This is a genomic window from Selenomonas sp. FC4001, assembly GCF_000701565.1.
GTDB classification, from domain to species: Bacteria; Bacillota; Negativicutes; order Selenomonadales; family Selenomonadaceae; genus Selenomonas_A; species Selenomonas_A ruminantium_B.
Window position 1 is genome coordinate 57,672 of sequence record NZ_JNJF01000011.1, and the last position, 56,716, is coordinate 114,387.

Sequence of the window (56,716 nt, forward strand, 5' to 3'; positions counted from 1 at the left end):
ACGTTGATGCTCAATGTCAGCGACAGCCGCCATTCCTATACGGAATTCTGCAAGTACCAAAAGCTGGGCGTCAATATGACTACCCTGTCAGCGGTGAGCAAACTGACCTGGCGGGCCCTGGCCCAAAATTACAGCCTCGAAGCATTTCGCCGTCAGCTGAACAATATCCGCAATCTTCCCCGTGCCTATCCCGTATGGCTGACTGCACTCGGGGCAGGCGCGGCCTGCGGCGGTTTCTGCAAACTATTTGGTGGCAGCTGGCTTGATTTCCTGCTGACAGCCATCTGCTCGTTGCTGGGCTTTTATACGCGGCGGCTCTGCAATGCCTACGCCTTTAATGCCTATGCCACCATCGCCATCACTTCTTTTGTCACCACGATTCTGGCCTGGAGTACCCAATTCCTTACGGGAGAATTGAACTGGTATCCTCTAATTGCCTGCACTCTATTTCTCGTACCGGGAATTCCGCTGATAAATGCCGTGGATGATTTGCTCAATAACTTTATCGTGGCCGGCATGACAAGAGCCATGCACACTTTGTTAGTTGTAGGCAGCATGACCTTCGGTATCGTTATTGCCATCCGCCTCTGCGGGGTTACAGACTTTACCAGTGTCCAGCTCACTCCCGACACTCAATACCTGTCCCAAGCTATCGCGGCAGCCATTGCGGCCACGGGCTTTTCCATCATCTTCAACGTGCCCAAACGAATTCTGCCGGTAGTGGCTGTAGGTGGCATTATCACGGTGCTGCTGCGCAATATTTCCGTAATCGAGCTGGGGATGTCCCAAACCGCTGGTTCCTTTATCGGCGCAGCAGTGGTTGGGCTCATCGCCCTCAAAGCCATTCACTGGTTCCATACGCCCAATATCGTCATGACCATTCCCTCGGCTATCCCCATGATTCCCGGGGTACTGCTCTACCGTCTGCTCTTTGCCCTGCTGAATATCCAGTTCATCACCAGCGAAGAATTCTTTACCAGCTTCCGCATGGGCGTAGATGCCGTGACCATCATCATTGGAATCGCCGTAGGTGTGGCCATTCCCAACATCTTTATCCATCGGCAGATTGAACGGCGCAAGCAAAATAACGTGCAGAGGTTGTTGGCCAAACGCTATGCCGAATCGGAAGATTAAGAAAAACCTCATCCGAGCGCTACGCGCCCACCTTCCCCATAGGGGAAGGCTATCTAATCTATGAAAGAAGTGAACGTATGACACTGGCAACAACATCCTCTCCTCGCCGGGAGGCATTTATGGACGGAATTCGCGATGGCACGCCCATTGCCTTGGGCTACTTCGTAGTCTCCTTTACCCTGGGCATTGCCGCCCGCAATGCAGGACTTACCCCTTTTGAAGGCTTCTTAGCCAGCTTCTTCAACAACGCTTCAGCAGGTGAATACGCGGCCTTTACCATTATCGCTGCTGACGCTCCCTATCTGGAACTGGCCATTATGACACTCGTAGCCAACGCCCGCTACCTCCTTATGAGCTGCGTCGTCAGCCAAAAATTCTCCCCAGATACCAATATTCTCCACCGAGTGCTGGTGGGCTTTGATATCACCGATGAAATCTTCGGCATCACCATTGCGAGAAAAGGCCCCTTGAATCCCTACTACAATTACGGTGCCATGAGCGTAGCCCTGCCGGGCTGGTCTGTCGGCACCGCCCTCGGTGTTATGGCGGGCAACCTCCTGCCTGTAGCCGCCGTCAGCGCCCTGAGCGTAGCACTCTTTGGCATGTTCATCTGGGTCATTATCCCGCCCGCCAGAGATAACCGCATTATTGGTGCGCTGGTCGCCATCAGCTTCATCGCCAGCTTCGCCTGCGCCCACCTGCCCGAAATCAGCGACCTGTCCGGCGGCACAAGAACCATCATCCTGACCGTCGCCATCGCCGCCATTGGTGCTATACTGTGTCCTGTTAAAAATGACCAGTAATCATACATAAGCAATCACAGATAAGACCAGCCACTTCCGAGATGAAGCAGCTGGTCTTATCTGCAGTATTGCGTTATAATGTTAACATCTCCTTGCGAGAGGAGGTGAAATCCGTTGCTTTCCAAATTACTCTGGAATGCCATAGTTCCACTGGCAGTAGGAATTCTGGTAGCGCTTTTTAGCTACTGGCTGAACCACTAAAGGTGTAACAGGCACAAAAGACCCCCGGCTTTGTCGACTTGCCGGGGGTCTTTCTAATCCATTGCTTTCCGTATGTCTGTAGTATAACACCCACCCAAAAGAAAAGCAAGGGAAACTTTACATCATATATCAAGGCGGAGCAATCATCTCGCATTAAGCCCATGGGGCTGGTAATGCTTTTCCGCAGCTTTTGACAAGCCTGTCTATGGCGGAGGAAAAGTGTTACCAGCCCCACGGGCGCCTTTACACTATGATGTTAACTAAGAACGGTAAACCGCCTCATCCACCTGCCTGTCCTTCCCTGCCACCAGAAACGCCGATGTAATATCCCCTACCACATTCTGCGCCGTTCCCGGCATATCGATAATCGGCTCAATGCCGATAAAATGCATAACCGCAGTTCCCGGAATCCCCATATTCTCCAATACCGGCGGCATAACGAGAAGTCCCACTCCCGTCATCGCCATCAAAAACTCCACGCAGAACAGGGAAAAGATAAAGTCTGCATTCATCTCCACCGAAAACGTACACGCGAGCATCATGGATATTACGGACACATAATAGGCTGTGCCATCCATGTTGAACTGCATACCTACCGGTACCGTAAATTTCGTAATCCGCTCATTCATGCCTAATTTTTCCACACAAAATTTCAGCGTGGCCGGCAGACAGGCACTGGAATTACTGCTGGAAAAGGGCAGTGCACTAAACGGCACTGTTTTTTGCAAAAATGGCAGGGGCGAGCAACGGGCAACCAGCAGAATCAGCAAAGCCGCCACCAAAAAGCTAAGAGGCAGCCCCAACGCAATGACCAGAAGCATCCGAGCATACGCCCAAAGGCCAATAATCCCCAGCTGCATAACCATTTTGATAGTGGATATACACACCAGAAAGGGAAGCAGCAGGCTCACGGTCTGAACAACATTCATCGTAAAATTGCTCATAAAGCGAACCCCTTCACGCGCCCAATCCAGCTGTCCGTCCATTTTATTCAGGATAAAACCACAGAAGCAGGCGAGAAACAAGGTCTGCATGATGTTATTGGTCGAAAAAGGCGAAACCACATTCCCCGGCACAATCCCTCCTAACAGCGACCCCACCGTAATGCCCGGAGCATTGCCAAGATTGCCCTCCAAGGTAAGTGTCAGCGTAGCCAAAATTTCCGGTGTACCGCCCATAAGATAGCCCGCCAACAGGCCGGCCGCTACGAAAAAAGCCAGTTTCAGCAGTGAACATAAAACCACATGCCAGCCGATACGTCCGATATTGCTGGAATAGGACATACTGATAATCCCCTCGATGACCGAGAAAAATATCATTGGCGCAATCGCCATCATCAGTGCGCTGATAAATACCGTCTGTATCGGTTCGATAACAACTGCCTCCAGCCAGTCCTTAGCTGCCTGACTAGCTTCAATGTACAGCAACGCCCCCACAGCCGTGCCCAAAATCAGTCCTGCCAGAATCCTACGCACTTCCTGATACTCCGGGTCACGGAACTGTATGGCCACAATATTTTCGCCCCGCCGTCTGCTGCGCGAATACTTCAGCCGTTTGCGATGAGCTTTCAGGATTGCATACCCGGTCAGGTCGCTTTCCATATCTTCCGGCAGCAGCAACAAAGGATTATAGGCATCCCCTTTGGCCGTCAGCAACAACTTTAAGCGATGAAAGGACTTTTTCCAGCTCAACGTCAGGCTAAAGTCTTCCGCCTTTTTATCCTGCTGGGCCAAACGCTGAAAAGTTTCCTCTACGAGCAGCTGCATCAGATAAATTTCATGCTGTTCAGCCTTTTCTTGGGACAATGAATCCGCAATCCAGTCCATGGCCTGCGAAAAATTTTTCCATGTAATGACAAAAGAACGGTCCGTTATTCGAGTGTAATCAGCCATAAAATCTTCGCTTTCTTCAGGTCATCCAAACGCTGAAGCTGCAATTTATTCAACCCCTTCTCGCTGTAGAGCTTAAATGATTCCTTAAACAAGGGAATCTGTTTTACCTTCAACCCTTGTGCTGCAATAAATTTTTTTGCTTCTTCGTCGGTTGCAAAGAATTTTGGGTCAAAATCGGCATCGGCAATTTCCTCGTAAACCTTGGCCGATTCCTTATAGACTTCACGGGCATTTTTCTCCCCATAAACGACCTTGGAAGCCCCCATGACGAAATCACGGGCAGAAAAGTCCGACGTAATATAGCAGCCGCCATGTTTCTGCAAAACAGCCTTGATATTCTGCAGGACGCTGGCCTGCTGTTCATGGGTCAGATACATCATCAGGCCATCCATGGTAATGCAGACCGGGCCTTCCATCTTGTCGGCCGCAGCCATCATCTGCGCCTTATCCGTAGCATCTGCGACCTCATAGGATGCCAGTTTCACTTCCTCCGGCTTCAGGCATTTGACCAGATACTGATTGCCATAGACTGCAACAGCGGGGAATTCTGCACCCACAAAATGGATTCCATGACGGGCCATGTACAGTCCCCGGGAGGAAAACCCGCAGGCAATGTCCATGACATTTTTGTAACCGTTCTGCTGAATATATTCATTGAGCGCCGCATAACGCATCTCATGGTAGAGCATATTCACCGGCTGCAGGGTATAAAAATTCTTGATTTTCCCCGTGAACAAAAGATGCTGTTTCCCCGTTGCCTTGGCATATTCAGCCGCCTCCGGCACACCAGCCTCCCGCAGCCAGAACAGCGACGTATAGGCAGTATAGGAAACCGGCTCAAATTCAGCGGCCCAGCTTTTGCCACTCAACAGCAAGCACAGCCCCAAAACAAGAACAGACAGCCATTTTACAGGCAGTATTTTTTTCATTTGCCACACCTTCCCAGATTCATATATTTTACTGAAACATCAGCCTATAACATTTCGCCCTTCGTTTGGTGAAATCCTGCTATTTTTCTTTACAATCCGGCATTATCCGCCTAAAATGTTAATAAATACCATTCATCGAGAAAGGAAAACGCCCATGAACCACGATATCTACATCTATCTGCTCGTAATGAGCGCTGTAACGCTCGCCATCCGCATCCTGCCCGTCACCCTTATCCGCCGCCCCATCAAGAACCAGTTTCTGCGCTCCTTCCTTTTCTACGTCCCCTATGTAACCCTAGCAGTCATGACCTTCCCCGCCATCATAGATGCCACCCGCAGCCCCTATGCAGGTCTTTTAGCCCTCATCATCGGCATCGTCCTGGCCTGGAAAGGCTTCAGCCTGTTCAAAGTAGCCGCCGCCTGCTGTATCGTTGTATTCGGCGTTGAACTGGTCTTATTATAAGCGAAACAAAAAACAGCCCATGAAGCTTATCCCTTGCTTCATGGGCTGTTCGTATATTTTATGCTATCTGATACACCCGTGCATCAAAATTTTTCCAATAGCCCACTGCATCATCATAGGACAAAAGATAGCGGTCCTCGGCTTCACTTCTGCCCAGTTCAATGCCGTAACAACATTTTGCAAAAACCGTAGCTTCCTTATTGGCCGCCTTGCGCAAAATCTCCTGCAACGTATCTTCCACAAAAGCCGTCCGGGACTTCCAAGCCGCCTGCTCCTTCAAATTATACTTACCTGTCTTGAACTTAAACAATTTGTTTGTCGCACTATTCACCGCAACAATCATCGTTCTTCTCCTCTCCAAAAAAATCTTTCCAGTAACAATATCCCATTATTATTTCCACAATATACATTTGTATCCAAAAATACTTTGTAATTTTACCCCAAAAGTCCCAATTAAGCAAGATATTTTTTGCAGTTTCAACTATTTTTTAGAAAAATTTTCCCTATATGATTATTAATTCTCCCTATGAGGGAAAAACTCTGCCAAAACCTTCTCGTCCTGCGGCTTGCCCAGATAAGTGCCAATCAGGAAGAACAAGAGCGACGCCGTAATGCCGATGGTAATCTGATGCAGGCCCATAACCTTGAAGCCCATGCCCTGCGTCAGGCAGTAAACCACCGTACCGCCGCTCATAGAAAGCAGTGCGCCGAGCTTATTAGCCCGCCGCCAGAACAGGCCCAGCAAAAGCATCCAGAAAAAGGCCGTTTCCAAACCGCCAAAGGCGAACATATTGATAATCCAGATAAGGCTCGGCGGCGTCAGCGCAATGACAAACACCACCACGCCGATAACGGCTGTCGCCAGCATGGAGAGCAGACGCAGCTGTTTCGTGCCCGGCTCTTTGCCCTGCTTATGCTGATGATGCAGATACACATCCTTGATAATGGCCGAAGAAGCCACAATCAAGAGGCCGGAAATGGTCGAAATAGAAGCTGCCAACGGGCCGATAATGGCCAGCCCCACTAAAGCCGGCGGCATAACCGTGACGATAGTCCTAGGGATGATATTATCCACACCGCCATAGGAGGCCAAATCTCCGGTGAGCACGCCATGGGCCAGAATGCCCGTAAAGTTGATGCCGATATTCATAAAGCCCACGACCACCGTACCAATCAGCATGGCCTTGTGCAGGCTAGCCGTATCCTTGTAACTGATGCCACGCACCACCGACTGTGGCAGGGCAATGGTGCAGATACCTACCAATATCCACTGGGTCAGATAAAGCCCGACAGGCATATGGCCATTGGATAAGGGTTCAAACATTTCCGGGTGGTTGCTATGGAGATTGGCCATAAGATTTTCATAGCCGCCCCCTGCTGCCAGCACATAGTAAAGCAACAATACAATGCCCACCATCATAATCAGGGCACAGCAGGTATCGGTCAGCGCCACAGCCCGGAAGCCGCCCACGGTGGTGTAGACCACCACGGCCAGCCCAAAGAGCAGCAGGCCCATCTCATAACTGTAACCCGTCACCGCCGCAAAGAGCTTGGCGCCGCCCACGAACTGCGCCGTCATGGTCGCACAGAAAAACAATACGATGATGAAAGCCGCCAAACTGGCCAATCCGTCCGACTGGAAGCGCTCACGGATAATATCAACTACCGTCACCGCATCGAACTTGCGGGACAGCAGGGCCACCCGTTTGCCGAAGATACCCAGCACGAGGAAGATAGCCGTAACCTGCACCACCGCCATGTAAATCCAGCCAAAGCCAATCTGCCAGGCCATGCCCGGCCCGCCCACGAAAGAACTTACAGAGCTATATGTGGCCACGGTAGTCATAGCCAGCACAAAGCCACCCAAATCATGGTTGCCGATAAAATACTGCTGAACAAAATTCCTGCCAAAGCCTCGGGCCTGTACCTGCCGTACATAGAAGCCAATGCCAATCATCACGGCCATAAAGATAAGCAGGGGCAGAAGCGCTGCCGGATTGCCGCCATTACTCATGGTCAGAGCCCTCCTTTCCGCCATCTTCCAAGGGCATATCCCTAAAGACGAATTTCAGCAAGATTTTCACCAGCACAATGGCAAAAAGCCATACGCCAATACTGGAGGTTACTGCCCAGAGAGGCAGACCGCCAATCTCCATATCTACGCCAGCCAGGCCAAAGCCTGCCCAGCACCAAAACAAAATAAGCACCAGCAACGCCAGCCCCGTAAACGCGGCTTCCCGGCGAATTTGCTGATACTTTTCCCAATCTGTCATAAACTATAGTCTCCTTTCGTACAGTTGCACCCTGAAATTTGCTTTATGCAGTGCATACCGTCGCTCTCTAGTGTACCGCAAAATGACTACACAGGCAAATCCAGCAGGATTTTTTCTGCCAATGGCGAAAACTAATGGCAAAAACAATTACTGGAAACTATGTCAGAAAGGATGATTTATATGAAACGCCTTGTCGCTCTGCTGGTATTTTGCCTGCTGATAAGCATCAGTGCCGTTGCCGCGGCCGGCGGCACCATCACCGGCACGGTTCACCTGCCCAATACCGAACGGGGAATGCACATCGGCAGGGGCGAAGGCGGCGCAGCCATGATGTGGGATATGAGCGCCCCCAAGAACCGCAAGCGTTCCGAGCGGGCAGAAATCTGGCTCATTGAACGGGGGATTAATTTTACGGCCCTTCCCTACGCCGCCGTGCAAAAATGGTATCAGCAAGGAACTATCCCCGCCAACCAGCCCATTTACCATGCCGTAGTGAATGAGCAGGGACAGTTCACCTTTCAGGATGTTCCCGCCGCCGAGTACTATGTCATGATTCTTGACCCGAATGGCAAGGAAGGGAACCAGAATCTTGCCGACAAGATGACAAGGGATGAATTGACCAAAAAACTGCCCCATGCGGATGAATTTGAACTCTTCATGGTGGGCATGCGCAGCTGCCTCGTGCAAAAAGTCAGCCTGCGCAACGGCCAGACGATAAATATCCGGCCAAGCGTATTTTGAGGGGAGGTAAGCACCATGACCATTCTCGATACCATGCTGGCGGCCAATGCAGAATTCTGCGCCCATCCGCCCGCTGACTACACCCTTGAAGATTTGAAAAAAAGCAAGCTGCCCCAAAAGCAGGTAGCTTTGATTACCTGCATGGATACCCGCCTGGTGAATTTTCTGGAACCTGCTCTGGGCATTGGCCGCGGGGAAGCCAAGGTAATAAAAACCGCCGGCAATGGCATTACCGGCGTATTTGATGGCACCATTCGGAGCCTGCTCGTATGTATTTATGAACTGGGCGTCAAGGAGATTATCGTCATCGGTCATCACGAATGCGGCATGGCCAACACCACTTCGGAAAGCCTCATAAAATCCATGGTGGAACGGGGCATTTCAAAAGAAGCCATCCATATGATAAAGAAGGAACTCACAGAATGGGCGGATGAATTCCACCATCCCGAGCAAAATGTCATCGATACGGTAGAACGCATCCGCCTTAATCCACTGATTCCCGCTGATGTACCCATTCACGGCCTGATTTTCCACCCCCGCACCGGGAAGGTAGATGTGGTCATGAACGGCTATACCTGATTATCTGTCCTTCCACGTCCATATCCGGTCATGGATTTTCGCACTTTGCAGAGCCTCTTCCATAGCCTCATAGGCCAGCTGCGACACATCGCCCTGCGTGGCGTATTCATCGTTGAAATGACGCGATGCGCCTTTGCTAAAGGATTCTGCCTTAGCCTTGTCAAAGCCGACAATTTCCACCGCCGCATAGCTATGGACGATATATCTGCCCCAGCGGTTCCAGCGCATGGTCTGATACTGCTCATAACCTGTAAGCACCGGCATAACTACCAGGTCGGCATTCAGCTTTTCTGCCACTGGCCGCATTAAATCCTTGAGCTTTACCTTGCCGACAGCTTCATTGCGCGCATCTTCCAAAGCCGCCCAGCATTCCTTTTCCGGAATGTATTGGACGGCTTTTAACGTGCCGTTCAAGGGAACATGCAGGCTCCTGTCCACCAGTTTTTCCAAGCGGTCATGCACATCCTGGGTTGGCGTCATATAACTCTGTATGAGCAAGGGAAACTGCGCCACCCGCAGCGGCGTGCGCTCTGCCGCCCAAACCTGCACCGATAGGATAAGCATCAACAGTGCCCATAGTAAGGCAATTTTCCGTTTCACAATAACACCTCCAGAACCTTAAACCACACGGGCTTTTAATGAATGGACTTTTTCTTGAACCGCCCGCCCACAATATCATGGACAGCATTGATGGTTACAAAGGCATTTTCATCCTTGTCGAGTACGATTTCCTTGAGCTTATCGACTTCCAGACGAGTCACCACACAGTAAAGCACTTCCTTGCTCTCCCCAGTGTAGCCACCGGCACCATGCAGCAGGGTCACGCCACGGCCTAAACGGTCATTCAGGGCCGAAGTGATTTCCTCATGCTCATTGGTCACAATCATCACGGCGTAGCTTTCATCCAACCCCTTGATGACCACATCAATCATCTTGGAGATGACAAAATATGCCACCAGCGAGTACATAGCCTTGTCCCATCCATAGAGCAGTCCTGCGCTGGACAGAATAAAGAGGTTGATAAACATAACTACTTCGCCCACGGAGAACACGGACTTCTTATCCATAATAATAGCCACAATCTCCGTACCGTCCAGACTGCCGCCAGCCCGGATAATCATCCCCACGCCGATACCATCAATAATGCCGCCAAAGATAGCCGCCAGGAAGGGGTCATCCGTCACCTTCTCCAACGGGTCAAATATCTCTGACCAGACGGCCAGAAAACAGATGGCAACCAAAGTGGCAATGGCAAAGTTCTTGCCAATCTGCTTGTACCCCATAAAGAGGAAGGGAATGTTTAAGAGTACCAGAAACACACCCATGCTCATGCCCGTGATGGTTTCCATCATAATGGAAACACCCACGATACCGCCGTCAATGACGTTGTTGGGAATCAAGAATTCTTCCAAGCCAAAAGCTGCAATAACCGCCCCGACAAAAATCATGGCATATTTTTTCACATAAAATGACGTCGTGCGATTCTGGCCAATTTTAGGTTTTACTTCATTATTCAAGGCTGCCTGTTCTTCCATACACCTCACACTCCCATTTTCGTTCTATATTCATTATATATTATTAGGTAAACGCAGACAATAATCCTCTTTTTCATGTTTATTTCTGTACCACACTAAAGTACATTCGTATTTTATCGACAGTTTTTGGCGGGATTTAGCAACTTCTTGCGTGTTTTTTCGTGAGTTTGATTGACTTTGAAGGAGTTTAGTTGTATTATATAAAAAAATCACATTTTTGGAGAGTGATAGCCATGCTGACGGAAGAGCGTTATGCTACAATTCTGCGCATCCTTGAGGAAAAAAAGGCTGTTACCGTCCTTGACCTCACCCGTGCCCTGAACGCATCTGAATCCACAGTGCGCAGGGATTTGACCGCCCTGCACAAGAATGGGCGTCTCTACAAGGTGTACGGCGGGGCCACTTCCATCGACAACAACTACAGCAGTGCCGAGGAAGACATGAAAACCAAGAACGATTTATTCCCTGAGGAAAAAATCGCCATCGCCCGCAAGGCTGCCGGACTCATCAAGCAGAAGGATTTTGTCTATATTGATGCGGGTTCCACCACCTTGCATTTAATTGATTTTTTGACGGAAACCAGTGCCGTATTCGTCACCAACGGTATGCAGCATGCTGCCAAGCTGGCTGCCAAAGGCTTTAAGGTCTTCATTATCGGCGGTGCTGTCAAAGCCGTTACAGAAGCGGTTATCGGCACAGAAGCCCTGGAAAGCCTCACGTGCTACAATTTTACCAAGGGTTTCTTCGGTACCAACGGCATCAGCCCCAAGTCCGGTTTTTCTACGCCGGATGCAGATGAAGGCACCATCAAGAGCGCTGCTCTGGCTCGCTGCAAGCATGCTTACGTTTTGGCTGACCAGTCAAAATTCAACAAGATTTCCCCTATCACCTTTGCCAATATCTCCAGTGCTACCATTATTACAGGCCGGCTGGAAGATAAAAAATACCGTGATTATACCACTGTTCTTGAAGGAGAGTAAGAAATGATTTACACCGTAACCTTCAATCCATCCCTGGATTACATCGTCCGTCTGGACAACTTCACCGCCGGTGCCATCAACCGCGTCAACTACGAGCAGGTTCTGGCTGGCGGCAAGGGCATCAACGTGTCCATCGTGCTGAAGAATATGGGCCATGACAACAGCGCCCTAGGTTTTGTCGCTGGCTTCACCGGCGAAGAAATCAAGCGCCAGCTCAAGGAATTCGGCGTCAAGAGCGATTTCGTACAGCTTGACGAAGGTTTCTCCCGTATCAACGTAAAGGCCAAAGCCAGCACGGAGACGGAAATCAACGGTCAGGGCCCGGACATCAGCGAAGCCAAGCAGGCTGAACTCTTTGCACAGCTCGACAAACTCGTAGAAGGTGACACGCTGGTACTGGCCGGTTCCATTCCCAAGACCCTGCCGGATGACATCTATCAGCGCATCATGGCCCGCCTTGACGGCAAGGGTATCCGCATCGTGGTTGACGCTGAGAAGAATCTGCTTCTCAACGTGCTCCAGTATCATCCGTTCCTCATTAAGCCCAACAATCACGAACTCGGCGATATGTTCGGCGTAAAACTCACCACGGATGAAGAAATCATCACCTACGCCAAGAAGCTACAGGAAAAAGGCGCACAGAACGTGCTGATTTCCATGGCTGGTGACGGTGCCATCCTCCTGACGGCGGAAGGCCAGTCTTATAAGTGCCCGGCACCGAAGGGCAAGCTCATCAACTCCGTCGGCGCTGGCGACTCCATGGTAGCCGGCTTCATCACGGGTTACATGGAATCCAATGGCGACTTTGAAAAAGCCTTCCACATGGGCGTAGCCACGGGTTCTGCTTCCGCGTTCAGCGAAAATCTCGCTACCCGTCCGGAAGTTGAAGCACTGCTGGCCACCATCGCTTAACATTTGGGATCTCGCCTTTTAGGCATTATATATAATTCTTTTATTTGCAAAGGAGAGAACATTATGCGTATCACTGACCTGCTCAAGAACGAGAGCATCGTTCTGGGCGCCTCCCCGGCTGACAAAGCTGCAGCCATTAATCAGCTGGCTGACCTCATGGAAGCCGGCGGCAACCTTTCCGACAAAGAACAGTACACCAAGGATGTATTCGCCCGCGAAGCATCCGGCACCACTGGCCTTGGCGACGGTATCGCCACTCCCCATGCCAAGAGTGCTGGTGTAAAGGCAGCAGGCCTTGCTGCTATGACGGTTCCTGCTGGTATGGATTTTGAATCCATGGACGGCCAGCCGAGCCGCCTGTTCTTCATGATTGCTGCTCCGGACTCTGCCAATGATGATCATCTGGCCATCCTGTCCAAGCTGGCTACCATGATTATGGACCCGGACTTCAAGGAAGCTCTGATTGCTGCCAAGAGCAAAGATGAATTCTTGAAGCTCATCGATGCCAAGGAAGACGGCAATTTCGTTGCTCCGGCGGCTGCAGATGCAGTAGAAGAAGCGCCGAAAGCCGACCACATTCAGGTGCTGGCTGTTACGGCCTGCCCGACGGGTATTGCCCACACCTTCATGGCTGCGGAAAGCCTCGAACAGCACGCTAAGAAGCGCGGCATCACCATCAAGGTTGAAACCAACGGCTCCGGCGGTGCTAAGAACGTATTGACCGCTGAAGAAATCGCCAAAGCTGACGCTATCATCGTCGCTGCTGATAAGAACGTCGCTATGGCCCGTTTCGATGGCAAACCGACCATCATCACCAAGGTTGCTGACGGCATCAACAAGGCTGACGAACTCCTTGACCGTGCCCTGTCCGGCAACGCTCCCATCTATCATGCTTCCGGTTCTGATGCAGAAGAATCTGCTGCGGATGTATCCGGTGAAAGCCTCGGCCGTCAGATTTACAAGCACCTCATGAACGGTGTCAGCCACATGCTGCCCTTCGTTGTTGGCGGTGGTATCCTGATTGCCATGGCCTTCCTGTTCGATGATTACTCCATCGACCCGAGCAAATTCGGTTCCAATACGCCGCTGGCTAAGTTCTTCATGGATATCGGCGGTGCATCCTTCGGCTTCATGCTGCCGATCCTCGCTGGCTTTATCGCTATGTCCATTGCTGACCGTCCGGGCCTTGCTGTAGGTTTCGTTGGCGGTGCGCTGGCTGGCACGACTGGTTCCGGCTTCCTCGGCGCTCTCGTAGCTGGTTTCGTAGCCGGTTACGCTGTAAACTTCCTGAAGAAGGCATTCTCCTGCCTGCCGGAATCTCTGGACGGCATCAAGCCCGTTCTGCTCTATCCGTTCTTCGGTATTCTGATTATCGGTTTCATCAGCATGTTCATCATTGCTCCGCCGGTTGGTGCAATCAACACCTGGCTCGTTGAAACCCTCAAGAACATGGACCCGAACGCCCGCATTATGCTGGGTATCGTAATGGGCGGCATGATGGCTATCGACATGGGCGGCCCCATCAACAAGGCAGCTTATGTAACGGGTACTGGCCTTCTCGCTTCCGGCGAATACCATGTAATGGCCGCTGTTATGGCTGGCGGTATGGTTCCGCCTCTGGCTATCGCGCTTTGCACGACGTTCTTCAAGAACCGCTTCACCGAAAGCGAACGCAAAGCTGGTATCACCAACTATGTAATGGGTATGTCATTCATCACCGAAGGTGCTATTCCGTTCGCTGCTGGTGACCCCCTGCGCGTGATTCCTTCCGTATTCATCGGTTCCGCTACGGCTGGTGCCCTGTCCATGGCCTTTGACTGCACCCTGCGTGCTCCCCATGGCGGTATCTTCGTCGTACCGACCATCGGTAATGCAGGCATGTACCTAGCAGCCATCATCATTGGTGCTGTAGTAGGCTGCATTGTACTGTCCGTACTGAAAAAGCCCATCAAGGACTAATCACTAACGAGTAAGACATATATAAAGCCTTCCCCTCTGAGGAAGATGGCAACCGCAAAATGCGTCCACCTTTCCCAGGGGGGAAGGCTTATATCTATAATTTTAGGAGGAGTTATGCTAGACCGCCTATTTAAGCTGAGCGACCGCAAAACGACGGTACGCACAGAATTCTTTGCCGGGCTGACTACATTCATTGCCATGGCATATATCGTTTTTGTCATTCCCCATATGCTCACGGATGCGGGTGTGCCCCAGGAAGCATCCATCGCCGCTACGATTTTGATTACCGCTGTTTCCACCCTCTTTATGGGTGTACTGGTCAATTACCCGGTGGCACTTGCCCCCGGACTTGGCCTTGCCGCGTTCTTTTCCTACTACGTCTGCGGCAGCCTGCACCTGCATTGGACTGTGGCCCTCGGTGCCGTATTCTTTTCGGGTATCGTCTTTCTGATTCTGACCTGCGGCGGCATTATGAAAGCCATCATTCATGCCGTACCGGATACACTCAAAGCGGCCATCACGGTCGGTATCGGCCTTTTTATCGCCTTTATCGGCCTCAAAAATGCCGGTGTCCTGCAAGCTGACCCGTCAACCTTTGTGGCGCTTGGTGACGTTACCCAGCCTGCCCCCGTCTTTGCCATGTTCACACTGGCACTCACGGTCATTCTCATGGTGCGTGGCGTGCAGGGTGCTATCCTCATCAGCATTGGCGTGACCACACTGCTCTCCATGGCGCTGGGATATTCTCCCATTCCCCACGGTATCAGCGATATTATCAGCTTCGACATCCCCTCGGTGAGCGGTTCCTTCGTCCAGCTCGATATCGCAGGTGCCTGGGATTATGGGATTATCTCCATCATCTTCACCTTTACCATGGTGGAACTCTTCGATAATATCGGCACCCTCATCAGCCTGACCCGCCGGGCCAATATGGTGCAGGATGATGGCGAAATCCCCGGCCTCAACAAGGCACTGACCATGAATGCCTTCGCTACGATTGGCAGTGCGTTTGTCGGCACCTCTACCGTAACCACCTATCTGGAAAGCGCCACCGGTATCGAAGCCGGCGGCCGCACAGGACTTACCGCCGTTATCACGGCGCTCGGCTTCCTCTCCCTGCTGCTGTTCGCCCCGCTGATTGCACTGGTGCCCAGTTATGCGACGGCCTCTGCTCTGATTCTCATCGGTGCTTTGATGATTTCTTCCGTCAAGGACATTGACTTTTCCGACCTCACCGACGGCGTACCAGCCTTCCTGACCATCATTATGATGCCGCTGACCTACAGCATCGCTAGCGGCTTTGCCTTTGGGTTTATCAGCTATGTGGTACTGAAAGTATGTACCGGCCGATATAAGGAAGTCAGCTGGGTTATGGGCGTAATCAGCCTGGCGTTCCTCGTAAATCTCATTATGCGTGCATAATAAAGCTATATCGGACATCTACACATACAGGGGATGTAAAGTCCCCTTAACAGCCAGAAAGTGCGTTGACATAAAAGTTGTCAACGCACTTTTGGCAAATTGCAGTTTGTCGGGAAGTTCGTGATAAAGGTATCCAGTTCATACATCGTCAGGGGCGAACGGGGAGTAATTTTTCTGTTTTCCGCTAAACGACCCCCTCGTAAAATAGAATTATCCAGTTACTCGCGCCGGGCAGGCCAACGGCGCTGCTTTTCAGCGTATTTACTTAGCTGTTTTCTACAGGGGCCGGCCTTCACTTCGTTCAGGCAGTCGCTCCTTACAGAAAAATCACTCCCCGTTCGCCCCAAGATACGGTCTATGCTATTGCCACGAACTCGTTGCTCCCGTAACAAGAACATCGATGTACTTGTTGCTTATCGCTGCGAAAATGCCATCTTATACGGACATCGCTTAGGGCGGAGGTGGTGATGCTTTTCGCCGTGGAACGACTGTCCGAACGAAGTGAGGACTGGCCCACAAACGCTATAAACTAAACACTGATATGAACATACGCGCCGCCGGTCTTGCCCGGCGCAGGTAACTAAAAAGCCCATACACTTACTTGTGGGTCATTTAGTGCAACGGCGAAAAGTATTACCACCTCCGCCCAAACTGAGCTGTAACAAATAAAAATAATCTCGCAATAACATCGATAAACTGCAATTTCACAGTCTCTTTTTGCTTATATCCCCAAAAACGAATTGACCTGAAAGTTCCTTATGCTTGCCAGCACCGTGGTCTGCAGGGCCGTTTTCAGTGCTTTGCCGGTGGCCTGCGCCGCTTCGGTGTCGATACTTCCATTTAATAGCCCGCTGTTGTTCAGCTGATTAAGCCAGGCGATATTCTGGGCAATTTCATTAATCGACTGCTGATTGATGGCCCGCTGCTGGCGTTTATAGTAGCTGTACATATAATCCTGTGTCTTTTTGCGGCTATCCGACCAGAAGCTGTCCATAAGCCCCAGCTTGTACTTCGTCAAATCGTATTCATTGAGAGTCCTATCCCATTCTTCCTGCTCTTTTTTGACCTTCGCCCAAATATCCTGATAGCTTTCGCCATCCCCCGTTTTCGTTTCCAATTTGCTTTCCTTGCTCTTATATGACTTGGCCGCCAGATTCTGCAGGGCCAGTAACGTTTCCATTGACATCTGCGACATAAAAATGCCCCCTTTCTCTCTATATATCGAAAGAAAGGGGGCATTACTTTAGCGTTTTAATCTTCTTCTACAGGGCGCAGAGCATTATCCAGCGGTGCTCTGGCATACGGCATCAAATCGGTGAGCTTCGCGGTCTTCACCACGCCGTCCATATTGGTCATGATGATTTCTTCCACGTTGAACTCTGCCAACAGCTGACATACAGCACCATTGGGAACAAAGGGCTCATCCGTATCAGCAATCACGGCAATGGCGTCAAATTCCCGCTTGCCATCTGCTACCGCCCGGTACATAGCCACTTCCTCCGCAAAGACGGAGAGCCGGGGTACGGCGTTTTCGATATTACATCCTGTATAAAAGGTGCCATCACTGGCCAACACGCAAGCGCCAATAGCTGCCTTTCCATAAGGTACATAAGCGTTATCCATGACCTGCATAGCCGCCCGCACCATGGTATCCACGATTTCCGGATTCATATTTGGTTCACTCCTTTTCTAGCCACTACTACCTACTTCTACTATTCCCCATGCAAGAGCAAAATCCTTGCGCGAAATAAAATTTTCTTAGACAACATCCACCCTGATAACACCATCTATCTGCCGCACAGCATCGACAATGATGATGCTCTTGATACTCTGCTTGTTGAAAATTTCCAAATCAATATACATCGAGCGCTCGCCGCCCTCTTCCATTTCATCATCAGCAGCATTGACCTTTACACCTCTGACCCGTAGCTGCAAATCCTCCAGACAGCGGCTGATGCGCATAAGCTGCCCAGGCCTGTCCACTGTGTGGATATTGAGCGAAAGATTCTTCTCATGGTCCACCCAGTCATCTAAGCGGGATAGCCTGCCCAAAGTCACAAATACCAAACCGGTACTGATAAGCGCTCCGGTATAAAAGCCAGCTCCTACCGCTAAGCCAACGCCAGCCACCACCCAAAGACAGGCAGCTGTAGTCAGGCCTGTAACGGACAGCCCCTCCTTCATGATGGCACCGGCGCCCAAGAAACCAATGCCGCTGACCACCTGCGCTGCTAGTCTCGCCGGGTCAGCATTGGTCTTGCCCTCAACATCCTGATACAGACCGATGGACATGACCATAATCAAACAGGAACCAAGACATACCAGCACATTGGTACGCAACCCCGCCGATTTTCTACGGGACTGGCGCTCATAACCGATGATACCGCCCAAAACACAGGAGAGAACCAGCCTCAGAAACAACTCCCATTCCGACAGCATGACTTCTCACCTCTTTCTTCCACTAATCATGCCTATTCTCTTATGAATTCGCCTTCAGCCAAAAAAATCCTGCCTGTCCATGTGAATCCCACCAAATAAGGGAACATTTTATCCACATAATAATCCACAGGTGTGGATAAGTATGAACTTCTCCCTGTTTTTTTGCATTTTCCTTCTATAATATATAAGCATCATGTGAATATTGTCTATGCCCATCTAGGCAAAATCTGTGGATAATGTGGATAAATCCGTGGATAACCCTATATTTTCATCTTGACAAACGCTTATCAACTACATTTTGTGCTTTTATCCCCAGATTTATGCCTAAATCTTGTGGATATCCCCAAGCCGACCCATAATGTTACAAAATCCTACTTTTTCCACAGGGAAAATGGGAATTTTATTAAGTTTGCATTGTAGTAACGGACATCACCGGATACTTCCTGTCCCAGCCAGGCCGGACGTGAAAACTCCGCATCCTCTGCCGGCAGTTCGATTTCTGCCACTACCAGCCCCTGATTTTCGCCCGCGAAAACATCCACTTCCCAAATGAATTCTCCCTGCTGTTCCAAATAGCGGGTCTTGACGAGAATGGGCTGCTCGGCCAGCTGCAGCATTTCCTCTGCATCCTGCCGGGGGATTTCATATTCATACTCTGCCCGACTGACCCCCACATTCTTTCCCTTGATGGTCAGATACCCTTTCTCTCCCTTTATCCGCACCCGCACCGTACGCTCCGGCACTGTGGACAAATAACCCTGAGCTATTTTTATGCCTGCGCTTTGCGGCTGCCAGCTGTCTTTCACCAAAAATTTCCGTTCAATTTCCTTTGCCATGAACCTAAGCCTCCTTTACTCTCTATATTGTAACATTTTTTCCACTGAACCCTCGCTTTTTTCAGATTTGTTTGTTATACTTAATTAGTTTATAATAAACATGTGTTACAATGAGTAAGAATCCATAACAATTTTGAAGAAAAGAAGGTATGATTTTTGCAAACTTCCAATATTCCTCCTCGCAAGGCAAAGAAGAAACGCCGTATCTGGCCTTGGGTGCTGATGGTACTGGTGTTTATCTCCGCAGCTTTGGCTGGTGCTTACTACGCCAGCAACAGTCTGCTGGAAAAACCTGTGGAAAAGAAACAGAGTGAAGAACTGATTACCGCCAAAGACAAGGCCACCATTATGATTATGGGTGTGGACGAACGTGACGATGATGTGGGCCGCAGCGACACGCTGATGATTGCTTCCATCGACCCCAAGACCAATCAGGCCTCCCTGCTCTCCGTTCCCCGCGACACCCGCGTGAAAATCAAGGGCCATGGCTTTGACAAAGTCAACGCTGCCTATGCCTATGGCAAGGAAAAACTCTCTCAGGACACAGTAGAAAACCTGCTGGGCGTAAATATTGACCATTACATCATCATCAATACCAAGTCATTTAAGAAAATTATTGATGCCATTGGTGGCATTGATATTGATGTGCCCAAACGCATGCACTACGAAGACCCTTGGGATGATGACGGCGGTCTTATCATCGACTTCCAGCCCGGTATGCAGCATATGGATGGCGCAAAAGCCGTAACCTATGTGCGCTACCGCGACGAAGAAGGGGATTTGGGCCGTATCCGCCGCCAGCAGGATTTTATGCGCGCCTGCATGGATAAGATTGTTTCCCCGGCCATTATTCCGAAACTGCCTTCCGTTATCAAGGAAGTCATGGATTCCATCCAGACGGATTTGACCTTCCGCCAGCTGCTGGAATTTGCCGGTACGCTGAAGCAGTCCAAGGAAAACGGCCTTAAAACCGATATGGTGCCGGGCAGACCGCTCTACATCGATGGCATCAGCTATTGGATTCCGAACCTCAACAAGCTCCGTATGACGGTTGCTGACACTCTTGGCGTCTCCCTCAGCGGCAAGTACAAGACCAAAATGGAAGCCGACATCCGCGAGTATGAGAACAGCATTCCGGCCAGCGCCAGCGAAGTTCCTGCAAGCGATACCTCCATTGGCAAAGCCAGACCTTCCGATAGCAGCAAGAACCGCCGCCGAGAGGAAAAAGCCGATAAAAATAAACGCAGTGAAGACAAAAATATAGACCGGGAGGAACGCACCCGCAACAGCGAAGAACGGGGCAACCGTGAAGAAACTTCCCGCTCCGACCGCCGTCAAAGTACTCCCAGCACCGATAACAGCGGCGATTCCTCAGTACCGACCCCCAGCACTGGGGTAAGTAAAACCCGTTAATTTCATACTAAGTTCGTAATACAAATAGGCTGCTGCACGTAATGCAACGTGCAGCAGCCTATTTTGATTTCATCCAAATACCAATATAAATAATTGCACACAACAAGAACAACGAACCACCCAATAATCCAATAATTAACTTCAATAACTTTTTATCATCTTCATTGCATTCCTTCATTTTACTAACCAATACAGACGTAATTGCAAAAAACTCCGACCAAAGTATTAAAGCACCTTTGTTTACGCCATCATATGTTGTATTAACCGGCCAAAAAAGCCCAATTAGACACGATATGCAAAATAATCCTAGCGACAACATAATTACTTTTTGATGGAGTTTATTCCAACAATATACAGCTAAGCCTACAAATAATACCAAAAGACATCCCCAAAGTAAGTTCGCGTTTATATATTCATCCATTACTTTGACCAATGTCATCAACGAAATCGAAAAACACACTATAGGCTTGCTTATTTTCAAATTGGTCATTTCCTAATGCTGCTTCCTTTCCCCATGAAATACACTTATCAAAACGCATATAAGGCTATCCCACAGAAACACAGTAAAACTACTGTATTTATACCAGCCGCTATTCTCATAAACTTCTTTTTCCCTGCATCTGACTCCCGCCTGCTTTTCCACACAACAAAAACATTTATCCCCATTATCATAAAAGCAACACTGCCTATAAGCGATAGATAACGTATATCCTCAGAATACTGTCCTAGGGTCACTGGAATAAAACAAGAAATCGCAAAGACCAGCATCAGCACAATACAGTCCTGATGTTCCTTTTTCCAATAATAACCCCCTAAAAGGAGACTAGCTGCTCCCATTACCACCAGTATCATATCGTTATTGCCAAAGGAACGATTCAGTATTTTCCCCAGCGCCAGGCCAATCAAGGCAATTATAAATGCTTTATAGTCCATTTTCCTCATTCTTAATATCTCCTCACAAAACAATCTAAGATTTAAGTGCTAATAAAGCATATCCACCAGCACAAAGCAAAAATATAACGCCTCCTAACGACATCATGATGAACTTCAATATTTTTCGCCCATTTTCATCACTCTCTTTCATCCCCTTTATCAGCAACAATGAAATTGAGATGAACAAAAGCAAAAACATCGTCACAAACTTAAAATAATTTTCAAATACGCTGGTACTACTCCAAACCAAGGGAACAGCAAACATAAGCGCCATAAAAGAAAAGGATAATACCACCAACTTGTTACGTGTTTTTTCCCAGCAATACATATTCAAAATGACAAAAAACAACGTGCAAAAAGCATAAATATAGTCATAGGGGATATAATCATGCAACAATCGTGTCAACATAATTAAGATTATTGATAAGCATACTAAATTTTTATTGATTACCATTACGATTCCACCCAAATCTCTAAATTATTACTACAATGCTCACTTCGATATCATAGCGCAGCTTTTTTAGAAGAATTTAAGAATCTCATTATAATTTGATTAAACATTGTTTATAGCGTATAACTATTGTATCAATTAATATTTTATATTTGTCTTTTCTTAGAATCTGGTTATAATGAAGTATATTACAGTTTTATGTGATTAACGGAATAATTTATCTAAAATCTGTAAACTGTAACATAACATACAGAACTAGCTTGAACCTGGAGCTAAAATATGGACCATATTCGGAAAGGAAGTTTGAACGATATATGAGCAATGTAAATGAGCAGGCTTTGCAGCTGCATAAAAAACATCTGGGCAAGCTGGCGGTGGCCAGCAAGGTGCCTTTGGAATCTGCCGAGGATTTGACTTTGGCCTATACCCCCGGCGTGGCCGCCCCCTGTCTGGCCATCAAAGAGGACAAGCGCAAGGCCTATGACTATACCAGCAAGGGCAATATGGTGGCGGTAGTCACCAACGGTACGGCTGTGCTGGGCTTAGGCAATATCGGCGCACAGGCGGGTATGCCCGTAATGGAGGGCAAGGCAATCCTCTTTAAGGGCTTTGCAGGCGTAGATGCCGTGCCTATCGGTTTGGACACGCAAGAGCCTATGGAGGTCATCAAGGCCGTTCAGCTGATGGCACCAAGTTTTGGCGGCATCAATCTGGAGGACATCAAAGCGCCCCAGTGCTTTGATATTGAACGGGAACTGAAAAAGACTTTGGACATCCCCGTATTCCACGACGACCAACACGGTACCGCTATTGTGGTGGTTTCCGCTTTGATTAATGCCTTCAAGATAGTGGGCAAGGATTTTGCCACGGCTAAATTCGTGGTCAATGGTGCCGGTGCTGCCGGACAGGCCATTACACGGCTGATTCACAGTGCGGGTGGCCGCAATATCATACTCTGTGACTCCCGTGGGGCCATTTACAAAGGGCGTCCCAACGGCATGAACCCTTACAAGGAAGATATTGCCAAGATTACCAATCCCAGCCATGAGGCAGGCCCTCTGAACGCCGTCATCCGCAAAGCTGATGTATTTATCGGCGTATCCGTTGCAGGCTGTGTCACGCAGGATATGGTGCGTACCATGGCGCCGAATGCTATCGTCATGGGCATGGCCAACCCCGAACCGGAAATACTGCCGCATCTGGCAAAAGAAGCCGGAGCAAGAATCGTCTGCACAGGCCGCTCCGACTTCCCCAATCAGGTCAATAACCTGCTGGCCTTCCCCGGCATCTTCCGCGGCGCTCTGGACGTACAGGCCAGCACCATCAACGAGGAAATGAAGATGGCCGCCGCAAAAGCCATCGCCTCCCTGATTAAGCCGGAAGAATTGGACGAAAACCATATCATCGCCAGCCCCTTTAATCCTGAAGTAGCACCTACCGTTGCCGCAGCCGTAGCAAAGGCCGCTCGCAAAACTGGCGTAGCCCGCAATTGGGAGATGACACCGGAAATGGTGGCAGAACATACAAGAGAATTGTTGAAAAAGTAAAGTACAAAAATGCCGATAAAAACAACAGCATTGTATTGTTGTTTTTATCGGCATTTTCTATATTTGCTTTCATAAAAATAGGAGCCGCTAGGCGACTCCTATCCGAATTCGAGAATAGGCGGGGTGACATTCCCGCATCTCCTAATCAGGGTTCCCCCTTCCGGCGACGGCTGCCCGTTCCGTCCTCTGCTTCTCTTCTTACTATCATTCTAGTTCATATTACTTACTTTGTCAAATCCTTTAATGTACCTTTGCGTATGAAATTCCGTACACGGTTGGCACTTAATACATACAACGAACGCGCATAATATCGACCTTTCAACGAAATTCGTACTGCTACTTTGACAAATTCATCATTAGTTCGCTTATATTCACGTACGTACTCTATTGAATCATCTTTGGGATTTTTACCAACATATTCTGGCTGATTTAATATATCAGCTATAACATCTCCATACTCATCATAATCAGCGAAGTGTCGCTGCTTCATGTGCTTAATATTACTTTCACCCAAATATATCGGTGTATTTTCGGTAATATCCAAACCTAATGCATCAATAACTTTCTTACTTATATGAGCAATAGGTTTCATTTTAGTCTTCCTTCTGCTCCAGAGTAGCCATGGAAGCTACCTTATCATTTTCTGCCGTGGTCATGAGCTTTACGCCCTGCGTATTACGGCTGATAACAGAGATATCGGATACGTTGGTGCGGATTACGATACCGTCGGTGGTAATCAGCATGAGTTCGTGTTCGGGACGAACCACCTTAATGCCTACCACGCAGCCGGTTTTTTCCGTGACCTTCATGTTGATGAGGCCCTTGCCGCCGCGGGTCTGCGCGCGGTATTCTTCGGTGCTGGTACGTTTGCCGTAGCCAGATTCCGTAACGGTCAGGACTTCGGCGTTGCGCACGAGGATATCCATGCCTACAACTTCGTCACCGTCCGCCAGGCTGATACCCTTTACGCCGCGGGCCATACGGCCCATAGCGCGCACATCATCCTCGGAGAAGGCAATGGCCTTACCGAGTTTAGTGCCCAGCATCAGATAGCTTTCGCCATCGGTGAATTTAACGCCCATGAGGTCATCATCATCATCGAGGTTGATGGCGTTGAGGCCGTTCTTGCGCAGGTTGCTGAACTCGGACAAGGACGTCTTCTTCACGATCCCCTTGCGGGTAGCCATGAAGAGGTATCTATCCGGGTCAAAGCCCTTGACTTGAATAACAGCCGTAATCTTTTCGCCCTGGTCAAGCTGCAGCAGGTTGATAATCGCCGTGCCCTTGGCCGTACGGCTGGATTCGGCAATCTCGTAAGCCTTGAGGCTGTAGACGCGGCCGCGGGTCGTAAAGAACAGGATGGTGTGGTGGGTTGTGGTAATGAGCAGGTTTTCCACAAAATCCGTTTCCTTCGTGCCCATGCCCTTGATGCCCTTGCCACCGCGATTCTGACGGCGGTAGGTGTCCAGTGGCATACGCTTGATGTAATTGTTATGGGTCAAAGTGATGACCACATCTTCTTCGGCGATGAGGTCTTCCACATCGATTTCAGAAGTATCAATCGTGAGCTTCGTGCGGCGTTCGTCACCGTACTTGGCCTTTACAGCCGTCAGCTCTTCCTTGATAATGGCCAGGATTTTCTGATTATCAGCGAGGATGGCCTTGAATTCTTCGATGGCCTTCAATGTTTCCTGATATTCTTCCTCAATCTTTTCCCGTTCCAGACCGGTCAGGCGCTGGAGACGGAGGTCGAGGATTGCCTGTGCCTGCTTGTCAGACAGCTTGAATCCCGACATCAAAGCCTCTTTGGCGATTTCAGCCGTGCGACTTTCACGGATGGTGGTAATTACCGCATCCAGATGGTCGAGAGCAATGGTCAAGCCTTCCAAAATATGAGCACGGGCTTCAGCCTTTTTCAAATCGTACTGCGTCCGGCGGGTAATGACTTCTTCCTGATGCTTGATGTAGTAATGAAGCACCTGCTTGAGGTTCAGAACCTGCGGCTTGCCATCTACCAGAGCCAGCATGATAACACCGAAGCTTTCCTGGAGCTGGGTGTGCTTAAAGAGCTGGTTCAGGATAACATTGGCATTGGCATCACGGCGCAGGTCGATAACGATGTGCATACCGTTGCGGTCCGATTCATCCCGCAGGTCGGTGATGCCTTCAATCTGCTTGTCACGCACCAGCTGGGCGATTTTTTCAATCAAACGAGCCTTGTTGACCTGATACGGAAGTTCCGTAACCACGATGCGTGGCTTGCCGTTGCTCATGGTTTCGATATGGGCATTGGCCCGCATCTTGATGATACCGCGGCCTGTGGTATATGCTTGACGGATGCCTTCCTTGCCCAGAATCAAACCAGCCGTCGGGAAGTCCGGCCCCTTGATGGCCGTCATGAGTTCCTCGATAGTGGTATCCGGGTTGTCAATGAGCATCAGTGTGCCGTCAATAACCTCACTCATGTTGTGTGGCGGGATATTGGTAGCCATACCTACGGCAATACCGGAAGTACCATTGACCAACAACTGGGGGAATTTAGCCGGCAATACGGAAGGTTCCTTCAAGGACTCATCATAGTTCGGCGTGAAATCCACCGTTTCCTTGTCGATATCCTGCAGCATCAGCTCGGAAATCTTGGACATACGGACTTCCGTATAACGCATTGCAGCGGCCGGGTCACCATCTACGGAACCAAAGTTGCCGTGACCGTCAGCCAGCATGTAGCGCATGGAGAAATCCTGCGCCATGCGGACGATTGCATCATAAACGGAGCTATCACCATGCGGGTGATATTTACCCAAAACTTCGCCGACGATACGCGCCGACTTCTTGTAGGGCTTGCCTGAGCCCATGCCTGCTTCCTGCATGGCGTAGAGGATACGGCGATGTACCGGCTTCAAACCGTCCCGCACATCCGGCAGAGCACGAGCCACGATAACGCTCATCGCATAGTCGATGTAGCAGTTCTTCATCTCATGTTCCAGATTGACGGGGACAATTTTTCCCTGTTCAAACTCCACAATCTCACCTCAAAATCTATTTCTTACATAACCAATTAGCTAAAAATCAACACTTTATTATATCATTTCTACGCCCAAAAAGCAAAAAGCCAAGCTCTTGCCTGGCTTTGTCTGTTGTAGTTTTTCTTTGTTATTTGTCAATAATCTGACTGTAAATATACCCCTCTCTAACCCCCGAATCACTATAGGTTATCCAGTGGCTCTGAAATCTTCTTGCCAGCACATTGGCGATAACCAGCCCCGGGATAATGGTCTGAATCCTCTCAGGCACGGAGCGCATCAGCGCCACCGCCATTTCCTGGGTCATTCCCAAATCGCCGATAAACGTGCCGATAATGGAACGGATGTTTTTCGTTTCCAAACGACGGTTGACGGCCGGAAGATTGAAGAGTTCATTATTCAGGGCACATGCCCCTTTGAATGTCCCTCCAATGCCTACGATTTCTGCCTCGCAGATATTGCAGAAATCAGCTGCGGCCCCAACGGTAGCTTCCGCCTCGCCATACATTTCCAGACATTCATTCATAGTCGGCAGGATAGAACTCACATACTTCTTGGCAAAGCCCAATGAGCCAATCGGCAGGCTGGTCTTGTACTGAATCTGCCGATTGCGGTAAGTCACGATTTCCGTACTGCCGCCGCCAATATCAATCAGAAGTCCGGAGGCATTATTGAGGCTGTGGGTGGCACCGATAAAATCAAGGGTAGCTTCCTCGTCACCACTGATGACCCGAATCTTTATCCCTGTGCGTTTCTCGATTTCGCCCACCGCCTGCCGGCTGTTTTTGGCATTGCGCAAAGCCGCTGTGGTAAAAGCATCCACCTGCGTAATGTTGAAACACTGCAAAATCTTCTTGTATTCCTGCAGTGTCTCAACTGCTTTGTCTATGCCTTCCGGCTGCATAATCCCGTCTTCCACATAGGAGGCCAGCCCCACTGTCGCCTTACGCTTCATCAGCTGTTCAAAATGGCCGCCCTCAATGAGATAGACCGCCATCCGAATGGTATTGGAGCCAATATCGATTATCCCGTGCAGCATAGGCACTCTCCTCAGACTCAACGCTTCAAACCACTGCCCGTCATAGGAATAACTACCTTGTAGTTATCCGGTTTCCCCTTGGCAAAGAATTTCTCGGCGCCAGCCAAAGCTGCTGCCGAAGTCATCTCCACATACACACCCTTGGAACCCAGATACTTCTTGGCCTTGAGGATTTCCGCATCCTCTACCGTCACCACATCTCCGCCAGTCTGCTTCAGAATTTCCAGCATGGTGGTGATGCGTTTTGGCCGTTCAATGCGAATAGCATGAGCAATGGTTGTTTTCTTCGGCTGTTCGTCCACGACCTTGAAGGCTTCGTAGAGCGGCGCACACTTGGAACTCTGCACTGCCACAAAATGCGGCAGGCGGCCTAATTCCATGAAGCCCTGATACAAGCCGATCATCATGGTGCCGTTGCCCACGGGCATAAAGATGTATTCCGGAATCCTATCGCCCAGCTGTTTGTAGATTTCCTTGGCCATGGGGCGCATTCCCTCAAAGAACAACGGATTATAAACATGGGAAGCATAGTAAGCATCCCCCAGATTCTTCTTCACGGCTGCGCAGGTGCTCATGCGGCCATTCGGTACTTTGACGATATTGGCACCATAGGCCTCAATCTGCTTGCTCATTTCCGGCGAAATATCGTCCGGTACATAAACCGTACATTCAATGCCGGCAGCGGCTGCATAAGCAGCAATCGAAGCCCCGGCGTTGCCTGCTGAATCCAAAGCAATTTTCTTGATGCCCAAGTGATTGATTTCATTAATCAGCGCATGAGCACCTCTGTCCTTAAAGGAACCAGTTGGCTGCAGATTTTCCAATTTCAGCAGCACTTCCAGTTTCCCCACCTTCAACGGCAGTAAGGGCGTCTCCACTTCCCCCAGTGTAATATCATTATGCACTTCGTCCATTTTATCCTTATGCAAACGGAACATTCCCCCGCACTCACAGATATAGGAGTGCGTGTTCAGCGGATATGGTTTCTTACATTTCTCACAATAAAAATACATGATGGCCCCTCCCCAGAAAATGCTTAAATATTTGCTGTATCGTATAGTTGTATACTAATATAATATATTCGTCAAAGATTCTCAAAACCCTCTTTGCTGCCGCTATTTCCATAAATTTACATAAATTGCATTTTTTCTATTGAAATCATATAGCAAGTGTTGTATTATAAAGGAGGGAGAACAACGATATCTAGTATATCGTTGTAGGCAGAAGGTATAGAGGCGGCAAAAGCGGGAACGTTCGGTAGTTCCCGCTTTTGTATTGCCCTTTGAAAATAAGGATGTGTGATATGGAAAACAAAATTTATGCACTGATGGGCGCGCAAGCATCCGGCAGAGCCACTATGGCCACCCAGCTGGAGGCTATGGGGATTCATTATATCCCTGCTTACACCACTCAGGAGTTCAGTAACCACAAACGCACCCGCTACAACTTATCCCGGGAGAATCTCTATAAAACCGTTACCCCGGAAGAATTTGCCCAGATGGATTTTGTGGTGGAATTCACCCACAAGGGCTATAGTTATGGCTACCGCAAGGACGATATCTTAAATTCCCTGCGGGATCATACCATCAGCGTGATTATCTTAGAAATCACGGGTCTCAAGCCCATGAGCAAACTCATCAAGAAACGACTGGAAACCATATTCCTGATGGTGGATTATGTAACCTTGGTAGACCGGCTTCTGCGTATGGGCTATACCAATGACGAAATCAAATACCACCTGCAATACGCAGAGAATAACAAGGAATTCGATTTGTGGAAAGTCTGCAGCCACATCATCCGCAATACCTGTGATAAATCCACGGCGCTGATTCAGCTGATGGCTATTATGGGGCTGACCAGACCACTAGCACAGGAAGAATTCGATAAACTGATAAAATAACATCATACATAAAAGGAGCGGTATAACCTATTCTTTCGCGCCAGCTTGTCAAGCGCTACAGAAAAGGTTATACCGCTCCTTTAAGTTACAAAGAAAATGTTATCTGCCGGCAGCCTGGGCACGCAGGCGGGCGATACGGTCGCTGGTATCCGGATGCGTACTGAAAAGTCTGCTCATGGTCGAGCCAATCCCGCTGAAGGGATTGATGATGAACATATGGGCCGTAGCCGGGGTGGCATCGCTCATCTGGCGGCCATTCAAGGCATAATACTCGATTTTTTCGAGGGCATCTGCCAGATAGTTGGCGTTGCCACAGATTTCGGCACCATCATGGTCGGCTTCATACTCGCGGGAACGGGAAATCGCCATCTGAATCAGGCTGGCAGCCAGTGGCGCAAGAAAGACCATCAAGAGGGCAGCAATCGGATTGCCGCCTTCATCATCATCACTGCGGCCGCCGAAGAAGGCAAAGAACTGTGCCGTATAGGTAATGACCGTAGCCATCATCGCTGCAATCGTGCCCGTCAGGATATCGCGGTTCTTTACATGGGCCAGTTCATGTCCCAATACGCCGGACAGCTCGTTATAATCCAAGGCCCGCATAATTCCCGTCGTTACCGCTACCGCAGCATGGGACGGATTGCGGCCGGTCGCAAAGGCATTCGGCGTATCCTCGTTAATGATGTAAACTCTGGGCATAGGCAACTCAGCATTAGCGGCCAGATTCTCCACCAGCCCATAGAGCTGCGGTGCTTCCTCCCGGCTGACTTCGCGGGCATTGTACATCTTGAGCACCACGGAATCACTGAACCAGTAGGAAAAGAAATTCATGCCCAAAGAAATCATGAGCATAACCATCATGCCGCCCTTGCCGCCTACAAGACCGCCGATGAAAATCATAATGGCGCCCAACAGCACCATCAGCATTAAGGTCTTCAAATTATTCATTATCCGTCACTCCCAACTTTACTTCTTTCGCATAGCGTCTGTTCAAATAATAACCGATGCCCAAAACAATCGCCACAAAACCAATCTTCATTGCCAGGGCATAGGGTTCAAAATACATGCCCAGGCCTTTATCCGCCGTCATGAGTTCTGCCGCCGTCCAGCCAAGGATAGCCGCGCCGCCATAGATAAGGGCAGGCACCTTTTGCATGAGCTTGAGGAAAATCTGTGCCCCAAAGAGCACGATGGGGATAGAGATTAACAGACCGCAGATGATAAGGCTCCACTTGCCTTCCGGCACCGTATTGGCCACACCTGCCAGCGACAGGATATTGTCGATACTCATGATGAAATCGGCAATCAGAATCGTGCGTACCGCTGCGCCAAAGCTGGCCGGAGCCTCGCCTTCCTCGTTATTTTCCTTATGATCCGTCAACAATTTCACGGCAATATAGAGAAGTGCCGCCCCGCCGATAAATTCGATATAGGGTGCCGCCAGCACACTGGTGGCAAAAAGCGTACATACAATGCGGATAAACACGGCACCGAAACCGCCGATAAAGATGGCCTTTTTCTTATTGTGCTCCGGCAGATTCTTACAGGCCAGTGCAATCAGAATCGCATTATCGCCGGATAACAGAATATCCAGCAACAGAATACCTGATAACGCCGCAAACCATTCGGGACTAAACATCCCTGCAAATAAAGATTCCATCACAGCTAATCAAACTCCTTTTTCACGCAAAAATAAATACCAAAAAGACCTCGCCCTACACGCCGCCCGCAGGCCACCTGTAAGACAAGGTCTTGCTTACTAAATTATAGCCGGCCATACCGGGTGCGATGCACCGTATTGACGATATCTGACCGTTCAGCTACTCCCCTTGTATGGGATTTATGCTATTACTATATCATAAAAAATCGGAAAGTCAAATTAAAATTTAATTAAATATCGAGATTGCGCACGAGTTTAGCGTTTTCTTCGATAAACTGGCGGCGTGGCTCTACTTTATCGCCCATGAGAATCGTGAAGAGCTCATCAGCTGCTTCGGCGTCAGCCATTTCCACGCGCAGCATGGTACGGCCAGCGGGATCCATGGTGGTTTCCCAGAGCTGTTCCGGATTCATTTCGCCCAGACCTTTGTAGCGCTGTACGGTGCTGCCATCACGGCCCACCTCGTCGAGCTTCTTGGCCAGTTCTTCATCACTGTAGGTATACCAATGCTTCTTGCCCTTGCGAATCTGATAGAGAGGCGGCTGGGCAATGAATACATGACCATGCTCAATCAGCGGCTTCATGTAGCGATAGAGGAAGGTCAGGAGCAGTGTACGGATGTGGGCACCGTCCACATCGGCATCTGTCATGATGATAATTTTGCCGTAACGGCGTTTTGCGAGGTCAAAATCATCGCTGATACCCGTACCGAAAGCCGTAATCATCGTGCGGATTTCCGCATTGGCAAAAATCTTATCAAGGCGGGCTTTTTCTACGTTCAGAATCTTACCGCGCAGGGGCAGGATAGCCTGGAAACGGCGGTCACGGCCCTGCTTGGCGGAACCGCCTGCAGAGTCACCCTCTACGAGGTAGATTTCGGCCATTTCCGGGTCTTTGACGGAGCAGTCTGCCAGCTTGCCGGGCAGGCTCGATACTTCCAGCGCATTTTTGCGGCGGGTCAGTTCGCGTGCCTTGCGGGCGGCTTCACGGGCGCGGGCGGCCATGATGGCCTTTTCGATGAATTTCTTCGTGATAACGGGGTTTTCCTCGAAGTATTCGGACAGGCCTTCCGTAACGATGGAATCCACAATACCACGGACTTCGCTGTTGCCCAGCTTCGTCTTGGTCTGACCTTCGAACTGCGGGTCACGGACTTTGAGGCTGATAACAGCCGTCAGACCTTCACGCACATCATCACCGGAAAGATTTCCGTCCTTGTCCTTGAGGATATTCTGCTTGCGGGCAAAGTCGTTAGCGGCGCGGGTCAGTGCGAGCTTGAAGCCTGCCAGATGCGTACCGCCTTCTTCGGTGTTGATGTTGTTGACGAAGGAATAGATGTTCTCCTGATAGCTGTCGTTGTACTGCAGGGCGATTTCCACAACGGTATCGTCCTTCGTGCCGTTGAAGTAAATCGGCTCCGGATTGATTTTTTCCTTCTTGCGGTTGAGGTGTTCCACAAAGGAGCTGATGCCGCCCTCGAAGTGGAATTTCTCGCTCTTGAGTTCCTCGCCACGCTCGTCATTGAGCACGATGGTGATGCCGTGGTTCAGGAAGGCCAGCTCGCGCAGACGGTGTTTGAGCGTATCGTAGCTATATGTGGTCACGGAGAAGATTTCCGGGTCGGGTACGAAGTGTACACGGGTTCCCGTGATTTCCGTTTCGCCGGTAACATGGAGCTTTTCCACAGTTTCGCCGCGCTTAAAGGAGATTTCATGGATTTTGCCGTCACGCTTAACCTGCACTTCCATGGAGGTGGAGAGAGCGTTAACAACGGATACACCTACGCCGTGCAGACCGCCGGATACCTTGTAGCCGTCGCCGCCAAACTTACCGCCTGCATGAAGCACCGTCAGTACGACTTCTACGGCAGGCATGCCGCTTTCGTGCATGTCTACGGGGATACCACGGCCATTATCCGTAACGGTAATACTGTTGTCCCGATGAATGGTTACATCAATCTTATCGCAGTAACCGGCCAAAGCCTCGTCGATGGAGTTGTCCACAACTTCGTATACCAGATGATGCAGGCCGCGCTCCGAGGTGCTGCCGATATACATACCGGGACGCATGCGAACTGCTTCCAGACCTTCGAGAATCTGAATCTGTTCGGCACCGTAATCAGCATCTACAGCTGTCACCTCGGCACTGCTTTCGTCCGTATGAATCTCTACGCCTGTGGTATCAACGCTTTCCATTTCCTCTGCTGGCGCGGTATTTTCTATGTTCAACTGTTCATTATCATTTGCCATGAAATCTTACGCTCCCATCATTCCATCAAATAGTCCGATTGTTCCTCTACAGAAACATCCTTATCCATATCCATTGTATCATAAACCATCTGCGAACGCCGTTTCAGTGTCCAGGGCGAAATCGCCGACAGGTAAGTTTTCCCGTCTGTGATGATGAGGGACTTCTTGGCTTCCTCATCATTGCGGATATCCAAAGGCAAAGTATTTTCGAGCCTTCCCAAAGCCTTTTCATGGGCCAGGAACTCACTGCCTGCGCCTTTGGCAAAAATCGTGTAATCGTGAATGGCAATTACGTCCTTGGTGCGGACGGACATGCCATTGCCTAAATGGAGAAACATAAGTTACCTCCTCCCCAGCTTAATCACATCATAACGCTTGGGTGTTTTGTAATCCTTAGGACGATGCATATCGAACCGCAGGGCATAGAGCGCCCGCGTGATATTGTCCTCGTTGAGCTGTTCCGGTGGCAGACAGCGGTAAAGCATGACGAGTGTCTTGGCCTTAATGCTCGTCTTGTCGTTGACATCCGTATCCGCCGCCAGCTTCTGGACCATGATGGAACGCTGTTCGTTGACCATCTTGGTAGTGGCCTCCGGCACATACTTTTTGACCTCCGGATAGCGGGCCCAGGGCATATCCCTCAGAACCTGCCGCACCGCCGCTGTAATGCTTTCCCGCTGTTTGCGGCTGCAATCATCGCAAATAGCAGCATCCGGCGGCATCAGCCGCCCGCACTGGGGACATTTCTGATAATTTTTAGCCATTTTGAGCTTCTGCATTTGCAGATGTTTGCGGTAAAGCCCGCTGATTGCCCGGCCAATTTCTCCATCGCCAGCAGCTGCGCCCAAGGATTCTGCTTCCTGCATCTCCGCAGGGGACAGCGGCATATTACGGCGCTCCCTGCCCAGATTCTCATCATCAGGCGGAGCAGCCAAGCGGATTTCATCAATGCCTTCGCTGTCCGACTTCTCCCAGCGCTTGGAAAAAGCCACCTTATCAATCATCTTCTGTCCTGCATAATTATTCACAGATTGCACAATCTGGGGCATCATCATCTGCAGCTCATTGCGCAGGGCAGAATTGTCGCTATAGATATAAAGGGTATCCTTGCGGATTCCCTGTGGCGAGGTATTGCGGGCGATAAAATCGCCCACAATCTCCGGCCAGTGCCACAGAACCCAATGCATATAATATTTTTTCTCTGCGTTGCTGCCCATATGGTGAATGGTCTTACGGATAATGGTATCCGGCCGTTCCAATCCCGGGCTGCGGGCTTTCAAGCTGCCAGCCATGACTTACCTCGTAATTCTCCCTGCCGCCACCTGATAATAGGTGCCAATGCGTTCCGCCGGGAAATAGGCACTGTCCGTGGCCGTAATCATGGTCTGAATCCGCTCCCGGCGAATAAACTCCATGAGCTGGCTGCGGCGGGATGCGTCCAGTTCGCTCATGACATCGTCCAGCAAGAGTACCGGGTATTCTCCTGTCTCCGAACGCAGAAATTCCAATTCCGCCAGCTTCAAAGACAGCACGCCTGTGCGTTGCTGCCCCTGGGAACCAAAGGAACGCAGATTAATCCCGTTGACGGTCAAAATAATATCGTCAAGATGAGGGCCGCGCCCTGTGGAACCGCGGATAATATCGATTTCCCGGTGACTTGCAAGCTCTTTATTATACCATGAATGAAGGTCACTTGTCACGTTATCCCCATCTGCCCCGTGGATTTCATAGGCAATGGCCAGATTCTCCAGATTCCCGGAAATCCGCCGCTGCATGAGATTGGCCAGCATATTGAGCTTCTTGACGGCTTCCAGACGCTTCAACGTAATTTTGACAGCACTGTCCACCAGCTGGGCATCCCAAAGTTCCAGCATCTCCGTACCGGCTTTGCGCTCCCTTATCTTTTTCAGGAGGTTATTGCGCTGGGTGATGATTTTACTGTATTTAGCCAGTTCATGGTAATAGGCTGGGCTGGCCTGACTTATCTCTCCGTCCAAAAAACGCCGGCGAAGTGCCGGCGCCCCCTTGATGAGGAACAAGTCCTCCGGGGAAAAAAGTACGGTATTTAAGCTGCCCACCAGTTCTTTGGGACGAATAGGATGGTCATTCAGAAGAATCCTGCGCCGCTTTTCCCGGCTGAACTGAAATTCCAGCTTATTCTCCACCCCCAAGCGGGTAAAGCCCAGCTGCACCAGTGCTCCAGGCTGCTCCCAGCGGATTAAATCAGTATCCGTATGCGTGCGGTGGGAGCGTCCGAGCGAAGCATAATAGACTGACTCAATGATATTTGTCTTTCCCTGAGCATTCTGCCCCAGAAAAACATTGATATTGGGGTCAAAGGTTAACTTTAACTCACTATAATTACGATAATCTTTCAGTTTTAATGAATAAATATTCATTATTACACCTGTTATTTGTTGACTTTTACCCGCCATGCTCCCATATCGATGATTTCAATCACATCACCATCATGGAGTTTGCGGCGGCGGGCAGATTCCTTCTCTCCATTGCGGAAAATCAAACCTTCCGCCAACAGGGCTTTGACTTCTCCGCCAGAGGGCAGAACACCAGCCCATTTTAAGAACTGATCCAGCTGGATTTCTTCTGTTTCAATCTCGATATCCTCAATCTGCATGTGGATAACCTCCTTAATGGGCCGTACGTACCGGCGTAACGACATAGATAAAGGCATCATCCTTTTCTTCCCGCACCGTCATGGGGGAGAGGGGTTTGGTCAAACGCAGTTCGCAGTTTTTGCTGTCGATAATCTTCATCACATCCGTGATGTACTGAGCATTGAAGGCGATGGTTACCTCGGGGCCTTCGATGGAAGCGGGAATCGTTTCTTCGGCGTTACCGATATCCGGATTGTTGGAGGTGATATGGAGCTGGCCATTGGCGAACTCCATCTTGATGACATTGTAATCACCAGCCCGGGAAATCAGGGAAACGCGGTCAACAGCAGCGTTGAATTCTGCCGAGTCCAGCGTGACTAACGTATCGTGATTGGGTGGGATAACGTAATTGTAATCGGGATATGCGCCTTCGATGAGACGGGAAGTCATGTAGATATTATCAAAAGCGAAGCTGATCTGATTAAAGTTGCAGCAAACATGCACATCCGCGGGGATATCCGAAGTCATATTGTGGAGAAGTTCCTGCAGAATGTTGGCCGGGATAATGATTTTGATATTGCCCAGCGGTTCTGCAAACTGTTCGTATTTCACAGCCAATCTGTGCATATTAGTAGCTGCCATGGTGACTTTGTTGTCAGCAACTTCCAGATAGCAGCCGGTGAAAACCGGACGGGATTCATCTTTGGAGCAGGCAAAAACAGTTTTCTTAATCAAAGCGCGCAGGATGTTGTCCTTGATGGTGAATTCTACGTTGCTCTCGATTTCCTTAACGGTTGGGAACTCTGCCGCATTCATGCTGAGCAGAGTAAAGCTGGCCTGATTGGAAGTGATGTTGATGATTTTCTCCGTGCGGTTATAAGTGATGGTCAGACTATCCCCAGGCAGTTTGCGGATAACATCCAGGAAATAACGTCCGCTGACGGCAATCTGTCCCGGTTCTTCAATATCTACAGGGATACGGCAGACCATGCCGATCTCATTGTTGGTGGCATGAAGTTCCAAGATACCGTTTTCCGCTCTCATAAAAATTCCTGCCAGAATGGGGGTCTGGGGTTTGGAAGCGATTGCTTTGGCAACAATGGAAAGGGCATTGGTCAGCTCAGATTTTTGACATGTTATTTTCATGGGGCAGGGTCCTTTCTTTTTTTTATTATGACTCTAGAAATATATAAATAAATAGCCGTAGTAGTAGTAGGGCCTGTGGAAATGTGGAAAAGCCCTGCGGTATAGCAATTTATCTACAAGCGGCCTGTTAATAATGTGTTGAAAACAATAGGGCCGTTTATCCACATTATCCACGGACTTAATCACAGCTCTCACTTATCCACATTTTGCTAACAAGATTTCAATAGGCATTTCCACAAAGTTATCCACGCCCTCATTGTGAATAACGAGGGCGTGGCATTATCAGACCTTCTGAATACGGTCAATCAGTTCGTTTAAGATGCCTTTGAGACGGTTATCCGTTTCCTTGTCCTGATTGATTTTGTCATAGGCATGGATAACGGTGGTATGATCCCGCCCGCCAAAGAACTGGCCAATCTGGGGCAGGGAGGTTTCCGTCAAATCCCGGCACAGGTACATGGCAATCTGTCGGGGATAGGCGATATTACGGGTACGCTTCTTGGAATGAAGGTCTTCGATTTTAATTTTGAAATAGGAGGCCACTATTTCCTGAATGATGTCCATGGTGACTTCCTTGGCTTTGCCGTTGGGGAAAATATCCTTGAGGGCTTCGGCCACCAGATCCGTGTTAACGGTTCTCTTGGTCAGGGAGGCATATGCAACTACCCGGGTCAGGGCGCCTTCCAGCTCTCGAATGTTGCTGTCGATGCGGCTGGCAATGTAGACCATCACATCATCAGGTACGCTGAAGTGGTCGCTCTGGGCCTTATTCTTGAGGATGGCGATGCGGGTTTCCAAATCCGGCGCCTGGATATCCGTGGTCAGGCCCCACTCAAAGCGGGAGCGCAGGCGTTCTTCGAGGCGTTCCACTTCTCTGGGCGGCCTATCGGAGGACAGGATAACCTGTTTTTGGGCGTCATAGAGCGTGTTGAAGGTATGGAAGAATTCTTCCTGCGTACTGGTCTTGCCAGAAATAAACTGAATATCGTCAATCAGCAGCACATCGATGTTGCGGTACTTCTGACGGAATTTATCTGAGGTACCCTGCTGGATGGCCTGAATGATTTCGTTGGTGAACTGCTCGCTGGATACGTAGAGTACCCGCATTTCCGGATGGTTCTTGAGCACTCGGTTGCCAATGGCGTGCATGAGATGGGTCTTGCCCAGCCCCACACCGCCGTACATAAAGAAAGGATTGTAGGTCTTGCCGGGTTTATCGGCTACGGCCATAGCAGCTGCATGAGCGAAATTGTTGGACTTACCCGTTACGAACGTATCAAAGGTGTATTTGGGGTTCAAAGAAGAATTGTCGCCGGGGGCCACAATATGAGGTTCCGCAACAACTTCTGTATGTGCCTCTGCGCCACCTTCGGGGAAAAGCGTTCCCTGCGCGGGTTTTTCGTTTTTGGCCTCTACCACTACGGGGGCATCTTCCTGGCCTGCCGTGCTGGCTTCTGCCATCACCGTCAGCTGGACAACCTTGGGGCCGCCTAACACAGCTTTTACCGCATCTTCGATAAAAGTCTGATAGTGTCCGGCAATCCATTCCTTGGACATCTCGTTTTGAGTGCCCAGTTCCAAAGTATCGTCTGTCAGGGAGAGAGGCTGAACGGGATTTAGCCAATTAAAGGCTGTGGGGGCCAGCTGTTCTTTCATCTTGTCGAGAATCTGGGCCCAGACAGCCTGCAGCTGTGTTTGCTCCATTTAGAACGTTCCTTTCTGCATATAAAAGTATGATAAGAATTTTTTTCCACAGGTGTATAAGTTTATCCACATGATTATCCACAGCTGTGGATAAATGAAGGCTTCCGCAAGGGATGAGGCGGGAAAAGGGGATAAAAATGCGGGAGTCGAACCCTCCCGAAAAATCAAGTCCTGTGAAGTTATCCGCAAAATTACCAACAATATCTTACCAAAATAAAACTGAGTTATCAACAGTTTTTCTGTGGATATGCGCAGAATTTGTGAAATTATCCACAACCAGGGACGAAAAAACCGTGGATATTATATTGACACTGCCCAAGGCTTAGGCTATAATTCATAGTGATTCTTAGTGCGAGGGTGACTTTTCACTGAGACATAACGATGAATTTCTGAAATCAGAATAATACTAGTTTAAGGAGGTGTATACCGAATGAAAATGACTTTTCAGCCGAACAACCACTGGAGAAAGAAGACCCATGGCTTCCGTGAGCGCATGAAGACGAAGGGCGGTCGTCTCGTTTTGAAGAGAAGACGCCAGCGCGGCAGAAAGAAGCTTTCGGCATAAATTGTAAAGCAAGGTCACTTTGGTTAGTGACCTTTTTCTTTGATTAGTTCCATTTTTATGTTCAGATAGATTTTGGTGAATTTAGGTATGTTTGAATTGCCGAGACGGCGGATGCTCAAGCGTCGCAACGACTTCCAGCGGGTTTACCGCAAGGGAAAGTCCCTGGCCAACCGTTACTTTGTACTCTATGTATTTGAGTCGGAGGAGCTGGCGGGGAAAGTGGGCTTTGCCGCCGGAAAAAAACTGGGCTGTGCTGTAAAGCGCAACCGGGTAAAGCGTCTCCTGCGGGAGACTTACCGCCTGCATCAGCAGGATTTGAGGCCGGGCATTGCCCTGCTGCTCGTGGGCAGACAGGCTATGCTCAATGTGAAGTGCCCTGTGGTGGAGAAGAGTTTCCTCTCCTTGGGCAAAAAGGCAGGTATCTTCCGGTGAAAAAATTTTTGCTCCTTTTGATATGGGGCTATCAAAAGTTTATTTCTCCATTGAAACCACCAACTTGCCGCTATGTTCCCACCTGTTCGGAATATGCGCGCATTGCCATTGAAAAATACGGGGTTCGCCATGGTGGCTGGCTGGCCATAAAGCGCCTTTTGCGCTGCCATCCTTTCCATAAGGGCGGTTATGACCCTGTACCATAATTATTAGTGTGACTGTTAGATTAGGACGTGATGGTTTGGAATTTTTTAGCACTCTTTTTTCTCCGATTGAAAGCCTCCTGCGCTTTGTACTGGAAAGTCTCTTTGCAATCACCAGTGCGGCGGGGTTTGCCAGCTATGGTTGGGCAATTATTTTACTGACGATTATTGTTAAGATGGCGCTTTATCCGCTGACGGTGAAGCAGGTCAAGTCCATGAAGGCCATGCAGGAACTGTCTCCGAAGATGAAGAAGATTCAGGAGAAATATAAGGATAATCCGCAGGTTATGCAGCAGAAAATCGGCGCTCTCTACAAGGATGCCGGTGTGAACCCGCTGGCTGGCTGCCTGCCGCTGCTCATTCAGATGCCGATTCTTATGGGCATGTATTATTCTCTGTACAATTTCAGCTATCCGACGCCGGAATCGGCTTACTTCCTCTGGATGACCAGTATGTCGAATCCGGACCCGCTCTATATTCTGCCGGTATTGTCGGCATTGACCACTTTCCTCCAGCAGAAGATGACCACGACGGATTCCAATAACCCGCAGATGAAGATGATGATGTTCATCATGCCGCTGTTTATCGGCTGGATCAGCATTAACTTCCCCTCTGGTCTGGTACTTTACTGGGTAACCATGAACGTGGTGCAGATTATCCAGCAGTGGTGGATGTATCGCGGTGACAATGCCGCACCGAAGAAGGAGGCTGCCTAATGGCACAGGTGGTTGAAGCAACGGGGAAAACCGTGGCGGAAGCTCTGGCTTCGGCTGTGAAGCAGCTTGGCTGCACGGAAAACGATGTAGACTATGAAGTGCTGGAAGCTCCGTCCAAGGGATTTCTGGGACTGTTCGGCGTAAAGCCGGCAAAGATTAAGGTTACGCAGAAGGAAATGGCTGCAGATGCTGCTCCTGCTGTGACCGTAGAAGATGTCAAAGTAGATAACGGCAGCGCAGCAGATGTTCCTGTGGAAGCTGCTGAGAAAGTTGAGCCTGCTGAACCGACAGTGCCTGTCGAGGAACAGCTGGCCCGTGCCGAGAAGTTCCTGCGGGAAGTATTCGAGGCTATGAATATTGAAGTGACCTGGAAGCAGTCTGAGGCAGAAGACGGTGTAGTCTTTAATCTGGAAGGCGAAAATCTGGGTATTCTTATTGGCAAACATGGGCAGACGCTGGATTCCTTGCAGTATCTGGTGAATCTCGCTGCTAACCGCGGTGTGGCTGAAGGCCGTGTTCGCATTATTATTGATATTGAAGGCTACCGCGCACGCCGTGAGGAAACGCTTATGCGGCTGGCTGGCCATCTGGCAGAAAAGGCCTGCCGTATCGGTGAAGAGGTTCATCTGGAACCCATGAACCGTCATGAGCGTAAGATTATCCATATGGCGTTGCAGGATAATCGTCGGGTAAGCACCTATAGTGCCGGGGATGAACCCCGCCGCTATGTGGTGATTGTACCGCGCCGCCGCCGTTCCCGCCGTCGCGATTATGAAGTGCAGGAACGCTACAACGAAGATTAATAAGCATTAGCTAAGAGAGCTGTGAAAGGGCTGTCTCATTTTGAGGCTGCCCTTTTGTGTATCTTTTAGGTGTATTATAGTAGGTGAGAAAATGCAAGGAGATACGATTAGTGCGATTGCCACTGCCCAGGGAGAGGGCGGCATTGGCATTATCCGCTTGAGCGGGGAACAGGCGCTGGAGATTGCCGGCAAGATGTTTCGGCCCGCCAGCGGCAACTCATTGGATTCTTATGCGAGTCATAGAGCTGTCTATGGCAGGATAGTGGATGAAGACGAGCGGACTATTGATGAAGCTATGGTGCTGATTATGAAAGGCCCGCATTCCTATACACGGGAAGATGTGGTGGAGTTTCAGTGCCATGGTGGTGTAATGCCGCTGCGTAAGACTTTGGCTTTGACCTATAGCCATGGGGCAAGACCGGCTGAGGGGGGCGAGTTCACCAAGCGGGCGTTCCTCAATGGCCGTCTGGACTTATCTCAGGCGCAGGCCGTTATGGATATCATCACGGCCAAAACAGACCGTTCCTTGAAAATGGCAGCTGGCCATTTAAGCGGTCAGTTCTCCCAGCAGATAAAGAACTTCCGTCAGGAGATTCTGGGGCAGATTGCCCACTTAGAAGCAGCTATTGATTTTCCGGAGGACGAAGTGGATGATGTGGTGACGGAAAAAGTAGCTGAAAAAGTGGTTGAAATCCGCAACTATATTGCCAAGCTCTTAAAAACTGCCGGTACAGGCCGTATTCTGCGGGATGGCCTCATGACGGCTATCGTGGGCAAGCCCAATGTCGGCAAGTCAAGTCTCTTAAATGCCTTATTGCAGGAAGAACGCGCGATTGTTACCGATATTCCCGGTACTACCCGCGATTCCATCGAAGAATACGCCAATGTGGGCGGTGTGCCCCTGCGCATTATCGACACGGCAGGCATCCGGGCTACGGAAGATGTCGTGGAACGGATTGGCGTGGAAAAGGCCCGGCAAATGATTAACGATGCCGCTTTGGTACTCGCACTGTTTGACGGTTCCCGCCCGTTGGATGCAGAGGATGAAGAAATACTGGAACTGCTGCAAGCGCAGGAGGCGATCGTTCTCTTGAACAAGAGCGATTTGCAGTCCATGGTAACGGCAGAAGAACTTTCTGCCAAAGCCAATGTGTCCGTTATCGAAATCTCCACCAAGGAAAATCATGGTTTGGATGCGCTGACGCAGGCCATTCAGCAGAAGGTATACGGCGGCGAAGTGATAGCAGACGAGGGCAGTTTTGTCAGCGACGAGCGGCAGGCAAATCTCCTGCGCACTGCTGACAATCATCTAGCCGCGGCCCTGCAGACGATTGAAGCAGGCATGGGGCTGGATTTTATCTCCATTGATTTGCGCTCTGCCTGGGAAAAATTAGGCGAAATCACCGGCGATACGGTGGGCGAAGATATTATTGATGAGATTTTCTCGAAGTTCTGTATTGGTAAATAAGAAGGTAAGGAAAATGGAAAGTAAAAACGTATTTGTTGCCAGTTCTTATGATGTAATCGTAGTGGGTGCAGGTCATGCCGGCGTAGAGGCGGCACTGGCGGCCGCCCGCATTGGCTGTAACACGCTGCTGACAACACTTTCAATGGATAATATTGCCATGATGCCCTGCAATCCGTCCGTAGGCGGCCCGGCTAAGGGCCATCTCGTGCGGGAACTCGACGCTTTGGGCGGGGAAATGGGCGTAAATGCCGATAAGACCTGCATTCAGTTCCGCATGCTCAACACGGGCAAAGGCCCCGCTGTTCATGCCCTGCGCGCGCAGGCGGATAAAAAACTCTATCAGTTCACCATGAAGGAAACCTGCGAACAGACGGAAAATCTGGATGTCAAACAGCTGTTGATTGACAAACTGTTGGTCGAAGATGGCAAAGTTACCGGTGTGCAGTCAGAAACCGGTGAAATCTATCAGGCCAAGGCTGTTGTTATGGCTACGGGAACTTATCTCAAGGGCCGTATTATCATCGGCGAGCACACCTACGAGGGCGGCCCCGCAGGTCAAAGGGCGGCGGTGAAGTTTTCCGATTCGCTTAAAGAAGTTGGCGTAAAGCTGATGCGCTTTAAGACCGGTACGCCCGCCCGCGTAGATGCACGCACCCTCGATTACAGCAAGATGGAAATTCAGCCCGGTGATGAGGAATGCCGCAACTTTTCCTTTATGAGTGATGAAGTGACCCGCGAACAGATTCCCTGTTACCTGACCTATACCAATGAAGAAACCCATAAGATTCTGCGGGACAATATGGAACGCGCCCCGATGGCCAACGGCATTATCGAAGGTATCGGCCCCCGTTACTGCCCGTCAATCGAAACGAAAATTCTGCGCTTCCCGGACAAGGAACGCCATCAGCTGTTCTTGGAGCCGGAAGGCCGCCATACCAATGAAGTCTATGTGCAGGGCATGTCCACTTCGATGCCCATGGATGTACAGCTTGACTTCCTGCGCACCATTCCGGGGCTGGAACAGGCCAAGGTCATGCGCGCGGGTTATGCCATTGAGTATGACTGCATTGACCCCACCCAGTTAAAACCGACCTTGGAATTCAAGAACATCCACGGCTTTTTCTCGGCCGGACAGGCAAATGGCACCTCCGGTTATGAAGAAGCGGCGGCACAGGGCATTATCGCCGGTATCAATGCGGCTATGCTGATAAAAAATGAAGAACCGTTGGTATTAAAGCGCAGTGAAGCCTATATCGGCGTGCTCATTGATGATTTGGTGACGAAGGGAACCAATGAGCCGTACCGCATTATGACGAGCCGTGCCGAATACCGCCTGCTGCTGCGGCAGGACAACGCCGACCAGCGGTTGACGCCACTCGGCCGCCGTGTTGGTCTGGTCAAAGATGACCGCTGGGCAAGATATACCGAAAAGCAGAACGCCATCAATGAAGCATTGGACTATCTGCGCAAGAACAGTATTAACCCAACCAAGGAAATCACGGAAAAACTTACGGCGGCAGGTATTGAACCGGTGCGCAATGCAACGAGCTTCTACGACCTCCTGCGCCGTCCGGATTTGGACTATGACAAGCTGGCAGAGCTCTTTGAACTGCCGGAACTCAATAAGGAAGTCAAACAGCAGGTGGAAATCACCATCACCTACGAAGGATATATCAAAAAACAGCTGGAACAGGTCGAACGCATGGAAAAGCTCGAGGAAAAACTTCTGCCGGAAAATCTCAACTACGATGATGTACCGAGTCTGCGTGATGAGGGCCGGGAAAAGTTAAAGGCTATCCGTCCCCGCTCCGTAGGTCAGGCCAGCCGCATCAGCGGCGTATCGCCGGCAGATATTTCCGTGCTGCTTATCTGGCTCGAACAACAGCAGCGCATCAAAGCAGGGGAGGGCAAAGCCGATGTTTAAGGAAGAACTAACAAAAGCGGCCGCCGAATACGGCATAAGCCTTAACGATACGCAGATGGAGCAGTACAACCGCTACTTTGAATTGCTGGTGGAGTGGAATGAAAAGATTAACCTCACCGCCATCACTGAACCCAAGGAAGTCGCCATCAAGCATATGATTGACAGTATTACGGCCTATGATGAAAAACTCTTTAAGGATGGTACCACTGTTATTGATGTGGGCACGGGCGCAGGCTTTCCCGGCCTGCCGTTAAAGATTTTCTGCCCGGAAATCAAGCTGACCCTGATGGATTCCCTCAACAAGCGCATCAAGTTTTTGCAGACGGTGGTCGAGGAACTGGGCCTAAAGGATGTCGAATGCGTCCATGCCCGCGCTGAAGAAGGTGCCCGCAATAAGAAGTACCGTGAGTCCTTCGATATCGCGGTGTCCAGAGCGGTAGCAAGACTCCCCATTCTCTGCGAATACTGCCTGCCCTTTGTCAAAAAAGGCGGTCACTTCATCGCCCTCAAGGGTATGCAGTATCATGATGAGGCAGAAGAAGCTGCCAAGGCTATCAAGGTCATGGGCGGAAGTAAGACGGAAATCCGTCCGGTAAAGCTGCCGGAGCTTGATGACAAGCGGGCGGTTATCATCATCAATAAGACCATGCCTACCCCGAAGGCCTATCCGCGCAAGGCCGGTACACCGACAAAAAATCCCATAGTATAAAGCAGAAAAAACGAGTAACCGAAACGGCACGATAAAATGATTTCGCATTTTACTGTGCCGTTTTCTTTTGCGTACAGGTAAAAAGGATATTTGACATGGATGGAGAATACTAGAAACATGATTAGGTGTCAGTGAATAGAGGTGGAAAAATGGATATGTGGAAAAGAGTCGCGGTTGTGGGGATGGCCGTCATAGGTTTGTGGATGCCTATGACTGTTCAGGCTGTAGAGGGAATTAGTGCAGATATGAAAGAAACAACCAGCAGTGAAATAAAGACCGACACTAGCCGTGGAAATGATTCGATTAGCAAACAGGATAACAGCAGTTCAGAAAAGGGCGCTTTAGGCAGGGCAATGGAACGCAAGCGTCAGGAAAAAGGTCAGGACACAGACCAGCAGTCGGATAAAAAGGTGCGCTATATCTACCTGTTTGAGGATAATGGCTTTGTCTATTATCTGGACAATCAGAATGTAAAATGGAAGCCAATCCCCTATTCGGAAACTGAGGAGATTTTGGATATCTGGATTAAGCTGATAAAGGTGGCTCCGGATGAGGAGTACAGCTATCCCCAGAAATATTTTTTGGAGCATTATTACCTGCGGCCAGATAGAAAGCAAATTCAGTTCCTAAGTGAATTGGAGGTCACAGGCCGTCCAGATAACGCCATCAAGGAACGGCCCTATAGTGTGCACAACTGGGAAAATATCGTGTCCGGGTCATTGGAAGATGAGATTTACCACAGTGTGTTAAAGGTAGTAAAGAAGAACGAACAATTTTGGCCGAAGCATAAGAGCGTGCGGGATGTATTGGAAGATATTTTCCGTATATCGCTATAAGGATACAAGACAAAAATCGCTGACGGATGAGCCGCCAGCGATTTTTGCTGTGTGTATGTATGTAAGAACGGGGTAAGCAAATTAATGATGGAACAAGCGAATATGCGTCATAGCCATGGTCATATTGTACTTGTCACAGGTGGCGATAACATTGTCGTCACGAATGGAGCCGCCTGCCTGTGCGATGTAGCTGACACCACTCTTGCGGGCGCGTTCGATATTATCGCCGAAGGGGAAGAAAGCATCCGAGCCAAGGGCTACTCCTGTTTGGGTGGCGAGCCATGCTTTCTTTTCCTCTCGGGTAAGCGGTGCCGGTTTTTCGGTGAACAGGTGTTCCCAGTTGCCGTCGGTTAAGAGGTCTTCGCTTTCTTCGCCAACGTATACATCAATGGCATTGTCCCTGTCCGGGCGGCGAACTTCTTCTTTGAACGGCAGGTTCATTACCTTGGGGCACTGGCGCAGATACCAGATATCGGCCTTATTGCCGGCCAGGCGGGTGCAATGTACGCGGGACTGCTGCCCTGCGCCAATGCCGATGGCCTGACCGTCCTTGGCATAGCAGACGGAATTGGACTGGGTGTATTTCAGGGTAATCAGAGAAATCAGGAGGTCGCGCTTGGCGCTTTCCGGCAGTTCCTTGTTGACCGTGGGAATTTCCATCAGACAGTCAGGCGTAATTTTTATATCATTGCGCTGCTGTTCAAAGGTAATGCCAAAGACCTGTTTCTGTTCCAAAGGTTCCGGCTGGTAGTTCGTATCCATTTGAATGACAAGGTACGTGCCTTTGCGCTTGGATTTCAAGATTTCCAGAGCTTCGGCAGAGTAGGAGGGGGCAATAATGCCGTCGGAAACTTCGCGTTTCAGGAAGCTGGCTGTCTGGGCATCGCATTCGTCAGACAGGGCCACGAAATCGCCATAGGAAGACATGCGGTCAGCACCGCGGGCGCGAATATAGGCGGTAGCCACAGGGCTGAGTTCTACGCCTTCGACGAAATAAGCTTTTTGCAAAGCTTCGGAAAGGGGAACGGCAACAGCTGCACCAGCCGGGCTGACGTGTTTAAAGGATGCGGCGGCTGGCAGGCCGGTGGCTTCTTTGAGTTCACGCACAAGCTGCCAGCTGTTAAAGGCATCAAGCAAGTTGATATACCCCGGTTTGCCATTCAGCACCGTAAAGGGCAGACCTTTTTCGCAGAAAACTCTGGCCGGTTTCTGATTGGGGTTACAGCCGTATTTCAGTTCCATTTCCGTCATTGCAAATCTCCTCCATATAACGTAAAAAGCCGACACAAATCCAGGCTTTCACCCAGACGGTCGGCTTTTCTTCCCTGTGCTCCCTGTGGTTATCCACTTCCGTCAGTCGCACAGCATCAACTACAACGAATTTAACACGAAATATATCCCCTTGTCAAGGACATTTTCAATTAAGTAACTGCGGTCAGGGCGAGGGGATATGTTTTGCGGGCGTCGCTAAATGACCGGTTCGCTAAGTCGCGCTTTCCAGCTAAATGCTCCGGTTACCACGTCGCGGCTTTCAGCGTTGTGTCCAGAAATTTTCGGCTTCCGGCCAGCCTGACGGCAGTCGCTCCTGCCCGCAAAACATATCCCCTCGCCCCTCGTTGCACTTGTGGCTCTTTAGGTACGATTTTTCATCGTGGCTTATTTCGGGAACTTTGTATCTTGGCAGAAGGGGGCTGTTTTTTGTATGGAGCGCACTGCCGCAGGCTGCTCACAAGCGAAAGAGCGGGAAGTAAAGCTGAAAGCAGCGCCGTGGTGACCGGCGCGAGATACTAAGAAAACGGCAACATCATGCGAGACATTTGCGCGGAAGACAAAAAAGTATTCCCCTTTCGCCAGTAATGCATTAACTTGAAGCGACATTGAAAAAATTTCTGTTAGATTTCTTCTTTTTATGGTATGATAGGGATTAGTGAGGTTTGTTTTTTCCTGCGGCCAGCAAAAATGACCGCAGATTGCTTATAATTCAAGGGGGAACTTCGATTATGTTAAAAAGCATTGCAGTCATGACCAGCGGCGGCGACAGCCCCGGTATGAATGCGGCAGCCCGTGCTGTTGTGCGCACGGCGCTCTATGAAGGTGTAAAAGTTTGGGGCATCCGTGATGGTTATCATGGTCTGCTCGAAGAAAATATGTTTGAAATGGAATCTAAAGACGTAGGCGATATCATTCAGCGCGGTGGCACGTTCCTCGGCACGGCTCGCTGCAAACGCTGGAAGACGCCGGAAGGCCGTATGCTCGGCTATCAGCACCTCGTTGACCGCGGTATTCAGGGCCTCTGCGTTATCGGCGGTGACGGTTCTCTGCGCGGTGCTTCTCTGCTGTCTCAGGAAACGGGCATTCCTATCGTAGGTCTGCCGGGCACCATCGACAATGACGTTTGGGGTTCTGACTACACCATTGGCTGTGATACGGCAGCCAACACCATCATTGATGCCATCAATAAGTTACGTGACACGGCTTCGGCCCATCGTCGTGTCATCGTTATGGAAGTAATGGGCCGCAGCTCGGGATGGCTGGCACTTGTTTCCGGTATTTCCGGTGGTGCTGAATACATTCTCGTGCCGGAAGAACCCTATGATTTGGATAAACTTTGCGATGACATGAAGAATGCTTATGCAGAAGGCAAGCGCTATATCCTCGTAGTTGTAGCTGAAGGTGCTGGCAATGCACAGGAAATCGGTGATTTCATTGCCAAGAAAACAGAACTCGATACCCGAGTGACGGTTCTCGGTCACATTCAGCGTGGCGGTTCGCCGACGGTTATCGACCGCGTGCGCGCCAGCCAGCTCGGCGAGCAGGCTGCTTTGGCCCTTATCTCCGGCCTGTCTGATGTAGTATTCGGTTTCAGCAAAGGCCGCGTAGTATCCATCGACCTGCATGACTCCGTAAACAACAAGAAACAGCTTGACCCGGAATATTTACATCTGGCAAAGGTATTGTTCTAATCCATTAAAGAAGTAAATAATAGAGGCTGTGAAGAAATTATTGCATGGGAGCAATGAACTTTACAGCCTTTTTGTTGAACACGGAGGTGTATTGATGCCTAACTTAACGAAGCATGGTAGTCGTAGATTGCGCCGCCGTTTGTCCACAAGTATGCAAAGTGACAAGGAATATTTGCAACGCGTCATCAAGTATGGTTTGCTGCCTTCGGAAGTTCGTGGAGCGTTGGCGGATTTTATGCGGGTAAAGGCTATACAGAACGGAACTTCTCATGTATGCAGAATCTATGCGCAAGCTATGCATATATTTACAAAGGAAGAAAGTCTGGTTACGGTTTACCGATTGCCTAAGGATTTGATTCCGGAAGCTGACAAACAGGGGGCTGAGAAACATAGGCGCGTTAAGGAGGAGAAAAAGGCTCATAAGCTTATGCGCGAAAGAGCTAAAAGGGAGAAATATTTAGAACGTCGGAGAGCGAAATGGATGAAGGAATACGAGAAGGAGATTGATTTAAGAATCTAAAAAGCCCTATCCCTTTGTGGGACGGGCTTTTACTTAAGTTCGTGCACGTAATGGAACAATGGCCAAAGTCTTGCCCATAGCTGCCAGTACCTTTAGCATAGTATCCAGTTGTGGGTTGGAGTCCCCGTGCTCCATGCGGGCTATTTGTGGTTGTTTTACCCCACTCAACTCTTCCAGAGCTCGTTGGGTGAGTCCTTTTTCCTGTCGGGCCTGTATCATGGCCGTTATGAGATTTGCCCGGAGGTCGCTTTCTGCGATTTCTTCTGAGGTAAAGTGTTCCTGGTCAAATTCATCGTCCCATACAGGGAAGCCGCTTTTGGTGTAATTCATGATTTTCCCTCCCTCTCCTTGAAGTCTGCAAGCTCTCGTTTTGCCTTTTCAATTTCACGCTTTGGGGTTTTTTGACTTTTTTTGACGAAACTGTGGAGAAGTACAAATGCGCCGTCAACCCATCCGGCAAATAAGATACGGTCATTGATTGGCCGGAGTTCCCATATTTCCCCGTCAAGGTGCTTGGCATATTTTTCGGGGAGATATGTTCCGTTGAGGGATAATGCCTTGACATATTCGCGGATTTTGGTTAGCTTGATTCTGCTGTCTTTACCATTGTTGGTCTCCAGTTCTGCCATATATTCTAGCAATGGGGAGTTACCTTTTCGGTCAGCGTAAATAATAATTTTATGCATGATGTACCCTTTCTTTGTCTAAATGATAACATATTAGTTATCAAAAATCAATGTATTGTGTTTAATATTCTCAGCAGGGAACATAATATGACCTGTAGTATAACATATTGCAGCGGTATATTTGGCAGAGGATATGCAAATAAAGAAAGCCGCAGGTGACTCAGAAAGTCATCAGCGGCTTTTGGAGTGTAATTTTAGTTTTTTACGAGTTCTTTGGCTAGTTCTACAGCCTTTACACCATCCGGAGCATAGGCATCCGCTCCGGCGCTGTCGGCATATTCCTGGGTGACGGCGGCACCGCCGACCATGACTTTGGCATTGCAGCCTGCGTCTTTGAGGTCTTCGATAACCTTGTCAATCTGTACCATGGTCGTGGTCATCAGTGCGCAGAGGCCCACAATATCGGCGTTGTTTTCGATTGCGGCTCTGACGATATCGGTGCTGTCCACATCCTTGCCCAAATCGATAAGTTTGAAGCCACTGTTGGCAAGCAATGCGCCTGTGATATTCTTGCCCAAATCGTGAACATCACCCTTTACCGTGGCGATAACGACAGTGCCCTGTTCCGGGGCGGTGCTGGCCGGGGTCAACTCCTTGATTTTGTTGAAGGCGGCTCGCATGGTTTCAGCGGATAGCAATACCTGGGGCAGGAACATACGGCCTGCACCAAAGTCCACGCCGATATCCGTCATGGCGGCGGTCAGTGCCTGTTCTGTGATGGTATTGGCAGCCATACCAGCTTTGAGGGCGTTTTCCACCAATAGGGGGATTTCGTCCTTTTCCCCGTCAATGACTGCCTGTTTGATTGCTTCCAGCGGGGAAAGTTCTGTGACCTTGGCCGTGGCAGCAGCCTTCGGAACGGCCAGATTGGCTTCGTTCTTGCTGTAGGCAAGGCCGTTGGGGTCATCACCTAGCAGGGCGGCGCTGGCCATCAGTGCCTTTTGCATGGACTCGTCATAGGGATTCATAATCGGAGCATCCAGTCCTGCCGCCAGACACATGGCAAAGAACGTGCTGTTAATCAGCGGGCGGTTGGGCAGGCCAAAGGAGATATTGGACAGGCCCATGGTGGTGGGATAGCCGAATCTTTCCCGATACATCTGCAGGGTAATCAGCACTTCATAGCAGGCGTTCTTATCTGCCGATACGGTCATGACCAAAGCGTCCAGCAGGAAGTCGCCATCATCTAAGCCCGCTTCTTTAGCTGCCGCAATGATTTTGTGCATGACGGCGATACGTTCTTCGGCGGTTTTAGGTACGCCGTCCGGCGTAATAGGCAGGCAGAGAATAGCGGCACCGTATTTTTTTGCCAAGGGCAGGAACTGGGCGATGCGCTCCGGTTCGTAGCTGACGGAGTTGATGAGCGCACGGCCCGGATAGGCTTTGAGGCCTGCTTCCAAGGCTTCTGCATCACTGGTGTCAATAGCCAGCGGAGCATCAGTAAGCTGGGCGATTTCAGTGACGGCCTTTTTCATAGCGGCAGCCTGGTCAATGCCGCCAACGCCCATATTTACATCGAGCAGATGGGCACCGGCTTTGACCTGATTGACGGCTTCTTTTTTGACACCTAAAAGCGAACCGTCCCGGATTTCGGCGGCCAGCTTCTTGCGGCCTGTAGGATTGATGCGCTCGCCAATGAGGCGGGTGGGCAGGCTCTTATCAATGCAGACGGATTTGCTGCGGCTGGTCAGCCAGAGTTTTTTGGCCGGCAGTCTGCGTTCTGGCAGGGGCATATCCTTTACGGCTTTGGCAAGCTCGCGGATATGTTCCGGTGTAGTACCGCAGCAGCCGCCCAGATAGCTTGCACCGGCTTCCAAGAGTTTTACGCCCCATTTACCAAAGTCCTCCGGCCCCATGGGAAATACGGTATGTCCGTCTTTCAGATAGGGCATACCGGCGTTGGGCAGGACGCTGATGGGGCAGGTGCAGTTTTCGGCCAGCGTTTTGACGATGGGCACCAGTTCTTCCGGGCCAAGGGAACAGTTGACACCGATGATATCTGCGCCCATGGCGTCGAGCAGAATCGCGGCCGATTGCGGGTCAGTACCCGTTACGGTGCGCCCGTCCTCGCTGTATGAGAGCTGACAGATAACCGGAATGTCACAGGCATCTTTGGCGGCCAGAAGTGCGGCACGCATTTCCTGAATGTCGATACAGGTTTCGATAATGAGGAAATCGGCACCGGCTTCCGCAAGGGCTTTTGCTTGGTCGTAGAAGTTCTGGTAGGCTTCGTCAAAGGACAAATCTCCCAGCGGCTCGATAAAACGGCCTGTGGGGCCCATGGACCCGGCTACTTTAGCCCGCCCCTTGGCGGCTGCCTTAGCGATTTTTACAGCGGCCGTGTTGAGCTCTGCCATGCGGTCTGTTAAGCCATAGTGTTCGAGCTTTAATGGGCTGGCACCAAAGGTATTGGTTTCGATAATGGTGGCGCCCGCTTCTATATAGGCATTGTGGATGTTCTTTACCACATCCGGATTTTCGATATTCATGAGTTCCGGGCAGGCTCCGGGCTGAAGGCCACCGGCTTGCAGCATGGTGCCCATGGCACCATCAAAGATTTCGATTTTACACATACATTCAGCTCCTGTTCTGGAGATTTATTGTTTACGGGAGGGGCAGTCGGTCTTATTGCACATTGCACAACCATGAGGACTGTGGCTGGGGGCAGTTTCTGCTTGTTTGCGGTAGAGGCCGATAATCGCTGTAATGCTCTTGCGGGGCATGAGCATTAGGGAGGCACTGAGGCTGACACCAATTTTATCTGCATGGGCCAGACGGATTAACTCCGGCTGCTGTTCCAAGGGCCAGTCCCCATAACCGGGGCTGAACCGCCACTTCATGGCAAAGCCTTGGGCGGCCATCTTGGGTGTCAGGGCTTTTTCCATGCCATCGGCAATCTGTTCCACAGCGGCGGTAGCAGCTGCATCCATGATGACCGCGGTGCTGTATTCACCGGCATTGAAGCGGCGGGTCACTTCTTCTTCGACTTCTTCGCCAACGGTTGCCGACAGGGCGATAATCTTTTCACAGCCAGCCAGATGCTGGCCTATTTTTTTTCCTTGTATGGTACAGGGCGGGGCAGACTTAATGACCTGATTCTCACAGTCATAATCATAGACTTCCCATATTCCTTTGGGGGCGGCCATAAGCCGGGCATCTTCGCAGGCGGCGAGGATTTTTTCTTCGTCAAAGTCAACGGCTTTTTGCAGGCCCGCATAACGGCGGGTTTCCTTGGCATCTATGGAGAGCAGGGGCGCATTATAAACAGGCATGAACTCACCACCTTAAATTTTTTTTACTGTTTCACGTGAAACAATAGCATTTTTTTGCATTTCATATTATTATATAGGTATGCTTATTTTCGGATGGGGTAATAATTACAACTGTCCAAAATAAAACCTTTAATGTAACAATTATACTTATTTTAAGGGAAATATACAAGCATTACTGTAACTTAACGCACAGTGAAAGAAAGTGGTGAAAAGTTTTGGCAAAGATTATCGCAGTTGCCAATCAAAAGGGCGGCGTGGGCAAAACCACCACGTCGGTAAATTTGGCTGCCTGTATAGCGGCCAAGAAGAAAAAAGTCCTGCTGGTGGATTGTGACCCGCAGGGGAATGCCAGCAGTGGTTTTGGCGTGGAAAAATCCGCATTGGATAAGACCATTTATCATGTATTGATTGACAATGTGCCCGTCAGCGAAGTTATTCAGAAGACGGAATTTAAGGTGGATATACTGCCCGCTAATATTGAACTGGCAGGTGCAGAAGTGGAGCTGGTGGCTGCCATCTCCCGGGAAACGCGGCTGAAAAAAGCTCTGGATGCGGTGCGGGATAATTACGATTACATCCTGATTGACTGCCCGCCTTCCTTGGGGTTGTTGACCCTTAATTCGCTGGCAGCAGCAGATTCTGTAATTATGCCCATTCAGTGTGAATTCTACGCATTGGAAGGTGTGGCCCAGCTGATGAAAACCATTGAGCTGGTGCGCAGCAACCTCAATGCTGAATTGGCCGTAGAGGGTGTGGTTATGACCATGTACGATTCCCGCACGAAACTGGCGGAGCAGGTGGTGGATGAAGTCCGCAACAGTTTCGATACCGCGGTGTACAAGACCATGATTCCCCGCACGGTACGCCTTAGCGAAGCGCCGTCCTTTGGCCAGCCCATTCTTTATTACGACAAGAAATCCAAGGGCGCCGAGGTTTATATGAAGCTTGCGAAAGAGGTGATTGCCCGTGGCTAAGAAAGGTGGCTTGGGCAAAGGGTTAGGCGCTTTTGGCTTGGTGAAAGCCAAAGTGGAGCCGGAGAAGGCGGAAAAAGCACAGTCGGTAGCGATTGCTTCCATAAAGCCAAACCGCTATCAGCCCCGTATGGAGTTTGATGAAAGCGCGTTGGAGGAACTAAAGGAATCCGTAAAGGAATTCGGCGTGTTGCAGCCTTTGCTGGTGCGCAAACTCTCCGAGGGCAGTTATGAGCTGATTGCCGGGGAACGCCGCTTGCGGGCGGCTAAGCTGGCAGGTCTGCAGGAAGTGCCCGTAGATGTACGGGAATTCAACAATGAGGAAATTGCTCAGATTGCGCTGATCGAAAACATTCAGCGGGAAAACTTAAATGCCATGGAAGAAGCCAAGGCGTATGAGCGCTTGATGAAGGAATTTAAGCTCACGCAGGAAACCGTGGCCAAGAAAGTCGGCCGCAGCCGTTCCCATATTGCCAATTTCCTGCGCTTGTTGAATCTGGCAGAACAGGTGCAGGCCTATGTGGCTAACGGCAGCCTTTCCATGGGGCAGGCTAAGCCATTGCTGGCACTGGAGAATAAGGAGCTGCAGCTGGAGGCGGCAGATTACATTCAGAGCAAGGAGCTTTCGGCCCGCCAGTCCGAACAGCTCGTGAAGAAGCTGCTGGAAAATCCGGAACTGCTTCATGAACAGAGTGGGGAGCATGCGGCGAAGGAAAAGCCGCAACAGGATATTTTTATCCGGGATGCGGTGGATAAGCTGACGCAGATGTTCGGCACCCAGGTGCGGATTCAGACGGGGAAGAAAAAGAGTAAGCTGGAAATTGAGTTTTACTCCAATGAAGATTTGGAACGCATTATGGGAACCATGCTGGAGCGTCAGCAGAGTACGAAACAGGCGAAGATGGATGCCTTGCGGCAGTTTTCGCAGACGGGGAAGTTTACGGTATAAACGATTAGGGAGTTTTGGTTTCGAATGAATATGAACTATTTTATGAAGTTTATGGCAGATAATATGCCTTTTATTGTGGTGGCTATGGCAGTGATTATGTTCATCATGCTGTGTGTGATGATTAAGCAGGCATGGAGCCTCAGCTATATGAAGAAGCGCTATCGGAAGATGATGAATGGCGTGGATGGGGATAATCTGGAACGCCTGTTGATGGGCCATATTGACGAGGTTCGTCATGTGGTGGAAGAAAACCAGCGTTTGGATACGGAAAACCGCCGCATGGATGAACTTTTGAATATGGCAGTTACCCGGGTGGGCATGGTGCGTTTCCGTGCCTTCGAGGACATGGGCAGCGATTTGAGCTATGCTGTAGCTCTGCTCGATGCGCATAACAACGGTGTGGTATTGTCCAGCATCTTTGGCCGGGAAGATTCCCGCAGCTATGCTAAGCCTATTGAGGATGGTAAGTCTTCCTACCCCATGACGCAGGAAGAAGAACAGGCCCTGAAGGAAGCTATGGCCAAAGCCCAGTAATAAAGGTACTTAGAAAGGAAGGCTTTTAATGTCAGCAGAAAAAGAAATAAGCAAAACTGCTGAGGAATATACGATAAAATTTATCCCTCCCCAGGGCGGTGATGTAAGAACCATCCGCCTGCCCATCAATCTGTTAAAATACGGTGTGGTATCCCTGCTGGCTGGTGCCCTGCTCTTTGTTGGGGCTTTCAGTTATGCGGTGTACAGCACTTTTGCTAACCGCAATGGTGCGGCTGAAATCGAGGATTTGCGCCAGGTCAACAGTATTCAGCAGGAACAACTGCTGCAGCTCGCGAAAAAAGCCAACAGCCTGCAGGAGGAAATGAATCAGCTGAAAAAGCTGGAAGAAGATATCCGGCGCCTGTCCGGTGCACAGCCTCTGCAGGA

The 56,716-nt window shown here is 49.9% G+C and carries 61 protein-coding genes and 1 riboswitch (2 of these 62 only partly in view); of the genes, 28 read left to right on the top strand and 33 right to left on the bottom strand.

Going from position 1 to position 56,716, the window contains the following annotated elements; all coding sequences use genetic code 11:
• From T320_RS05360 to T320_RS15120, 3 genes are all read left to right on the top strand, one after another.
• A protein-coding gene (locus T320_RS05360) for a threonine/serine exporter family protein (protein WP_037353719.1) crosses the window boundary here: on the top strand, positions 1-1,134 show its 3' portion. The gene continues 195 nt to the left of window position 1, outside the view; 1,134 of the gene's 1,329 nt are visible here — the last part of the coding sequence; its start codon lies beyond the left edge, outside the window; the stop codon is at positions 1,132-1,134.
• 77 nt (positions 1,135-1,211) lie between these two features.
• The gene (locus T320_RS05365; protein ID WP_037353721.1) at positions 1,212-1,937 is read left to right on the top strand and encodes an AzlC family ABC transporter permease; all 726 of its coding nucleotides are present in this window, start codon (positions 1,212-1,214) and stop codon (positions 1,935-1,937) included.
• 114 nt (positions 1,938-2,051) lie between these two features.
• Positions 2,052-2,138: a type I toxin-antitoxin system Fst family toxin gene (locus tag T320_RS15120; protein WP_143035151.1), complete on the top strand. Its 87-nt coding sequence runs from the start codon at positions 2,052-2,054 to the stop codon at positions 2,136-2,138.
• A 260-nt stretch (positions 2,139-2,398) separates the two neighbouring features.
• Here T320_RS15120 and T320_RS05370 read toward each other — a convergent pair whose 3' ends face one another.
• Complete coding sequence (locus T320_RS05370) at positions 2,399-4,030, bottom strand: dicarboxylate/amino acid:cation symporter (protein WP_037353732.1); 1,632 nt, start codon at positions 4,028-4,030, stop codon at positions 2,399-2,401.
• Complete coding sequence (locus tag T320_RS05375; protein WP_037353735.1) at positions 4,009-4,959, bottom strand: hypothetical protein; 951 nt, start codon at positions 4,957-4,959, stop codon at positions 4,009-4,011. Before T320_RS05375 ends, T320_RS05370 begins: the two co-directional genes overlap by 22 nt.
• 154 nt (positions 4,960-5,113) lie before the next feature.
• On the opposite strand from T320_RS05375, the gene T320_RS05380 reads away from it, so the two are divergent.
• Positions 5,114-5,422, top strand: coding sequence for an AzlD domain-containing protein (locus T320_RS05380; RefSeq protein ID WP_037353737.1), 309 nt, complete (start codon positions 5,114-5,116; stop codon positions 5,420-5,422).
• Positions 5,423-5,480: 58 nt separating this feature from the next.
• Here the strand turns inward: T320_RS05380 and T320_RS05385 are convergent, their stop codons facing one another.
• The 3 genes from T320_RS05385 to T320_RS05395 form a co-directional block, all read right to left on the bottom strand.
• Positions 5,481-5,765 (bottom strand): hypothetical protein, encoded by a 285-nt coding sequence (locus T320_RS05385; protein WP_037353739.1) that lies wholly within the window; start codon positions 5,763-5,765, stop codon positions 5,481-5,483.
• Between the two features lie 171 nt (positions 5,766-5,936).
• Positions 5,937-7,436: a sodium/pantothenate symporter gene (panF, locus tag T320_RS05390; protein ID WP_026759637.1), complete on the bottom strand. Its 1,500-nt coding sequence runs from the start codon at positions 7,434-7,436 to the stop codon at positions 5,937-5,939.
• On the bottom strand, positions 7,429-7,695 hold the full coding sequence (locus T320_RS05395; RefSeq protein WP_037353741.1) for a YhdT family protein: 267 nt from the start codon (positions 7,693-7,695) through the stop codon (positions 7,429-7,431). The genes panF and T320_RS05395 overlap by 8 nt, the downstream gene beginning before the upstream one ends.
• A gap of 180 nt (positions 7,696-7,875) precedes the next feature.
• Here T320_RS05395 and T320_RS05400 point away from each other — a divergent pair, with 180 nt between their 5' ends.
• Complete coding sequence (locus tag T320_RS05400; protein WP_037353742.1) at positions 7,876-8,436, top strand: hypothetical protein; 561 nt, start codon at positions 7,876-7,878, stop codon at positions 8,434-8,436.
• Between the two features lie 15 nt (positions 8,437-8,451).
• Positions 8,452-9,015 carry a beta-class carbonic anhydrase gene (locus tag T320_RS05405; RefSeq protein ID WP_037353744.1) on the top strand — a complete coding sequence of 188 codons (564 nt, stop codon included), beginning with the start codon at positions 8,452-8,454 and terminating at the stop codon, positions 9,013-9,015.
• Here T320_RS05405 and T320_RS05410 read toward each other — a convergent pair whose 3' ends face one another.
• Together T320_RS05410 and T320_RS05415 are read right to left on the bottom strand one after the other, a co-directional pair.
• A complete protein-coding gene (locus T320_RS05410) occupies positions 9,016-9,615 on the bottom strand; it encodes a hypothetical protein (RefSeq protein WP_037353745.1) in 600 nt (199 codons plus the stop codon). It abuts the gene before it with no gap.
• A gap of 35 nt (positions 9,616-9,650) precedes the next feature.
• Entirely contained in the window at positions 9,651-10,550 is a 900-nt protein-coding gene (locus T320_RS05415; RefSeq protein WP_026759632.1) for a YitT family protein, read from the bottom strand.
• Between the two features lie 233 nt (positions 10,551-10,783).
• Here T320_RS05415 and T320_RS05420 point away from each other — a divergent pair, with 233 nt between their 5' ends.
• From T320_RS05420 to T320_RS05435, 4 genes are all read left to right on the top strand, one after another.
• A complete protein-coding gene (locus T320_RS05420) occupies positions 10,784-11,530 on the top strand; it encodes a DeoR/GlpR family DNA-binding transcription regulator (protein WP_026759631.1) in 747 nt (248 codons plus the stop codon).
• 3 nt (positions 11,531-11,533) lie between these two features.
• Positions 11,534-12,442, top strand: coding sequence for a 1-phosphofructokinase (gene pfkB, locus T320_RS05425; RefSeq protein WP_026759630.1), 909 nt, complete (start codon positions 11,534-11,536; stop codon positions 12,440-12,442).
• Between the two features lie 63 nt (positions 12,443-12,505).
• The gene (locus tag T320_RS05430; protein ID WP_037353748.1) at positions 12,506-14,401 is read left to right on the top strand and encodes a PTS fructose transporter subunit IIABC; all 1,896 of its coding nucleotides are present in this window, start codon (positions 12,506-12,508) and stop codon (positions 14,399-14,401) included.
• 114 nt (positions 14,402-14,515) lie between these two features.
• Positions 14,516-15,823, top strand: coding sequence for an NCS2 family permease (locus T320_RS05435; protein WP_037353749.1), 1,308 nt, complete (start codon positions 14,516-14,518; stop codon positions 15,821-15,823).
• Between the two features lie 721 nt (positions 15,824-16,544).
• Here T320_RS05435 and T320_RS05440 read toward each other — a convergent pair.
• The 4 genes from T320_RS05440 to T320_RS05455 all read right to left on the bottom strand — a co-directional run bounded on the left by T320_RS05440 (position 16,545) and on the right by T320_RS05455 (position 19,098).
• Positions 16,545-17,018, bottom strand: coding sequence for a hypothetical protein (locus tag T320_RS05440; protein ID WP_037353751.1), 474 nt, complete (start codon positions 17,016-17,018; stop codon positions 16,545-16,547).
• A gap of 56 nt (positions 17,019-17,074) precedes the next feature.
• Positions 17,075-17,494, bottom strand: a complete 420-nt coding sequence (locus T320_RS05445) for a cytidine deaminase (protein WP_026759623.1) — start codon at positions 17,492-17,494, stop codon at positions 17,075-17,077.
• Positions 17,495-17,581: 87 nt separating this feature from the next.
• Complete coding sequence (locus T320_RS05450; RefSeq protein ID WP_177241779.1) at positions 17,582-18,262, bottom strand: MgtC/SapB family protein; 681 nt, start codon at positions 18,260-18,262, stop codon at positions 17,582-17,584.
• A 371-nt stretch (positions 18,263-18,633) separates the two neighbouring features.
• Positions 18,634-19,098: a CYTH domain-containing protein gene (locus tag T320_RS05455; RefSeq protein ID WP_037353752.1), complete on the bottom strand. Its 465-nt coding sequence runs from the start codon at positions 19,096-19,098 to the stop codon at positions 18,634-18,636.
• Positions 19,099-19,254: 156 nt separating this feature from the next.
• Between T320_RS05455 and T320_RS05460 the strand changes: the two genes are divergently transcribed.
• Positions 19,255-20,511: an LCP family protein gene (locus tag T320_RS05460; protein ID WP_037353753.1), complete on the top strand. Its 1,257-nt coding sequence runs from the start codon at positions 19,255-19,257 to the stop codon at positions 20,509-20,511.
• 58 nt (positions 20,512-20,569) lie between these two features.
• Here T320_RS05460 and T320_RS14820 read toward each other — a convergent pair whose 3' ends face one another.
• From T320_RS14820 to T320_RS05475, 4 genes are read right to left on the bottom strand one after another with little or no spacing between them, the layout of a single operon-like run.
• Positions 20,570-20,932 (bottom strand): hypothetical protein, encoded by a 363-nt coding sequence (locus tag T320_RS14820; protein ID WP_197019380.1) that lies wholly within the window; start codon positions 20,930-20,932, stop codon positions 20,570-20,572.
• Positions 20,925-21,050: a hypothetical protein gene (locus T320_RS15055; protein WP_255327082.1), complete on the bottom strand. Its 126-nt coding sequence runs from the start codon at positions 21,048-21,050 to the stop codon at positions 20,925-20,927. The genes T320_RS14820 and T320_RS15055 overlap by 8 nt, the downstream gene beginning before the upstream one ends.
• A complete protein-coding gene (locus T320_RS05470; RefSeq protein ID WP_037353758.1) occupies positions 21,040-21,453 on the bottom strand; it encodes a hypothetical protein in 414 nt (137 codons plus the stop codon). Before T320_RS05470 ends, T320_RS15055 begins: the two co-directional genes overlap by 11 nt.
• A gap of 25 nt (positions 21,454-21,478) precedes the next feature.
• Positions 21,479-21,898, bottom strand: a complete 420-nt coding sequence (locus T320_RS05475; RefSeq protein ID WP_037353763.1) for a hypothetical protein — start codon at positions 21,896-21,898, stop codon at positions 21,479-21,481.
• Between the two features lie 311 nt (positions 21,899-22,209).
• Between T320_RS05475 and T320_RS05480 the strand changes: the two genes are divergently transcribed.
• Positions 22,210-23,442, top strand: coding sequence for an NAD(P)-dependent malic enzyme (locus T320_RS05480; RefSeq protein WP_037353768.1), 1,233 nt, complete (start codon positions 22,210-22,212; stop codon positions 23,440-23,442).
• A gap of 223 nt (positions 23,443-23,665) precedes the next feature.
• On the opposite strand, the gene T320_RS05485 is transcribed toward T320_RS05480, so the two are convergent.
• The 4 genes from T320_RS05485 to T320_RS05500 all read right to left on the bottom strand — a co-directional run bounded on the left by T320_RS05485 (position 23,666) and on the right by T320_RS05500 (position 28,517).
• On the bottom strand, positions 23,666-24,034 hold the full coding sequence (locus T320_RS05485) for a PBECR3 domain-containing polyvalent protein (RefSeq protein ID WP_037353771.1): 369 nt from the start codon (positions 24,032-24,034) through the stop codon (positions 23,666-23,668).
• Position 24,035: 1 nt separating this feature from the next.
• Positions 24,036-26,465, bottom strand: a complete 2,430-nt coding sequence (gyrA, locus tag T320_RS05490; protein ID WP_026759618.1) for a DNA gyrase subunit A — start codon at positions 26,463-26,465, stop codon at positions 24,036-24,038.
• A 130-nt stretch (positions 26,466-26,595) separates the two neighbouring features.
• Positions 26,596-27,504 (bottom strand): Ppx/GppA phosphatase family protein, encoded by a 909-nt coding sequence (locus T320_RS05495; protein WP_026759617.1) that lies wholly within the window; start codon positions 27,502-27,504, stop codon positions 26,596-26,598.
• Between the two features lie 17 nt (positions 27,505-27,521).
• Entirely contained in the window at positions 27,522-28,517 is a 996-nt protein-coding gene (locus T320_RS05500; protein WP_026759616.1) for a pyridoxal-phosphate dependent enzyme, read from the bottom strand.
• A gap of 290 nt (positions 28,518-28,807) precedes the next feature.
• Here T320_RS05500 and T320_RS05505 point away from each other — a divergent pair, with 290 nt between their 5' ends.
• Positions 28,808-29,404 (top strand): hypothetical protein, encoded by a 597-nt coding sequence (locus T320_RS05505; protein WP_026759615.1) that lies wholly within the window; start codon positions 28,808-28,810, stop codon positions 29,402-29,404.
• A 99-nt stretch (positions 29,405-29,503) separates the two neighbouring features.
• On the opposite strand, the gene htpX is transcribed toward T320_RS05505, so the two are convergent.
• The 9 genes from htpX to dnaA form a co-directional block, all read right to left on the bottom strand.
• Complete coding sequence (gene htpX / locus T320_RS05510) at positions 29,504-30,352, bottom strand: zinc metalloprotease HtpX (protein ID WP_037353774.1); 849 nt, start codon at positions 30,350-30,352, stop codon at positions 29,504-29,506.
• On the bottom strand, positions 30,345-31,064 hold the full coding sequence (locus T320_RS05515) for a TerC family protein (RefSeq protein ID WP_037353784.1): 720 nt from the start codon (positions 31,062-31,064) through the stop codon (positions 30,345-30,347). Before T320_RS05515 ends, htpX begins: the two co-directional genes overlap by 8 nt.
• A 230-nt stretch (positions 31,065-31,294) precedes the next feature.
• Positions 31,295-33,259, bottom strand: a complete 1,965-nt coding sequence (gene gyrB, locus T320_RS05520; RefSeq protein WP_143035152.1) for a DNA topoisomerase (ATP-hydrolyzing) subunit B — start codon at positions 33,257-33,259, stop codon at positions 31,295-31,297.
• Between the two features lie 71 nt (positions 33,260-33,330).
• Positions 33,331-33,651, bottom strand: coding sequence for an extracellular matrix regulator RemB (gene remB, locus T320_RS05525; protein ID WP_051608611.1), 321 nt, complete (start codon positions 33,649-33,651; stop codon positions 33,331-33,333).
• Between the two features lie 3 nt (positions 33,652-33,654).
• Positions 33,655-34,605, bottom strand: a complete 951-nt coding sequence (locus T320_RS05530; RefSeq protein ID WP_037353790.1) for a DciA family protein — start codon at positions 34,603-34,605, stop codon at positions 33,655-33,657.
• A 3-nt stretch (positions 34,606-34,608) separates the two neighbouring features.
• A complete protein-coding gene (gene recF, locus T320_RS05535) occupies positions 34,609-35,712 on the bottom strand; it encodes a DNA replication/repair protein RecF (RefSeq protein WP_037353791.1) in 1,104 nt (367 codons plus the stop codon).
• Between the two features lie 11 nt (positions 35,713-35,723).
• On the bottom strand, positions 35,724-35,948 hold the full coding sequence (locus T320_RS05540; RefSeq protein ID WP_197019381.1) for an RNA-binding S4 domain-containing protein: 225 nt from the start codon (positions 35,946-35,948) through the stop codon (positions 35,724-35,726).
• A gap of 13 nt (positions 35,949-35,961) precedes the next feature.
• The gene (dnaN, locus tag T320_RS05545) at positions 35,962-37,074 is read right to left on the bottom strand and encodes a DNA polymerase III subunit beta (RefSeq protein ID WP_037353792.1); all 1,113 of its coding nucleotides are present in this window, start codon (positions 37,072-37,074) and stop codon (positions 35,962-35,964) included.
• A 282-nt stretch (positions 37,075-37,356) separates the two neighbouring features.
• On the bottom strand, positions 37,357-38,778 hold the full coding sequence (gene dnaA / locus T320_RS05550; RefSeq protein ID WP_037353793.1) for a chromosomal replication initiator protein DnaA: 1,422 nt from the start codon (positions 38,776-38,778) through the stop codon (positions 37,357-37,359).
• 430 nt (positions 38,779-39,208) lie between these two features.
• Here dnaA and rpmH point away from each other — a divergent pair, with 430 nt between their 5' ends.
• The 9 genes from rpmH to T320_RS05590 all read left to right on the top strand — a co-directional run bounded on the left by rpmH (position 39,209) and on the right by T320_RS05590 (position 46,434).
• A complete protein-coding gene (gene rpmH, locus T320_RS05555; RefSeq protein ID WP_014425951.1) occupies positions 39,209-39,343 on the top strand; it encodes a 50S ribosomal protein L34 in 135 nt (44 codons plus the stop codon).
• 87 nt (positions 39,344-39,430) lie between these two features.
• Entirely contained in the window at positions 39,431-39,775 is a 345-nt protein-coding gene (gene rnpA, locus T320_RS05560) for a ribonuclease P protein component (protein ID WP_026759606.1), read from the top strand.
• The gene (gene yidD, locus T320_RS14195) at positions 39,772-39,981 is read left to right on the top strand and encodes a membrane protein insertion efficiency factor YidD (protein ID WP_072023990.1); all 210 of its coding nucleotides are present in this window, start codon (positions 39,772-39,774) and stop codon (positions 39,979-39,981) included. The genes rnpA and yidD overlap by 4 nt, the downstream gene beginning before the upstream one ends.
• Before the next feature lie 35 nt (positions 39,982-40,016).
• The gene (locus tag T320_RS05565; protein ID WP_026759605.1) at positions 40,017-40,694 is read left to right on the top strand and encodes a YidC/Oxa1 family membrane protein insertase; all 678 of its coding nucleotides are present in this window, start codon (positions 40,017-40,019) and stop codon (positions 40,692-40,694) included.
• Complete coding sequence (gene jag / locus T320_RS05570; protein ID WP_037353797.1) at positions 40,694-41,497, top strand: RNA-binding cell elongation regulator Jag/EloR; 804 nt, start codon at positions 40,694-40,696, stop codon at positions 41,495-41,497. The genes T320_RS05565 and jag overlap by 1 nt, the downstream gene beginning before the upstream one ends.
• A 91-nt stretch (positions 41,498-41,588) precedes the next feature.
• Complete coding sequence (mnmE, locus tag T320_RS05575) at positions 41,589-42,965, top strand: tRNA uridine-5-carboxymethylaminomethyl(34) synthesis GTPase MnmE (protein ID WP_037353799.1); 1,377 nt, start codon at positions 41,589-41,591, stop codon at positions 42,963-42,965.
• A 13-nt stretch (positions 42,966-42,978) separates the two neighbouring features.
• Positions 42,979-44,889, top strand: coding sequence for a tRNA uridine-5-carboxymethylaminomethyl(34) synthesis enzyme MnmG (gene mnmG, locus T320_RS05580; protein WP_037353801.1), 1,911 nt, complete (start codon positions 42,979-42,981; stop codon positions 44,887-44,889).
• A complete protein-coding gene (gene rsmG, locus T320_RS05585) occupies positions 44,882-45,598 on the top strand; it encodes a 16S rRNA (guanine(527)-N(7))-methyltransferase RsmG (RefSeq protein ID WP_037353803.1) in 717 nt (238 codons plus the stop codon). Before mnmG ends, rsmG begins: the two co-directional genes overlap by 8 nt.
• 155 nt (positions 45,599-45,753) lie before the next feature.
• Positions 45,754-46,434, top strand: a complete 681-nt coding sequence (locus T320_RS05590; protein WP_156032752.1) for a hypothetical protein — start codon at positions 45,754-45,756, stop codon at positions 46,432-46,434.
• Between the two features lie 81 nt (positions 46,435-46,515).
• Here T320_RS05590 and T320_RS05595 read toward each other — a convergent pair whose 3' ends face one another.
• Positions 46,516-47,685, bottom strand: a complete 1,170-nt coding sequence (locus T320_RS05595) for a phosphoribosylaminoimidazolecarboxamide formyltransferase (RefSeq protein ID WP_037353805.1) — start codon at positions 47,683-47,685, stop codon at positions 46,516-46,518.
• Between the two features lie 43 nt (positions 47,686-47,728).
• Positions 47,729-47,805, bottom strand: a riboswitch (ZMP/ZTP riboswitch).
• 629 nt (positions 47,806-48,434) lie between these two features.
• On the opposite strand from T320_RS05595, the gene pfkA reads away from it, so the two are divergent.
• The gene (gene pfkA, locus T320_RS05600) at positions 48,435-49,397 is read left to right on the top strand and encodes a 6-phosphofructokinase (protein ID WP_026759598.1); all 963 of its coding nucleotides are present in this window, start codon (positions 48,435-48,437) and stop codon (positions 49,395-49,397) included.
• 28 nt (positions 49,398-49,425) lie between these two features.
• On the top strand, positions 49,426-49,917 hold the full coding sequence (locus tag T320_RS05605; RefSeq protein WP_156032754.1) for a hypothetical protein: 492 nt from the start codon (positions 49,426-49,428) through the stop codon (positions 49,915-49,917).
• Positions 49,918-49,950: 33 nt separating this feature from the next.
• Here T320_RS05605 and T320_RS05610 read toward each other — a convergent pair whose 3' ends face one another.
• The 4 genes from T320_RS05610 to T320_RS05625 all read right to left on the bottom strand — a co-directional run bounded on the left by T320_RS05610 (position 49,951) and on the right by T320_RS05625 (position 53,875).
• Positions 49,951-50,247, bottom strand: coding sequence for a helix-turn-helix domain-containing protein (locus T320_RS05610; RefSeq protein ID WP_037353810.1), 297 nt, complete (start codon positions 50,245-50,247; stop codon positions 49,951-49,953).
• Positions 50,244-50,603, bottom strand: a complete 360-nt coding sequence (locus T320_RS05615; protein ID WP_037353812.1) for a type II toxin-antitoxin system RelE/ParE family toxin — start codon at positions 50,601-50,603, stop codon at positions 50,244-50,246. Before T320_RS05615 ends, T320_RS05610 begins: the two co-directional genes overlap by 4 nt.
• A gap of 194 nt (positions 50,604-50,797) precedes the next feature.
• On the bottom strand, positions 50,798-53,176 hold the full coding sequence (locus T320_RS05620; RefSeq protein ID WP_037353815.1) for a homocysteine S-methyltransferase family protein: 2,379 nt from the start codon (positions 53,174-53,176) through the stop codon (positions 50,798-50,800).
• A gap of 24 nt (positions 53,177-53,200) precedes the next feature.
• Entirely contained in the window at positions 53,201-53,875 is a 675-nt protein-coding gene (locus tag T320_RS05625; RefSeq protein ID WP_037353818.1) for a methionine synthase, read from the bottom strand.
• A 215-nt stretch (positions 53,876-54,090) separates the two neighbouring features.
• Here T320_RS05625 and T320_RS05630 point away from each other — a divergent pair, with 215 nt between their 5' ends.
• The 4 genes in view from T320_RS05630 to T320_RS05645 are tightly spaced (at most 28 nt apart) and all read left to right on the top strand, a layout consistent with a single transcriptional unit that may run on beyond the window.
• A complete protein-coding gene (locus T320_RS05630) occupies positions 54,091-54,849 on the top strand; it encodes a ParA family protein (RefSeq protein WP_026759595.1) in 759 nt (252 codons plus the stop codon).
• Entirely contained in the window at positions 54,842-55,795 is a 954-nt protein-coding gene (locus tag T320_RS05635) for a ParB/RepB/Spo0J family partition protein (protein ID WP_037353821.1), read from the top strand. The genes T320_RS05630 and T320_RS05635 overlap by 8 nt, the downstream gene beginning before the upstream one ends.
• A 24-nt stretch (positions 55,796-55,819) precedes the next feature.
• Positions 55,820-56,329, top strand: a complete 510-nt coding sequence (locus T320_RS05640) for a DUF4446 family protein (RefSeq protein WP_037353824.1) — start codon at positions 55,820-55,822, stop codon at positions 56,327-56,329.
• A 28-nt stretch (positions 56,330-56,357) separates the two neighbouring features.
• Positions 56,358-56,716 carry the beginning of a M23 family metallopeptidase gene (locus T320_RS05645; protein ID WP_037353827.1) on the top strand. The gene runs 601 nt beyond the window's last position, so the window shows 359 of its 960 coding nt (coding positions 1-359); the start codon lies at positions 56,358-56,360; its stop codon lies beyond the right edge, outside the window.

Coding starts and splice junctions, on each gene's coding strand:
- T320_RS05380 (WP_037353737.1), top strand. CDS start 5,114: ATGAACCACGATATCTACATCTATCTGCTCGTAATGAGCGCTGTAACG.
- pfkA (WP_026759598.1), top strand. CDS start 48,435: ATGTTAAAAAGCATTGCAGTCATGACCAGCGGCGGCGACAGCCCCGGT.
- T320_RS05530 (WP_037353790.1), bottom strand. CDS start 34,605: ATGGCTGGCAGCTTGAAAGCCCGCAGCCCGGGATTGGAACGGCCGGAT.
- T320_RS05590 (WP_156032752.1), top strand. CDS start 45,754: ATGTGGAAAAGAGTCGCGGTTGTGGGGATGGCCGTCATAGGTTTGTGG.
- dnaN (WP_037353792.1), bottom strand. CDS start 37,074: ATGAAAATAACATGTCAAAAATCTGAGCTGACCAATGCCCTTTCCATT.
- T320_RS05480 (WP_037353768.1), top strand. CDS start 22,210: ATGAGCAATGTAAATGAGCAGGCTTTGCAGCTGCATAAAAAACATCTG.
- T320_RS05475 (WP_037353763.1), bottom strand. CDS start 21,898: ATGGTAATCAATAAAAATTTAGTATGCTTATCAATAATCTTAATTATG.
- T320_RS05430 (WP_037353748.1), top strand. CDS start 12,506: ATGCGTATCACTGACCTGCTCAAGAACGAGAGCATCGTTCTGGGCGCC.
- T320_RS05595 (WP_037353805.1), bottom strand. CDS start 47,685: ATGACGGAAATGGAACTGAAATACGGCTGTAACCCCAATCAGAAACCG.
- jag (WP_037353797.1), top strand. CDS start 40,694: ATGGCACAGGTGGTTGAAGCAACGGGGAAAACCGTGGCGGAAGCTCTG.
- T320_RS05540 (WP_197019381.1), bottom strand. CDS start 35,948: ATGCAGATTGAGGATATCGAGATTGAAACAGAAGAAATCCAGCTGGAT.
- T320_RS05400 (WP_037353742.1), top strand. CDS start 7,876: ATGAAACGCCTTGTCGCTCTGCTGGTATTTTGCCTGCTGATAAGCATC.
- mnmG (WP_037353801.1), top strand. CDS start 42,979: ATGGAAAGTAAAAACGTATTTGTTGCCAGTTCTTATGATGTAATCGTA.
- T320_RS05420 (WP_026759631.1), top strand. CDS start 10,784: ATGCTGACGGAAGAGCGTTATGCTACAATTCTGCGCATCCTTGAGGAA.
- T320_RS05440 (WP_037353751.1), bottom strand. CDS start 17,018: ATGTCGCAGATGTCAATGGAAACGTTACTGGCCCTGCAGAATCTGGCG.
- mnmE (WP_037353799.1), top strand. CDS start 41,589: ATGCAAGGAGATACGATTAGTGCGATTGCCACTGCCCAGGGAGAGGGC.
- T320_RS05385 (WP_037353739.1), bottom strand. CDS start 5,765: ATGATTGTTGCGGTGAATAGTGCGACAAACAAATTGTTTAAGTTCAAG.
- T320_RS05370 (WP_037353732.1), bottom strand. CDS start 4,030: ATGGCTGATTACACTCGAATAACGGACCGTTCTTTTGTCATTACATGG.
- T320_RS05375 (WP_037353735.1), bottom strand. CDS start 4,959: ATGAAAAAAATACTGCCTGTAAAATGGCTGTCTGTTCTTGTTTTGGGG.
- panF (WP_026759637.1), bottom strand. CDS start 7,436: ATGAGTAATGGCGGCAATCCGGCAGCGCTTCTGCCCCTGCTTATCTTT.
- T320_RS05470 (WP_037353758.1), bottom strand. CDS start 21,453: ATGAGGAAAATGGACTATAAAGCATTTATAATTGCCTTGATTGGCCTG.
- rpmH (WP_014425951.1), top strand. CDS start 39,209: ATGAAAATGACTTTTCAGCCGAACAACCACTGGAGAAAGAAGACCCAT.
- T320_RS05505 (WP_026759615.1), top strand. CDS start 28,808: ATGGAAAACAAAATTTATGCACTGATGGGCGCGCAAGCATCCGGCAGA.
- T320_RS05395 (WP_037353741.1), bottom strand. CDS start 7,695: ATGACAGATTGGGAAAAGTATCAGCAAATTCGCCGGGAAGCCGCGTTT.
- T320_RS05615 (WP_037353812.1), bottom strand. CDS start 50,603: ATGCATAAAATTATTATTTACGCTGACCGAAAAGGTAACTCCCCATTG.
- htpX (WP_037353774.1), bottom strand. CDS start 30,352: ATGAATAATTTGAAGACCTTAATGCTGATGGTGCTGTTGGGCGCCATT.
- T320_RS05485 (WP_037353771.1), bottom strand. CDS start 24,034: ATGAAACCTATTGCTCATATAAGTAAGAAAGTTATTGATGCATTAGGT.
- T320_RS14820 (WP_197019380.1), bottom strand. CDS start 20,932: ATGGATGAATATATAAACGCGAACTTACTTTGGGGATGTCTTTTGGTA.
- dnaA (WP_037353793.1), bottom strand. CDS start 38,778: ATGGAGCAAACACAGCTGCAGGCTGTCTGGGCCCAGATTCTCGACAAG.
- T320_RS05515 (WP_037353784.1), bottom strand. CDS start 31,064: ATGGAATCTTTATTTGCAGGGATGTTTAGTCCCGAATGGTTTGCGGCG.
- T320_RS05435 (WP_037353749.1), top strand. CDS start 14,516: ATGCTAGACCGCCTATTTAAGCTGAGCGACCGCAAAACGACGGTACGC.
- T320_RS05500 (WP_026759616.1), bottom strand. CDS start 28,517: ATGTATTTTTATTGTGAGAAATGTAAGAAACCATATCCGCTGAACACG.
- T320_RS15055 (WP_255327082.1), bottom strand. CDS start 21,050: ATGCGTTTTGATAAGTGTATTTCATGGGGAAAGGAAGCAGCATTAGGA.
- T320_RS05415 (WP_026759632.1), bottom strand. CDS start 10,550: ATGGAAGAACAGGCAGCCTTGAATAATGAAGTAAAACCTAAAATTGGC.
- T320_RS05450 (WP_177241779.1), bottom strand. CDS start 18,262: ATGCTGTCGGAATGGGAGTTGTTTCTGAGGCTGGTTCTCTCCTGTGTT.
- T320_RS05620 (WP_037353815.1), bottom strand. CDS start 53,176: ATGTGTAAAATCGAAATCTTTGATGGTGCCATGGGCACCATGCTGCAA.
- recF (WP_037353791.1), bottom strand. CDS start 35,712: ATGAATATTTATTCATTAAAACTGAAAGATTATCGTAATTATAGTGAG.
- T320_RS05640 (WP_037353824.1), top strand. CDS start 55,820: ATGAATATGAACTATTTTATGAAGTTTATGGCAGATAATATGCCTTTT.
- T320_RS05610 (WP_037353810.1), bottom strand. CDS start 50,247: ATGAATTACACCAAAAGCGGCTTCCCTGTATGGGACGATGAATTTGAC.
- T320_RS05455 (WP_037353752.1), bottom strand. CDS start 19,098: ATGGCAAAGGAAATTGAACGGAAATTTTTGGTGAAAGACAGCTGGCAG.
- T320_RS05405 (WP_037353744.1), top strand. CDS start 8,452: ATGACCATTCTCGATACCATGCTGGCGGCCAATGCAGAATTCTGCGCC.
- pfkB (WP_026759630.1), top strand. CDS start 11,534: ATGATTTACACCGTAACCTTCAATCCATCCCTGGATTACATCGTCCGT.
- T320_RS05625 (WP_037353818.1), bottom strand. CDS start 53,875: ATGCCTGTTTATAATGCGCCCCTGCTCTCCATAGATGCCAAGGAAACC.
- rnpA (WP_026759606.1), top strand. CDS start 39,431: ATGTTTGAATTGCCGAGACGGCGGATGCTCAAGCGTCGCAACGACTTC.
- T320_RS05365 (WP_037353721.1), top strand. CDS start 1,212: ATGACACTGGCAACAACATCCTCTCCTCGCCGGGAGGCATTTATGGAC.
- rsmG (WP_037353803.1), top strand. CDS start 44,882: ATGTTTAAGGAAGAACTAACAAAAGCGGCCGCCGAATACGGCATAAGC.
- T320_RS05495 (WP_026759617.1), bottom strand. CDS start 27,504: ATGCTGCACGGGATAATCGATATTGGCTCCAATACCATTCGGATGGCG.
- gyrB (WP_143035152.1), bottom strand. CDS start 33,259: ATGGAAAGCGTTGATACCACAGGCGTAGAGATTCATACGGACGAAAGC.
- T320_RS05445 (WP_026759623.1), bottom strand. CDS start 17,494: ATGAATCCGGAAATCGTGGATACCATGGTGCGGGCGGCTATGCAGGTC.
- remB (WP_051608611.1), bottom strand. CDS start 33,651: ATGTTTCTCCATTTAGGCAATGGCATGTCCGTCCGCACCAAGGACGTA.